This is a genomic window from Friedmanniella luteola (genome assembly GCF_900105065.1).
GTDB classification, from domain to species: Bacteria; Actinomycetota; Actinomycetes; order Propionibacteriales; family Propionibacteriaceae; genus Microlunatus; species Microlunatus luteolus.
In genome coordinates this window covers 4,477,456-4,532,973 of record NZ_LT629749.1, presented here as the reverse complement: position 1 = coordinate 4,532,973, position 55,518 = coordinate 4,477,456, and the positions used below count along the sequence as shown (strand labels likewise).

Below are 55,518 nucleotides of genomic sequence, written 5' to 3'. Positions count from 1 at the left end.
TGGCGGCGAAGAACGCCCGGAAGTCCGGTCCCTGCCGGAAGCCGCCCAGGTGGTCCGCGCTCGACGTCCAGCGGATCCGCAGGACGTAGTGCTCCGCCCCGTCGGGCTCGACCGCGGCCGGCCCCGTCTGCTCCTCCGTCCGGCGCGTCAGCTCGTAGTCGACGCAGTAGGGCGAACGGTCCAGCACCGCGGCGGCCTTCGCGTAGGCGGCCTCGAACTCCGGGCCGCCCTCGCCCGGGATCCGGTAGCGGATGTACTCGACGATCATGGCGCTCCTCGGCGGTGGCTGCTGCGGACGGGTCCGCCCGCCCGCCCATCGCAGCACCTCCTCCGCGGTCCTGACCACCCCTCGCCGGGGTGGGCACCGGCTGGCAGGCAGGCTTCGGCGGTTGGCCGGGAAAGCGCTGGTGGGCCACCAGCCACGGTGCCTACCGTGTGCGCGCAGCGGCCGCCGCCGCTGCCCCTGACCTCTGCGCGAGAGAGCCATGACCTCGATCCCGACCTCCGCCGACCCGACCTCGACCGACCCCGGGCCCGGCCCGGCGGCAGGGGGCCGCCGCCCGCGCCTGCACCCGGCCTGGTGGGTCGCCGTGGTGGCCTTCGTCGCCCTGCTCGGCGCGGCCGGCTTCCGGTCCGCCCCGGGGGTGCTGATGGTGCCGCTGGAGGAGGAGTTCGGCTGGTCCCGCAGCCTGATGTCCTTCGCGGTCAGCGTCAACCTCGTCCTCTACGGGCTGATGGCCCCGTTCGCCGCGGCGCTGATGGACCGGTTCGGGTTGCGCCGGGTGACGAGTGCGGCCCTGCTGCTCGTCGCCGCGGGCAGCGGGTTGACGGTGTTCCTCCGCGAGGGCTGGCAGCTGGTGCTCACCTGGGGGCTGCTCATCGGCGTCGGCACCGGCTCGATGGCCATGGTGTTCGCCGCCACGATCGCCAACCGGTGGTTCGTGGCCCGTCGCGGTCTGGTGATGGGCATCCTCACCGCCGCGGGCGCGACCGGGCAGCTCGTCTTCCTGCCGGTGATGGCCGGCCTGGTCGAGAGGTCGTCGTGGCGGGCCGCGTCCCTGGTGGTCACGGTGGCGTCGCTCGCCGTCGTCCCGCTGGTCCTCCTGGTGCTGCGCGACCACCCGGCCGACCGGGGCGTCCGGGCCTACGGTGCACCCGCCGACGTCCCGGAGCCGCCCCGTCCCGACCCGGCGGGCGCCGTCCGGCGCACCCTCGCGGCCCTGCGCCGGGCGTCGCGGGTCCCGACGTTCTGGGCGCTCGCCGGCGGCTTCGCCATCTGCGGGGCGACGACCAACGGGCTGATCGGTACCCACTTCGTGCCCTCGGCCCACGACCACGGCATGGCCGAGACCACCGCGGCCGGGCTGCTGGCCCTGGTCGGGATCTTCGACATCGTCGGGACGATCGTCTCCGGCGCGCTCACCGACCGCATCGACCCGCGCCTGCTGCTCGTCGCCTACTACGCCTTCCGGGGCCTCGGCCTGGCCGTGCTGCCGTGGCTGCTGTCGGCGCAGATCCACCCGAGCATGCTCGTGTTCATCGTCATCTACGGCTTGGACTGGGTGGCCACCGTGCCGCCGACGGCCGCGCTGTGCCGGCGCGCGTTCGGCGCGGACGGCACCATCGTCTTCGGCTGGGTGTTCGCCTCCCACCAGGTCGGCGCCGCCATCGCCGCGTCGGTGGCCGGGGTGGTCCGTGACGTCACCGGCCAGTACACCCTCGCCTGGTTCGGCGCCGCCGGGCTCTGCGTCGTCGCCGCCGCGGTGTCGTTCGGCATCCGTCGCGGTGCCCCGCCGGTCCCGGCCTGAGGGCCCTTCGACGGGCTCAGGGCGCGAGGGCCAGGCGCGGTGCGGCGCCAGGCTCGCGATGCATCAGGAGAAGCGGGCCCGGAAACGGCGCAGCCGCAGGCTGTTGGTGACCACGAAGACCGAGCTGAGCGCCATCGCCGCCCCGGCGAACAGCGGGTTGAGGAAGCCGGCGGCAGCGAGCGGGATGGCGGCCACGTTGTAGGCGAAGGCCCAGAACAGGTTGCCCTGGATGGTGCGCAGCGTCGCCCGGGCCAGCCGGATCGCGTCGGCCGCCACCCGCAGGTCGCCGCGGACCAGGGTCAGGTCGCTCGCCTGGATGGCGGCGTCCGTCCCCGTGCCCATCGCGATGCCCAGGTCGGACTGGGCCAGCGCCGCCGCGTCGTTGACGCCGTCGCCCACCATGGCCACCCGCCGGCCCTCGGTCTGCAGCCGCTGGACGACGGCCACCTTCCCCTGCGGGCGCACCCCGGCGATCACGTCGTCGATCCCCACGGCCGCGGCGACGGCGCGGGCGGCGATCTCGTGGTCGCCGGTCAGCAGCACCGGGCGCAGCCCCAGCGCCCGGAAGGCGCGGACCGCGTCCGCCGAGGTCGGCTTGACGGTGTCGGCCACGGACAGCACCCCGCGGGCGCGGCCGTCCCAGCCGGCGACGACCGCCGTCCGTCCCGCCGCCTGCGCGGCGTCGTGCGCGGCCTGCACGTCGACGCCGACGGTCAAGCCCTCGGCCGCCAGCAGCTCCGGCTGGCCCACCACGACCACCGGCCCGTCGGTCAGCTGGGCCAGCACGCCCAGCCCGGGGCGGTTGGTCACCGTGCTGACGGCGGGCAGCGGTCCGGCGACGGTGGCCGCGTGCTCGGCGACCGCCCGGGCGATCGGGTGCTCGGAGCCTGACTCCGCCGCGCCGGCGAGCCGCAGCAGCTCCGGCTCCGTCGCGTCGAACGCGTTGACCGCGACGACGGCCATCCGGCCCTCGGTGACGGTGCCGGTCTTGTCCAGGACGACCGTGTCGACGCGGCGCGTCTGCTCCAGCACCTCGGGACCCCTGATGAGGATGCCCAGCTGGGCGCCGCGGCCGGTGCCGACCATCAGGGCGGTCGGCGTGGCCAGGCCGAGGGCGCACGGGCACGCGATGATCAGCACCGCGACGGCGGCCGTGAAGGCGAACGAGGCGTCGGCGCCCGCGAGCAGCCAGCAGCCCAGGGTCGCCGCGGCCAGCACGAGGACGACGGGCACGAAGACGCCGGAGACGCAGTCGGCCAGCCGCTGGACGGCGGCCTTGCCGGTCTGCGCCGCCTCGACCAGCCGGGCGATCTGCGCCAGCTGGGTGTCCGCGCCGATCCGGGTGGCCTCGACCACCAGCCGGCCGGAGGTGTTGAGGCAGCCGCCGACCACGTCGTCGCCCGGCTCGCGCTCGACGGGGACCGGTTCGCCGGTGACCAGTGACGTGTCGACCGCGCTGCGGCCGGCGACGACCACGCCGTCGGTGGCGAACGTCTCGCCCGGCCGGACGACGAACTGGTCGCCCACCCGCAGCTGCTGCACCGGGACTGTGCGCTCCACGCCGTCGACCAGCAGGGTGGCGTCGGACGCGCCGAGCTCCAGCAGGGCCTTCAGCGCCGCGCCGGACCGGCGCTTGGCCCGCGCCTCGAACCAGCGACCGAGCAGGATCAGCGCCGTGACGCCGACGGCGACCTCGAGGTAGAGGTTCGCCGTGCCGCCCATCGGGTTGCGCTCCAGCCGCAGGGCGGCGGCGTGGGTGAAGCCCCAGGCCCCGGCCGGTCCGGTGAGCAGGGCGAACAGCGACCAGCCGAGCGCGGCCAGGGTGCCGACCGAGATCAGGGTGTCCATGGTGGCGGCGCCGTGCCGCAGGTTGACGGCGGCGGCCCGGTGGAACGGCCAGCCGGCCCACAGCACCACCGGCAGGGTGAGCACCAGGCTCAGCCACTGCCAGCCCGGGAACTGCAGCGGCTCGACCATGGCCAGCAGCACCACCGGGAGACCGAGCGCCGTCGCGACCAGCACCCGGCGACGGAGGGCGGCCGGGTCGTCGTCGTGGCCGTGCCGGTCGGGCGCGGGCACCGAGGCGCCGTACCCGGTCTTCTCGATGGTGGCGATCAGGGCGTCCGTCCCCACCGACGGCGGGGCCTGCACCGTCGCCCGCTCGGTCGCGTAGTTGACCGTGGCGTGCACGCCGTCGAGCCGGTTGAGCTTCTTCTCGATCCGTGCGGCGCAGGAGGCGCAGGTCATCCCCTGCACGTCCAGCTGGACGGTGGTCAGCGCGGTGAGCGCGGTGGGTGTGGTGGGCGTGGTCACGGGGGCACCTCCTCGAGGCGGGCTGGGTCGACGCGACGGAGCGGGGCGCGCCTCAGACGAGCGCGTAGCCGGCCTCGTCGACGGCGGCGGCGACGTCCGCGCGGTCGACGGCGGTGCTGCTGGTCACGGCCACCTCGCCGCGCTCGAGGTCGACGCGGACGCCGGTCACGCCGGGGAGGGCGCCGACCTCCTCGGTCACCGCGTCGACGCAGTGCTGGCAGGTCATGCCGCTGACCTGGTAGGTCTGGGTGCTGGGGGTGCTCGCGCTGGTCATGGGGTCCTCCCGGTCAGGAACGGACGAGGCGGGCGATGGCCGCCGACGCCTCGCGGATCTTCTCGTCGGCCTCGGGGCCGCCCTCGGCGGCCGCCCGGACGACGCAGTGCGACAGGTGGTCGTCGAGCAGACCGAGCGCGACCGACTGCAGGGCGCTGGTCATCGCCGACACCTGGGTGAGGATGTCGATGCAGTACTTCTCGTCCTCGACCATCTTCTGCAGCCCGCGCGCCTGGCCCTCGATGCGCCGGAGGCGTTTGAGGTACTCGTCCTTGCTGCTGATGTAGCCGTGGTGGGTCTCGGCTCCGGGGGCGTGCTCGGTGGTCATGTGACTACGGTACCCCCCTAGGGTACTAATGCACGACCCGTGGTCATGTTCCTCCTGACGAGAGGCACCTTCGGTCCGCCGACCGTGGGAGATTTGTCCACAGACTCACCAGCAGCCTGTGGGTACTAACCCGGCACGAGCTGCTTGTCAACCGGCCGAGACGGCTCCGGGAGTGTCGGCAGATTTCTGCAGAGCAGTTGTCGTCCACGGGCGGGGGACAGCATCTTCCCTGGTCAGGGCCACATCGCGGGCTCAACCGGGCCGTCGTCCCCAGGCGTCCCCCGCGCTGCGCACAGGACGGGTGCGTGTCCCCCACAGGATCTCCCCGGTTGTCCACAAGGCCTGTGGACAACTGGCTTCCGGGTGGTCACCAGACGGCGTACGTTGTCCCCTGGTCGCGCCGGGGGGCGGCGGCCGCGGGCAGAAATGTCAGCGGTGCAACTTACATTCGAGGGCGGGAACGGGTGGCTGACCACCCGCCGTCGCCGACCGCCGGGAAGGGACGTCCCGGCCGAGAGGGGAGTGCGCGTGAGCCTGGCCGAGGTGATGACGCCGTACCGGGACGAGGCGCCGCGGACGCCGGACCGGACGCCGCCCCAGGACATGGACGCCGAGCAGTGCGTGCTCGGCGCGATGCTCATGTCCAAGGACGCCATCGCCGACGTGGTCGAGGTCCTCCGAGGCGTCGACTTCTACCGGCCGGCCCACGAGCAGGTCTACGACGCCGTCGTCGACCTCTACGGCCGCGGCGAGCCCGCCGACGCCATCACGGTCTCCGCCGAGCTGGGCAAGCGCGGCGAGCTGGTCCGGGTGGGCGGGGCGCCGTACCTGCACACCCTGCTCTCCAGCGTCCCCGTCGCCGCCAACGCCGGCTACTACGCCGAGATCGTCCGCGAGAAGGCGATCCTGCGCCGGCTGGTCAACGCCTCCATCAAGATCGGCCAGATGTCCTACGCCGGCGAGGGGGACGTCGACGGCATCGTCGACCGCGCCCAGGCCGAGGTCTACGCGGTCACCGACCGCAGCGCGTCGGAGGACTACAAGCCGCTGTCGGAGCTCATGCAGCCGACCCTCGACGAGATGGAGGCCATCTCCTCCCGCGGCGGCAACCTTGGCGGTGTGCCCACCGGCTTCGCCGAGCTCGACGACCTCACCAACGGCCTGCACCCCGGCCAGATGATCATCGTCGCCGCCCGCCCCGGCATGGGGAAGTCGACCCTGGCGTTGGACCTGGCCCGCTCGGCGTCGATCAAGCACGGCCTCACCTCGGTGATCTTCAGCCTGGAGATGAGCCAGATCGAGATCACCATGCGGCTGCTGTCGGCGGAGGCGAGCATCCCGCTGTCCCACATCCGCGGCGGCCGGATGAGCGACGACGACTGGAGCCGGGTCGCCACCAAGATGGGCCAGGTGTCCGAGGCGCCGATGTACATCGACGACTCCCCGAACCTGACCATGGTGGAGATCCGGGCGAAGGCCCGCCGGCTCAAGCAGCGCCAGGACCTCAAGCTCGTGGTCATCGACTACATCCAGCTGATGACCTCGGGCAAGAAGGTCGAGTCCCGCCAGCTGGAGGTCTCGGAGTTCTCCCGCCAGCTCAAGCTGCTGGCCAAGGAGCTGGAGGTGCCCGTCGTGGCGCTGTCCCAGCTGAACCGTGGTCCCGAGCAGCGCACGGACAAGAAGCCGATGCTGTCGGACCTGCGTGAGTCCGGCTCGCTGGAGCAGGACGCCGACATGGTCATCCTGCTGAACCGGCCGGACATCCACGACAAGGAGTCCGAGCGGGCCGGGGAGGCCGACATCGACCTGGCCAAGCACCGCAACGGCCCCACCAAGACCCTGACCGTGGCCTTCCAGGGCCACTACTCCCGCTTCACGGACATGCAGCACTGATCCGACGGGTCAGGGCCGGCGTCAGCGGCGCCGCCCACCACCGCCCATCAGCCAGCTCAGCGCCCTGACGTGCCCGACCGGCAGCAGCCGGGCGAGGGCGTCCGGCACCTTGGCGCTGGGGGCGATGAGCAGCCGCACCCGGCGGTGCTCGACCGCCTCGAGGATGTCCGCCGCGGCGCGCTCCGCCGGGTAGGTGAGCACGCGCGCTGCACGCGCCTTGCCGACGGCCGCCTGCTGCGGGTCGACCCCCTGGCCCACCCGGGCCGTCTCGGCGATGCGGGTCCGGATGCCGCCGGGGTGCACGGTCGTGACCCCGACGCCGCGGCCCCCCAGCTCGGCCTGCAGCACCTGGCTGAAGCCGCGGAGGCCGAACTTGCTCGTCGCGTAGGCGCTCTGCCCGGGAGGCGCGATCAGCCCGTACAGGCTGGAGACGTTGACGACGTGGCTGCCGGGGGAGGCGAGCAGCGTCGGCAGCAGGTGGTGGGTGAGGGTGACCGGGGCGGTCAGGTTGACCCGCAGGACGGCGTCGAAGTCCTCGAGGCTGATCTGGTCGAAGCGGCCCGCCAGGGCGATGCCGGCGTTGTTGACCAGCAGGTCCACGCGGGGGTGCGCGGCGAGGATCTCGGCGACCAGCGAGGCGATCCGGGCGGTCTCGGCGAGGTCGACGACGTGCACCTCCACGCCCAGGCCCGGGTGGGCGACCCGCACGGCCGCGGCCACCCGGTCCAGCCGGTCGGCGTCGCGGTCCAGCAGGACCAGCGCGGTGCCGCGGTCGGCGAGCTGGTGCGCCAGCTGCTCGCCCATCCCGCTGGCGGCGCCCGTCAGCACGGCCGTCGCGCCGGCGAAGACGAAGGGCTCCAGCCGGCTCATGCGGTCACCCCCGCGGGCGTCGGGACGGCCGGGCGCTGCGCCGTCGCAGCAGCGGGAGCGGGGGCGACGTCGAAGCGCAGTCCCTCGTCCACCCGCCCGAGGCGCATCCGCAGGCTGTCCAGCACGTAGTTCTGCGGGACGGTCCACGGGTCGCGCGAGCCCTGGACGGGCAGCGTCGTCAGGGCCCGCTGGACGTAGCCCGACCGGAGCGGCATCACCGGTCGCTCCTCGAGGTCCGCCGGCCGGACCGGGTAGCCGAAGCCCCGGCGTCGTCGGCGCAGGTGGTTGAGGTAGCGGCAGACGTAGCGGCTCGACAGGTCGGCCCGCAACGACCAGGAGGCGTTGACGTAGCCGATCGCCAGCGCGAAGTTCGGGACGCCGTCCAGCATCAGCCCGCGGTAGACGGCCCGCTCCGGCAGCACGACCGGGACGCCGTCGACGTCGAGGGAGAAGCCGCTCAGCAGCTTCATCTGCAGGCCCGTGGCGGTGACCACGACGTCGGCCTCCAGGACGCGGCCCGACACCAGGCGGATGCCCTCGGGCACGAAGCGGTCGACGCGGTCGGTGACCACCTCGGCCTCGCCCCGCTCGACGATCTTGAGCAGGTCGCTGTCGGGGATGACGCAGAGCCGCTGGTCCCAGGGGTCGTAGCTGGGGGTGAAGTGCTCGGCCGCGAACTCCGGTCCCATCCGGCCGACGATCGGCTTGCTCAGGTAGCTGCGCGCCAGGTCGGGACGGCGCCGGCTCAGCTGGTAGAAGGCCTGGCCGAGGGCCAGGTTGCGGGCCCGGACCACCCGGTGCGCCACCTTCGGCGGCAGCCGCCGCTTCAGCCGGCGGGTCACCGGGTCGTCCTGGCGCTGGGAGACCACCCAGGTGGGCGTCCGCTGGAGCATGACCGGGTGCGCCCCCTCCCGGGCGAGCGCGGGGACCAGCGTGACCGCCGTGGCCCCCGAGCCGATGACGACGACCCGCCGGCCGGCGACCACGAGGTCCTCGGGCCAGAACTGCGGGTGCACCACCTGGCCGGCGAAGTCGTCGAGGCCGGGGAAGTCGGGGGTGTGGCCCCCCGTGTAGTCGTAGTAGCCGGAGCACGCGTAGAGGAAGCCGCAGGACCAGGTCTCCGTCGGCCCGTCCGACCGCTGCGCCGTGACCGTCCAGCGTGCGGCCTCCGACGACCAGGACGCGTGCACCACCGTGGTGCCGAACCGGATCCGCCGGTCGATCCCGTTCTCGGCCGCGACGTCGGCGATGTAGGTGCGGATGCTCTCGCCGTCGGCCAGCGTCTGCTCGCCCTCCCAGGGGCGGAAGAGGTAGCTGAACGTGAAGACGTCGGAGTCCGACCGGACGCCGGGGTAGCGGAACAGGTCCCAGGTGCCGCCGATCCGCTCGCGCGCCTCGAGCACCGCGTAGGTGCGGTCCGGGCACTCGGTCTGCAGACGGTAGGCCGCCCCGACGCCGGACAACCCGGCCCCGATCACCAGCACGTCGACGGTGTGGTCGGGGGTCTCCCGGGCCGGGGTGGTGGGGCCGTCGCCGGCCACGGTGCCATCGCTCATGCCCTCAGTCTGCCCGCGGGCCCGAGAGCGGGCGCCGACCGGTTGGTCGGCGCCCGCCGGGAGTCAGCGGACGGCGTCGGTGAGCCGGCCGAACTCGTCGTCGCTGAGCTGCAGGCTGGCCGCGGCCAGGTTGTCCTCCAGGTGCGCGACGGTCGAGGTGCCGGGGATCGGCAGCATGACCGGCGAGCGGCGCAGCAGCCACGCCAGCGCCAGCTGCGACGGGGTGGCCCCGTGCTCCTGCGCCAGGGCGTCGAGCGGGCCGCCCGGGCGGGACAGCTGGCCGGTGGCCAGGGGGAACCACGGGATGAAGGCGATGCCCTCGGCCTCGGCGTGGTCGAGCAGCGGCTCCGCCGAGCGGTCGGCGAGGTTGAACAGGTTCTGCACCGAGACGATGGTCGCGGTCTGCTGCGCCTCCTTCAGCTCCTCGACGCTGACCTCGGAGAGACCGATGTGGCGGATCTTGCCCTCGTCCTGCAGCTCCTTGAGCGTGCCGACCTGGTCGGCGAGGGGGACCTGCGGGTCGATGCGGTGCAGCTGGTGGAGGTCGATGCGCTCCAGGCCCAGGTTGCGCAGGCTCAGCTCGACCTGCTGGCGGAGGTACTCGGGGCGGCCGACGGGCTGCCAGTCACCGGGGCCGGGGCGGGTCAGGCCGGCCTTGGTCGCGATCACCAGGTCGTCGGCGTAGGGGTGCAGCGCCTTCTTGATCAGCTGCTCGGCGACGACGGGACCGTAGGAGTCGGCGGTGTCGATGAAGGTCACGCCCAGCTCGACGGCGCGCTGGAGGACGCGGACGGCCTCGTCGGGGTTCTTCGGGTCGCCCCACACACCGTCGCCGGTCAGCTGCATGCTGCCGTAGCCGAGGCGGACGACGGGCAGGTCGCCGCCGAGGGCGAAGGTGCCGGAGGCCTGGGCGGAGGGGGTCAGGGTGTCGGTCACGGGGTGCTCCTTCAGGTGCGTGGACGTGCTCGTTCACCCGGTGACAACCCGGGGATGGCCCCGGTTCTTCCCCCGTCTGGTGCCCCGCAGCCCCGACCTCGGGGTGGGGGCTGCTGCGACCCCGGTAGATTTGAGGCCTACGAGCTGCACCGGAGACGGTGCGTAAAGGAGAACACGATGGGAATGCTCAGAGGTCTGCTCAAGGGCGCCGTGGTCGCGAAGGTGATCCAGGTCGCGCAGCGCGAGCTGTCCAAGCCGCAGAACCAGCGCAAGATCAAGGAGGGACTGGGCAAGCTCTCCCAGTCCACCCGCAAGAAGCACTGATCGCTCCCGATGAGCCGCGCCGCCTGACTCACGTCGTCGGCGCGGCCATCGAGAAGTCGTAGACGGCCGGCAGCGGCTCCCGGCGGGCGGCGCTGGCCGCCTCCTCCGGGGTCGGCCCCGCCGCCCTCGACCCCGTGGCCCGCAACCGCAGGGCCCGGTACCCGTACCAGAGGTCCTCCAGCAGCCGGGCGCCCTCGCGCAGCTGCGGCACCACCAGCCCGGGCTCGAGCAGTCCGCCCGCCCGGTCCGCGTCCCCCACCGCCACCGCCGCCCGCGCCTCGGCCAGCTGCACCCGCGGTTCCGCGCGGACGCCGGCGCCGAGGGCGTCCACCCGGTCCAGCACCGCGGCGGCCCGGTCCGCCTCCAGCAGCAGCGCCAGCTCCTCGAGCACCAGCGCCAGCACGTCCGGCGCGAGCGCCCGGGCCTCCGCGTAGGCGGCCAGGCCGGCGTCGACGTCGTCCTCGGCCACCAGCACGGCCAGGTTGCGCCACGCCCACGCCGTCGGCTCGACCGCCAGCGACCGCCGCCACGCCGACTGGGCCGCGTCCTCCTCGCCCGCGTAGCCCTCGGCGACCCCGCGCAGCAGGTCGGCGGCCGGTCCGCCGGTCGTCCGCAGCCGAGCGAGCCAGGCGGGCGCCACCTGGTAGGACGGCGGCGGCTGGCCCAGGTCCAGGTCGACCCGCCCGGTCTCCAGCAGCCGGAGCCAGGGCCGCTGCTCCGGGCCGAGGGTGGCGTCGGGGAAGGGGGTGCCCGGCAGGTCCAGCGGCGGCTCGCCGTCGGCCACCCGCCGGTGTCGTTCGAGCGCTCCCCAGCCCGAGCCGGTGTGCAGCACCTCGACGGGCGGCCGGTCCACCAGCGCCGCCGCGCCCGCCGCCGCCGCGTCCAGCCAGGCCTGCGGCGCCGACGCCTCGAGCGCGCGCTCCACCGCCGCCGCCCCCACGGACCAGTCGGGCGCGTGCGCCGCCGCCGCGTCGACCTGCAGCGGGCCGTAGGTCTCCAGCCACGACCAGCGGGTCCGGGCGGGCAGCGGGACGTGCTCCAGCTGGGTGCGCGCGACGCCGGCCTGGATCTCGAGGTAGGCGCCGCCGTCGGGCGACAGCCACTCCTGCCAGTGCCGCCCGCCCGGCCCGGTCCCCCAGACGAAGAGCTTCCGCCCGCGCAGCCGCGGCGTCGAGGACTGCACCAGCCCGGCGCCCTGACCGTCCAGCGCGGCCACCCAGGGTCGCGGGCTCGCGGCGAGGTCGAAGAAGTAGTCGACGGCCGCGGGCGAGCGGGTCGGGTAGCTGCGGTCCACGCCCTCGACCACCGGCATCGGCACCTGGCTGACCACCCGGGCGTCGTCGAACGTCCAGGCGGCGTGGGCCGGCGTGAGCACCCGGACGTCGTCGGCCTGCGGGACCGCTGCGTTCGACCACCAGTAGAGCGGCACCGTCGCGTCGGTCGGGTTGGTCACCGTGACGTGCACGAGCAGGTGCTCGGCCCCGTCCGGCAGGCTCGCGTCGACCTGCTGGACCAGGCCGCGCATCCGCTCGTACTCGTGCAGCCGGAGGACCGGCGTCCCGTCGTCGGCCCGCACGCGGGAGGCGTGCAGCGGGCTGCAGGTGAGCGCGGTGTGCCCGGTCAGCCCCAGGTTCCACTCGACGCCGCCGGCGAACCAGGCGTCGCGGAGGGCCAGGTCGGCCCGCTGCAGGGTGGGCGGGCTGAACAGCAGCTCACGGCCGGTGCGCAGGTCCAGCAGCGACCACAGCCGGCCGCCCTGCCCGAGCAGGAAGGTGGCCCGCAGCCGGTCGTTCTCCAGCACCGCGACCGGGTGCTCGACCGGCCGGCGCCGGCGGTCGTAGTCGGACTGCACCAGGTAGGGCAGCACGGACGGCACGGCGCCGTACGCCATCCCGCGGCGCATCTCCTCGTCGGCGGCCCCGGGTGCGGCCGACGCGTGCAGGTCAGCGGGCGAGCGGAGCGGCGGCAGCGGGTCCGGCGGCCCGAGCGGCGACGTCAGCAGGGTCAGCGTGTCCAGGCGCAGCGAGCTCATGGCTGCTGCCTACCACCTGCGCCCGGGCCCGGTCCTCGTGGGCGAAGCTGAGCAGCGCCAGACCGAGGCCCAGCACCCCGAGCCCGACCCCGACCCAGCTGGGCGCCAGGTAGCCGAAGCCGGCGGCGATGACCAGCCCGCCGAGCGCGGCCCCGATGCTGTTGGCGATGTTGAGCGCGGAGTGGACGAGCGCCGCGCCGAGCAGCTGGGCCTCGCCCGACACCGCGATCAGCCGGGCCTGGACGCCCGGGATGATCACCATGTTGGTGAGGCCGACGGCGAAGGCGCTGACGAAGACGCCGACGGGGTGCCCGCCGGTGAGGGCCATCGCCACCATCGAGGCGAGGAAGAACGGGAAGCCGACCAGCACCGTCCGGCGCAGGTCGCGGTCGGCGGCCCAGCCGCCGAACAGCGTGCCGAGGGTCATCCCGACGCCGATCGCGGCCAGCACCCACGGCACCGCCGACGTCGACAGGCCGGCCTCCACCCGGACGACCTCGGCGATGTAGGAGTAGACGGCGAAGAAGCCGCCGAAGCCGATGGCGCCGACGGCCATCATCAGCCAGAGCTGCGGCAGCCGGAGGACCCGGAGCTCGCGGCGGACCGAGGCGCCGACCGACGCCGGCTGGCGGGGGACGGCCAGCGCGACCGCGAGGAGGGTGAGCAGGAACAGCCCGGCCACGACGAGGTAGGCGGCCCGCCAGCCGGCGAGCTGGCCGACCCGGGTGATCAGCGGGACCCCGACGACGTTGGCGACGGTCAGCCCGGTGAGCACGAAGGCGATCCCCTGGCCCTGCTTGCCGGGACCGAGGATCCTCCCCGCCACCAGGGCCGCGGTCCCGAAGTAGGCGCCGTGCGGCAGGGCGGCGACGAAGCGGGCCGCCACCACCCAGCCGAACGTGGGCAGCACCGCCGAGGCGACGGTGCCCAGCGCCAGCACCCCGACGAGCAGCAGGATGAGCAGCTTGCGCGGCACCGTCACCGACAGCGCCGCGAAGACGGGCGCCCCCACGACGACCCCGAGCGCGTAGGCGCTGATGAGCCAGCCGGAGCGGGCGATCGCGGCCTCGGGGTCGGCGGCCGTGAGGCCGGGGAGCAGGTCGCGGGCGAGATCGGGCAGCAGGCCCATGGCCACGAACTCGGTGGCCCCGATGCCGAAGCCGCCGAGCGCGAGCGCGAGCAGCGCGAGCCAGCGACGGGTGGGGGAGAGGGGTGGCACGAGACCTCCGGGTGGAGCGCGGACGCCGGTCCCGGGGTCAGGACGCCGACGAAGGAGGTCGGCGTTGACGCCCCGCAGGCTACCAACGCACCGCCGTCCCGGGCTCATCCCGCGGGCCGCCGGCGGCGACAACTCTTGAGCGACGGTTCACCCTCGACCCGTGACGGGAGGGGGTGACGTCGCCTAGGTTGTGACGCCTGATGCCTCTGGGACGACCGGAGGCGGACGGAAGGACAGCCCTCGATGATCTTCCGACCTCGACGACTCGGCGCGGTCGCCGTGGCCCTCCTGCTCGGCACAGCGGGCTGCGCCGGCCTGCCGGGCGCGGCCGTGGACGACACCGCCCCGCAGCCCGCCGTGTCCGCCGCCAGCCCGACGGGGAGCAGCCCGGCGGACGAGCCCACCAGCGCCACCCGCAGCGCCGCACCGTCGACCAGCAGCGCTGGCCCCTCGGCCTCGCCCCGCGCCACCGCGAGACCGAGCGCCCGCGCCGGCACCGCCGCCCTGCTCACGCAGGGCGACCGCGGCACCCGGGTCCGCGAGCTGCAGCACCGGCTGCGCCAGCTCGACTGGTTCTCCGGCGACATCACCGGCCGCTACGCCGCGTCCACCGTCACCGCCGTCGAGGGCTTCCAGGAGAAGCGCGCGCTGACGGCCACGGGCGCCGTCGACCAGAAGACCTGGACCTCACTCACCAGCCGGACCCGCAAGCCCACCCACGACGAGATGCACAACACGCTCACCCCCGGCCCTGCGCTGATGGCGAGGGGGGCCAGCGGTGACCGGGTGCGCGACCTGCAGGCCCGGCTGAAGCAGATCGCCTGGTTCTCCGGCCCGGTGACGGGCACCTACGCGGCGGCGACGGCCCGTGCGGTCGAGGGCTTCCAGGGCAAGCGGCAGATCCCCGTCACCGGCGAGGTGGACCAGCGCACCTGGGACCGGCTCACCGCGATGACCCGGACGCCGAGCAGCGACGAGAAGCACAACCGGACGCCGAGGCCGTCGGCCGCCGGGTTGGACTCCCGGTGCCTCACCGGCCGGGCGATGTGCATCAGCAAGAGCACGAACAGCCTGGTCTGGGTGATCGACGGCAAGCCGCAGATGCGGTTCGACGTGCGCTTCGGCTCCGCGGAGCTGCCGACCCGCGAGGGCGCCTTCGCGGTGGGCTGGAAGTCCCGCGACCACGTCTCGACGATCTACCACACGAAGATGCCCTACGCGATGTTCTTCTCCGGCGGCCAGGCCGTGCACTACTCACCCGACTTCGCCGCGCGCGGCTACAACGGGGCCTCGCACGGCTGCGTCAACGTCCGCGACCTCGCCGGCATCCAGTCGCTGTTCGCGCAGGCCCGGGTGGGCGACAAGGTGATCGTCCACCGCTGAACTTCTGGCGGCTGGACCACCCGGGCGGTGGTCAGATCGCCAGAACGTCGCGCACGGTGGCGATGAAGCCGTCCGGATCGGTCAGCAGGTCGCTCCAGGTGAAGCGGCGGACCGTCCAGCCGGCCGCCATCACGTCGTTGGCGCGGCGGACGTCGGCGCGGTGCGCGTCGGGTCCGGAGTGGTAGGCGTGGCCGTCGAGCTCGAGGGCGACCCTGCGGTCGACGAAGGCGCGGTCGACCGCGACCCTCGTGGAGCGCGGGGGGCAGCCGGCGGTCGAGCGGCTGAACGTCCAGCGGCTGGGGGCCTCGGGCAGGCAGCCCCACCACCAGGCGGCTCCGAGACCGGTGAGGACCGCGCTGCCACCCAGCCAGAGTGCGGCCGAGCGCACGTCGGCCTCGACGGTCGGGACGACCGCGTGGAGCCGGTAGACGGCCGGGTGGACGCGGACCCAGCTGCCGTCGGCCAGCAGGCGGTCCAGCTGACGCGGGGTGAGGCCACCGGCGAGGGCCTGGGCGCGGCTGATCACCCCGGCCTGGCGGAGCAGGACACGGCGGATCTCGTTCGGGACTCCCATGCCGGGGATCCTCAGGACCACGGTCGGGACGACGTGCTCGCGGAGCGCCGCTGTGGATCCTGGCGGCTGGACCACCGCACCGGTGGACAGAGCGCCAGAACTCCTGCTCAGACCCAGATCGCCCCGGTGAGCCCGTACGGGAGGGGCTCGGGAGGGTCGGGCAGCGACGCGGCCCGGCCGTCCCGGATGCGGAGGGCGGTCCAGGCCGCGGCGCCCGCGTCGAGGACGTCGTCGACGCCCGCCCGGCCGGGCGCCGGCCCCAGGTCGCCCTCGAGGACGATGCCCGCGGCGGCCAGCAGCCGCCGGCGCTCGACGGCGCCGGCCCAGGTCTTCTTGCCGGTCGCGAGCGGTGCGCCCGCCAGCGTGGCGAACGCGAGCTCGGGGTGCACCTCGTGCAGCGGCCGCCCGCCGGCCCGGAGGAGGCGGTCGACCTCGAGGACCTTGGCGCGCAGGCCGAACGCCTGACGGGAGAAGCCCTGCCCGGTCACCGCCCGCTGCACGGCGACAGCGGCCGCGTAGTCCCCCAGCTCGAGCGCGGCGCGGACCGGGGTGAGGAACAGCGAGGAGCGCCGCGGGCCCAGCCGGTCGCGGGCCAGCAGGTCCGCCTGCCGCGGACCGCGCTCCGGCAGGCCGATCGGGATGTCGACGCCGACGCCGACGACCGGGCCGTCCTGCTCCGCCTGCGCGATGACGGCGGCGAGGCTGGCCGCGCTGTAGACCCGGGCCCGGTCGGGGTCCGGCGCGACCGCCACCCAGCCGTCCGGGCAGCCGTCGACGCCGAGCACGCGGCCCGGCCCGGCGGCAGGGCCCGGGCGCGTCGCGGTCAGGGGGCCGTCAGGACGAGGGGCCCGTCCGGGGTGATGGCGATGGTGTGCTCGGAGTGCGCCCCGCGCGAGCCGTCCCGGCTGCGCAGGGTCCAGCCGTCGGCGTCGGTGTAGATCTTGTCGGTCGTCTCGAGGAACCAGGGCTCGATGGCGATCACCAGGCCAGGCTTCAGCGGCAGGCCCCGCCCGCGGCGGCCGTCGTTGGGGACGTGCGGGTCGCCGTGCATGGTGCGGCCGACGCCGTGGCCGCCGAAGTCGGTGTTGATCTTGTAGCCGGCGTGCGAGGCCACTCGGGCGATCGCGAAGGAGATGTCGCCGATCTTCGCGCCCGGCTGCGCGGCCTCGATGCCCGCGACGAGCGCGGCCTCGGTGGTGGCGATCAGCTTGAGGTCCTGCACGCGCGGGACGCCCACCGCCACGGTGATCGCGGAGTCGGAGACCCAGCCGTCGACGGCGACGGCGAAGTCGAGGCTGACCAGGTCGCCGTCGGCGAGCACGTAGTCGTGCGGCAGTCCGTGCAGCACGGCGTCGTTCACCGAGGTGCACAGCACCTTCCCGAACGGGCTGGCGCCGAACGAGGGGTGGTAGTCGATGTAGCAGCTGACGGCACCACGGTCGGTGATCATCTGGTGGGCCAGCTCGTCGAGCTCCAGCAGGTTCACCCCGACGTCGGCGCGCTCGCGGAGGGCCGTCAGCACCTCGGCGACGAAACGGCCCGCGGGTCGCATCTGCTCGATCTCGGCGGGGGTGCGGTACTCGATCACCCGCCCAGTCTGCCGTACGCGGGCGCCGCGGACCCGCCCCGATCCCGGCGGTGGTTGTGACCGTGGTCCGCCCCTGCTTGGATGAGCGCGCTCGTGCTCGCCCGCGTCCCCCCGCCGCGGTCCGCCGAACCGGAAGCTCCCCCATGCGCCCGCCCCGCTCCCGCCCGACGCTCCGCCGCGCCCCCGCCGGGGCGCTGGCCGTCGCGCTGCTCACCCTGGCCACGGCGCTGGGCCCGGTCACGGCCGCGGCCGCCCCGACCGCGACGCCGACGCCCGGCCCGAGCGCGTCCTCGACGCCCGCGGCCACCTCGGACCCGACGCCCGTGGCCACCCCGACGCCTGGGTCCACCCCGGCGGCCGCCGCCGCCGCGAGCGCCAGCGCCACGCCGACGCCGGCCGCCGGCCCGCGTGCGGCGAGCCCCTCGGCGTCACCCACCGCGCAGCGGACGACGGCGGTCCCCACCGCTCCCGCGCCGGAGGTGCCGGTCCTGCTCCGCCGCGCGGCCGACGGGCACCGGCTGTCCCGGGTGGCCCCGGCGGCCGCGATCCTCGTGGACCCGCGCTACGAGGTCAGCGTGGTCTCCGCGTGCGCGACGGCGGACGAGCCCGGGTCGGCCAACCTCGTGGCGGCGCCGCGCGGGGACGGCTTCGACGGTTCCCTCACCTTCCGGCTGACCCTCGACGGCGACGTGATCGCGGAGGGCCCGCTGGACCTCGACTCCGAGCTGGGGGCCGACGTCGACTCGCTCGCCGCCGGCCGCTACCTGCTCACCACCTACGTCGACGGCGCGACCGAGCCCAGCACCGAGGCCGACGTCCCCGTCGCCAGCTGCCTCACGCCGACCACGGACTGCACCGGCACCACCTTCACCAACCCGGCCGGGAACCCGGCGATCGGCGTCGTCCACGGCCCCACCGGGGCGGAGGAGGAGGACGCCGTCGACAACGTCCTGTTCCTCACCCCCGGCTCCAGCCGCACCGTCCGGGTGGCCTACGCCGAGCTCCAGTGGGCTGCCTTCTCCGGCCAGGGCCTGACCGACGAGGAGGACGACGACGAGGAGGACGAGGACGAGCCGGTCGCCCTCGTCGGGGACGGGGTCCTCGACGTCGGGCAGGGCTGCGGCGCGAACCGGGCCACCACCGGCCAGGTCGGCTGCGTGACCGGCGGGGGCACCGCGCGGCTGGAGCTCGACGTGGAGCTCGGCGCCCAGGAGGACTACGCCTACGTCATCACCGACGCCGACGGCCGGGCCGTCGCCCGGCGCAGCGTCGAGTCCGCCGACGGCAGCAACACCTCCGTCGCCGAGCGGCTGCCCGGCCGCGGCACCTACACCTACGCGCTCACCTTCGACGGGGCCCAGCTGCCGTACGAGAGCTTCGACCTGACGGTGCTGGACTGCCTCGACGTCGAGGTCGGCTGCGGCGTCGTGGTGCTGACGAACCCCGCCCGGAATCCCGAGGTCGAGGTCTTCTCCGGCGCCCCCGACCAGACCAGCAGCACCGGTCACACCACCCTCGCCCCGGGCGCCTCCCAGCGCGTGCCGTGGGCCCAGGACACCTTCCGCTGGGTCGCCGACGCCAGCGACCCGGCGGGCATCACCGAGTCCGCCGGCCGGGCCGACGTCACCGTCGCCCAGGACTGCGCCGGCACCGGCGGCGGGGCCGACCCGGTCAGCGCTCCGGGCACCGGTCCCGGACTGGCCGACACGGGCGGGCCGGCCGGCGGTCTCGTCGGGCCGGCCGGCGCCCTCGCCCTGGCGGTCGCGGGCGTCCTGCTGCTGGGCCGCGGTCGGCGCCGGGCCTGAACCCGGAGGCGGAGGTCAGGCGGTCGTCAGGCTGACGTCGGCGACGACCGGGGCGTGGTCGGAGGGCAGCTTGCCCTTGCGGGCCTCCCGGTCGACGTAGGCGTCGTCGACGGCGACGCCGGCGCTGGCCAGCACGTAGTCGATCCGCATGCCCTGGTCCTGGTGGAAGCGGCCGGCCCGGTAGTCCCAGTAGGTGTAGGGCCGGTCGTTCTTCCCCGGCCGGGCCACGACGTCGGTGAGGCCCCAGTCGACCAGGGCGTCCATCGCCGCGCGCTCCTGCGGCGTGACGTGGGTCGACCCGACGAACAGGGCCGGGTCCCAGAGGTCGGCGTCGGTGCGGGCGACGTTGAAGTCGCCCATGATCACCTGCGGCGCGGCCGGGTCCAGGTCGTCGAGGGTCGCGCGGAGCGCGGCGAACCACGCGAGCTTGTAGGGGTACTGCGCGTCGTCGACCGCACGGCCGTTGGGGACGTAGACGCTGGTCACCCGCAGCCCGCCGCAGTCGGCCGTGGCGTAGCGCGGCTCGGTCATGCCGGGGAGGGCGTCGGCCACCGGGGTCAGCCCGACCTTCGACAGGATGGCCACGCCGTTCCAGCGGCCGTCGCCGACGTGCATGGCCTGGTACCCCAGCGCCTCGACCTCGGCGAACGGGAAGCCCGCGTCGGCGCACTTGGTCTCCTGCAGGGCAGCCACGTCGGGCTGCCGGGTCTCGAGCCAGTCCAGGAGCCGGGGCAGCCGGGCGCCGACGGAGTTCACGTTCCAGGTCGCGATGCGCACCGGGCCATCCTCCCAGCCGGGCGGTCAGACGCGGTGGCGGCCGGGACCGCCGGTGCTGACCACCCGGTCGACCGAGGACGCGCGGGTGCTGATCATGCTCCCGCCGCTGGTCCGGGCCTGGGGCGCTCCGCCGCGAGCAGGGTCGCGAGCAGCCCGGCGAGCTGCTCGGGGTGCACGACGTCGGCGGTGCCGGCCAGCTCCGCGGCGCTCCACCAGCGGTGCTCGGTCATCGAGCGGCGCTCCAGCTCCGTCCAGCCCGTCGTGACGACCGCGTCCGAGTCGACCCGGCAGAAGTAGAAGTCCTCGGTCTGCCGGTAGTCCTGGCCCTCGAACGAGAACTCCGCGACCCGGTGCAGCACCACGGGCCCGAGGTCGTCGGGCAGCACCAGGCCTGCCTCCTCGAACGCCTCACGACGCGCGGCCTCGGCCGTGCTCTCGCCGCCCTCGCAGCCGCCGCCGACGGTGAACCACCAGGTCCCGTCCTCGGGTCGCGCCGGGTCGCTGCCGCGCAGCAGCAGCACCGCGCCGCCGTGCACCGCCAGCACCCGACCCGCTCGCCGCTCCGACACCGCCACGCCCCGAGCATGCCCTCCCGGCCCGGCGTTGACACCGGCGGTACTTTCTGAGAGCGCTCCCACACCCCTGTTCTCGAAGGAGAGACATGAGTCCCGACCGTCCCGCTGGAGTCCGTCGCCGCACCTTCCTGGGAGCGGGGGCCGCCTTCGGCCTCGCCGCCCCGCTGGCCGGGGCCGGAGCCCTGACCGCGTCCGCCGACGAGCGGACGAGCGCTCTGCGCGGCCGCCACGCCGGCTCCGTCCGCAGCGCCCTGGCCTTCCTCGGCGGCGTCACCGACGCCTACCGCACGACCGGGCCCCGGCTGGCGCAGAGCTACCAGGACGCGTCCGGCCTCACCGACATCGCCTTCGTCTACGACAACGCGCTGACGGTCATCGCGCTGCTGGCCGGTGGCGACGTCAAGCACGCCCGCGCCATCGGCGACGCCCTGCTCTACGCCCAGGCCAACGACGAGACCCTCACCGACCGACGGCTGCGGCAGGCGTACCACGCCGACACCTTCGTCGTCGGGGACGGGACCCGGACGTGGGCCCACTCCGGCTACGAGTTCGGCCTCGTCGGCACCGCCGTCGGCGACATGGCCTGGTCGGGCATCGCCCTCGCGCACCTGGCCCACCGGACCGGCGTCAAGGCCTACCTCGACGGCACCGTGGCGATCGGCCGCTGGATCCAGCAGAACACGTACTCGACCACCGGGCTGGGCGGCTACACCTTCGGGGAGACCGCCGGCCTCGAGGGCCACAAGTCCAGCGAGCACAACATCGACCTCACGGCCTACTTCCGGCTGCTCGCCCGGCTCACCGGGGACACCGTCTGGCGCGACCGCGCCGACCACGCGTGGGCCTTCGTCGAGCGCGTCTGGAACGCCGACGACGGCTTCTTCTGGACCGGCTCCGACGACGGGGCGACCGTCAACACGAAGGCCACCCAGCTGCCGTTGGACGTGCAGACGTGGTCCTGGCTGGCCGTCCGCGACCGCCGCCACGCCGAGGCCCTCGACTGGGCGCGGACGAACCTGGCGAGCACCGACACCCCGCTGCGGGCGAACTCGGCCCTGACCGGCCGCCAGACGGCGCACGGCGTCGTCTTCGCCAGCGGCTCGCTGGTCACCGACACCGGTGCCCGGATCGGCGGGCAGGACTACAACCCGAAGCCCGACGACGGCGCCGTCTGGTTCGAGGGCACCGGCCAGCTGGCGATCGCCCTGCGCGACCGCAGCGCCGCCGGGGACGCCGACCGCGCCGAGGACCTGCTCGAGCAGCTGCGCTGGGCCCAGAACCGGCTGGGGCAGGGCCAGACCTTCGGGACGAAGCGGGTCGAGGGCGGCATCGTCGCCGCGTCCAGCCCGATGGATACCGGCTTCGGGTTCGGCTACTACCCGAACCTGCACATCGCGGCGACGTCCTGGTACGTGTTCGCGGCCACCACCACCAATCCGTACCGGTTCTTCTGAGCCGGTTCTGCTGAGCCGCGGGCCGGCCGGGCCGGCGCGGTCTACCGGACGGTGACCGAGACCTGGTGGTAGCCCGAGGCGCCGTCCGGAGCGGGCGGCGCCTCGGCCGGGTCCTGGACGGTGCCGTCGGCGTCGGTCGCGCGGACGGTCAGGCTGTGCTCGCCGCTCGTGGCGTCCCAGGCGTAGCTCCACTGCCGCCAGGTGTCGGGGCCGGTGGTCGCGGCCAGCTCGGCGGGCTGCCAGGCGCCGCCGTCCACCTGGACCTCGACGGCCGCCAGGCCGGTGTGCTGCGCCCAGGCCACCCCGGCGACGACCACCCGGCCGGCGTCGACGGTACGGCGGGGGACGTCGATGCGTGAGGCGAGCTTGATCGGGCCGCGGGCGGCCCAGCCGAGCGGGGTCCAGTAGCCGCGGTCGGCCTCGAAGGTCGTCACCTTCAGCTCGGTCACCCACTTGGTGGCGGAGACGTAGCCGTAGAGACCGGGCACCACCATCCGCACCGGGAAGCCGTGCTGCAGGGGCAGCGGCTCGCCGTTCATCCCGATCGCCAGCAGGGCCTGCCGGCCGGGATCGGTGAGCGCGTCCAGCGGCGTGCCGGCGGTGAAGCCGTCCTGGCTGGTGGAGAGCACCATGTCGGCGCCCGCGGTCGGCCGGGCCCGCGCCAGCAGGTCACGGATCGGGTAGCCCAGCCAGAGCGCGTTCCCCACCAGCTCACCGCCCACCGGGTTCGAGACGCAGGTGAGGGTGGCGACGTGCTCGACGAGCGGGAGCGCCGCCAGCTCGGCGTAGCTGAGGGTCACCTCCTGCTCGACCATCCCGCCGATGGTCAGCGACCAGTCGTCGGGGTCGATGACGGGCACCTGGAGGGCGGTGTCGATCCGGTAGAAGTCGGCGTTCGGGGTGACGTACGGGCTCAGCCCCGGCACGCGGAGGTCCGCCGCCGCGGGCACGGCCGGAGCCGGACGGGCGGCACCGGGCAGCCGCAGCCGCAGCCGGGCCTGGTTGACCCGGGTGGCCGCCCCGAGGAGCACCTCGCCGGCGACGGCGCCGACGGCGGCCAGCCCCCCGGTCACCAGCGCCAGCCGCAGGAAGCCGCGGCGGGCGGTCGAGGTGGGCTGGGCGGCCGCGGCGGCGTCACGCCACGTCTCCAGCCGGTCGACCATGGTGCGCAGCAGCAGGTAGCCGAGGGACAGCCCGACGACGGTGGGCAGGTAGGCCATCGGCTGCGCGCCGGCCCGCGCGGCGACACCGGCGAGGCCCAGCACCGCGACGACGGCGAAGACGGCCGCGCCCCCGAAGCGGCGGCGCAGCTCGGCCTGCCCGGCGAAGGCGCAGACCACCAGCACCGCGACGGTGATGATCGCGACGAGCACCGGCTTGTCGGCGGTGCCGAGGGTGTCCTTCCCGAAGTTCACCAGAGGGGCCGGCAGCAGGTCGATGACGAGCTCGCCGACGGCCGAGATGGGCGCGCCGACCGGGGCCAGCAACCAGGCCCCCAGGTCGGCCGCGGCCAGACCGGCCACGCCGGCGACCAGCCCGGCCAGCCGGGCCTCCCACCGCAGGGGTCGGGTGCCGGTGCCGGCGGTGGTCGCGGCGCGTTGGTGCATGGCTCCATAGTGCGCTGCCGACGAAGCCGGTGCGGCGGATCGACGTCCCGCCGGGCGGGTGACGCGACGGGTACGGTCCGGCCATGCGCCTGCGCCTCACCGTCCTGCTGCCGTGCCCGCCCGAGCGGCTGGTCGCCGAGCTGGCGCGGACCCGGTGGCTCAACCGGCTGGACGCACCCGTCCTGCGGTTCGACCCGCTCGACCCGCCGACCTTCCCCGAGCGCTGGCGGACCGCGGACTACCGGGTGGGACTGCGGGTCGGCGGCCGGCTGCCCCTCGGGCAGCACACCCTCGTCGTCCGCCGGGTCCTCGACGCCGGGGACCCCCTCGCCGACGGCCCGACCGAGATCTGGCACGACGCCGGCCACAGCGCCCTGGTGCGGACGTGGGACCACCGCGTCGTGGTCGAGGCGGTGCACGGGATGACCCGCTGCACCGACGTCGCGGAGATCCGGGCCGGGCTGCTCACGCTGCCGGCCTGGCTGTTCGCGCAGGTCCTCTACCGGGTCCGCGGGCGGCGGCTGACCCGGCTCGCCGGCCACGGCTTCGCCGACGACGCCCTCGACGGCTGAGGGCGGCTCCCAGGGCTCGGCGACGGCGGTCGGGCGGGGCCGCGCACCCACCGGGAGGGGGCTGCCGCGCAACCGCAACGCGGTCGTCACACGACTGACCCCGCAGTGGTTGCCAACCCGCCCGTGCATCCCTATGTTATACGTATGCACTTGACGCCCGCCGACCGGCTCCGCATCACCGGCACCTTCACCGTGGTCCGCGAGCCCGCCCGCCCCGACGTGGCCGCGCAGTCCGACCCGGCCGTCATCGCGACGGTGTCGTCGATGCTCTCCGACATCGAGCAGAACGGGCTGGCGGCCGTCCGCCGCTACGCCGAGCAGCTGGACGGCTGGACCGGCGGCGAGGACTTCGAGATCCCGGCGCACCAGGTGGGCGCGCTGACCGCGTCGCTGCCGCAGGACCTCCGCGACGCCCTGGACGCCGGTGCCGAGCGCACCCGCCGCTTCGCCGGGATGCAGCGGGCGCACCTCACCGACTTCGAGGACGAGGTCGTGCCCGGCGTGGTCTGCGGCCAGAAGTACGTGCCGGTCGGCAACGTCGGCGCCTACCTGCCCGCCGGCCGGTTCCCCCTGCTGGCCAGCGCCTTCATGACCATCGGCGTGGCGCGCGCCGCCGGCGTCCCGAACGTCGTCTCGGCCACCCCGCCGTCCCACCACGGCACCGCGCACCCGGCCGTGCTCTACGCCGCCCGTGCCTCGGGTGCCGAGCGGATCTTCGCCCTCGGCGGCGTGCAGGCGTTGGCCGCGATGGCCTTCGGCCTGCTGGACGGCGTCGCCGCCGACATGATCGTCGGCGCCGGCAACGCCTTCGTGGCGGAGGCGAAGCGCCAGCTGTACGGCAAGGTGGGGATCGACGTGCTGGCCGGCCCGTCCGAGGTGGCCGTGATCGCCGACGAGACCGCCACCGCCACCATGGTGGCGGCCGACCTGCTGGCCCAGGCCGAGCACGGCCCCAGCTCCCCGGCCTGCCTGGTGACGACGTCGGCCGAGCTGGCCGCCGCCGTCGAGGTGGAGATCGCCCGCCAGCTCGAGGGCCTGGCCACCCGGGACATCGCGGGGGCGGCCTGGCGGGACTGGGGCTCCATCTACGTCGCCGACTCGGCCAAGACCGCGATCGAGATCATGGACCTGCTGGCCCCGGAGCACCTCGAGATCCTGGCCGCCGACACCGACTTTTACCTGGACAACCTGCGCAACTACGGGTCGCTGTTCCTGGGGGAGTGGTCGACGGTGGCCTACGCCGACAAGGGCATGTCGGGCACCAACCACGTGCTGCCCACGGCCCGCGGCGCCCGCTACACCGCGGGGCTCTCGGTGACCGGCTACCTGAAGCAGCTGACCTACCAGAAGGCCACCCGGGCGGCCACCGAGGCCCAGGCCGGACCCGTCGTCACCATCTCCGACTTCGAGGGCATGCCCGGGCACCGGGACAGCGCCCAGCTGCGGCTGGACCTCGTCGCCGGCTCCTGACGGCCCCCGACGCGCCGGCCGCAGCCCCCTCCCCGGAGCGGCCGGTGAACCCACAACTGAATACGTATTCGTCGAAGTGCTCGGCCCGTTCGTGACCCGTTCCGCCCATGATCGAAGAAGAGGACCCATGCGTGCATCCCGCTTGTCCCGAGCACTGGCCGTCGGCCTGCTCTCCGCCACGCTCGTCGGCCTGACGGCGTGCGGCGCCGGCTCCCGCACCGGGGCCGAGACCGCCACCAAGGTGGCCTGCGACTTCGAGAACCCGGCCGAGGCGACGACGATCAACGTCCTCGCCTACAACTCCTCGGCCGTCGACCCGTACTCCAACACCATGGTCTCGAGCTGCACCCACGACAACGTCACGGTGAAGCACGACCCGATCGACTTCGCCGGCCAGGTGCAGAAGACGACCGCCACGCTGGCGGGGGACACCGGCACGTACGACGTCGTCGAGACCTACTCCTTCGTGGTCCCCGACCTGGCGTCGCGCGACAAGCTCGTCCCGCTGGACGACCTGTTCGCCAAGTACAAGGACACCTACGCGCTCGACGACATCGACGAGAACCTGCGCAAGGCCATGAGCTACGAGGGCAAGCTGTACGCGCTGCCGATGCAGACCCAGGTGCTGACCATGGTCTACCGCAAGGACCTGTTCGAGAAGAACAACCTGGAGCCGCCGACCACCTTCGCCGAGCTGCGCGACGTGTCGAAGAAGCTGCAGGACTCCGGGGACCTGAAGTACCCGCTGGCCTTGCCGTGGCTGGCCAGCGGTGACATCTCCACCGCGTACAAGGCCGCGCTCAACTCCCTCGGCAAGAACTTCGTCGCCGAGGACGGGACGACGCCGGAGTTCACCAGCGCCGAGTCGGTCAAGGCGTTCGAGGAGCTCAAGTCCCTGCTGCCCTACATGGACCCGCAGGTGACGACGTTCGACCAGCCCAAGGTGCAGCAGCAGCTGTACAACGGCTCCGCGGCCATCGGCATCATGTTCTCCGGCCGGATGAACGACCTCGTGCAGCAGAAGAACACCAAGCTCTACGACCAGTTCGCGTTCGCCGCCCCGCCGGCGGTCGAGGAGGGTGGCACCCAGTACGGCGCGCTCTCCGTCGACGGCTGGTCGATCCCGTTCAACACCAAGATCGACCACGACCTGCTGTTCCAGCTGCTCGCCGCCTCGGTCAGCGAGGACGCCTCCAAGGCCTCCATCCCGGCCGCCTACCCGGCGCGCAAGGGCCTGGACCAGAGCGCCTCGCCCTACGCGGAGGCCGCGGAGGCCGCCATCGCCGGCGCGCCGCCGGCCGAGGCCCAGCCGTGGGTGCCGCCGATCACCTCGGCGAACACCGAGATCATCGCCTCGGTGATCTCGGGCAAGACCTCGGTCGAGGAGGGCACGAAGCAGATGCAGGCGGCCGCGGAGAAGGTGCTGGCCGAGCAGAAGTAGGCCGCACCACCCGCCCCGCACCGCCGTCGAGAGGGACCAGCATGAAGCGCCGCGAGTTCTGGCTGCTCGTCACGCCCAGCGTGATCGTGATGTTCGGATTCATGCTGGTCCCCCTCTACCGGACGGTGCGGTGGAGCTTCCAGGACGTGGAGTACGGCGCCCCCGGGACGGGGGTCGGGTTCGCCAACTTCGCCGCGGCGGTCTCGGACCCCCGGCTCGGCAAGGCCGTGCTGTTCACTCTGGGGCTGACCGTGGTGGTCACCGCCTTCTGCCTGGTGTTCGGCTACGTCCTGGCGAGCCTGATCAACAAGCTCGGCCGCTGGCGGCCCTTCGTGCTGGGGATCATGCTGATCTCCTACGTGCTGCCGCACGTCGTGGGGGCCGTCGCGTTCAGCTGGCTGTTCGACTCCAACTTCGGCGGCATCGTCAACTACCTCGCCAACGCCGTCACCGGCGGGGCGTTCGGTCAGCCGCTCTGGTTCACCGAGGTGTGGCCGAACCGGCTGATCGTCGCCGCGAACGTCATCTGGTTCATGCTGCCGTTCGCCATGCTGATGATCCTGGCCGGCCTGCAGGGCGTCTCGGAGGAGACGCTGGAGGCGGCGGAGATCGACGGCGCCGGCCCGCTGCAGCGCCACCTCTACGTGATCATCCCGAGCATCCGCGGGGTGCTCGGCTTCGTCCTGCTGATCTTCACCATGGACGTGGTCCGCATCTTCGACTCGCTGATCGCCCTGTCCCCGCAGGCCGTCGGGCTCGGCAACGAGTCGATCATGTTGTACATCTACAACATCGCGTTCCGCGAGGGCGCGGTGAACCTGGGCCTCGGCAGCGCGATCAGCGTGCTGACGATCCTGCTCATCCTGGTCCTGCTGTACCCCTCGATCCGGAGCATCATCAAGGAGGCGCAGGCCGCATGAGCATCGACCTCAAGCCGGCGGGTGACGACGCCCCCAGCCGCAGCCCCCTCGGCGCCGCCTCGGCGGTGACCGGCCGACGCGACCAGGTCGGGCGCAACCGCTCGCGTCGCCGCACCGTCGCCGTGATCTCGGCGCTGGTGCTGGCCGCGACCTGCATCCTGATGGTCTTCCCCTTCGTGTGGGCCCTGCTGTCCTCGTTGAAGCCGACCGACGTGGCGTTCTCGAACCCGCCGGTCTTCTCGTTCGCGCCGACGTTCCAGCCCTACGTCGACCTGTGGCAGACGACGAACTTCTACCTGTACCTGACCAACACCGTCATCGTCGCGGTGATCAGCACGCTGGTGGCGCTGGTCATCGGGCTGCCGTGCGCCTACGCCCTGTCCCGCTACGGCGGGGTGGCGTCCATCGTGCTGCTGGTGCTCGCGCTGGTCTTCCGGGCGCTGCCGCGGTTCGCCGTCGTGCTGCCCATGTACGAGATCAGCAAGTCCCTCGGGATCTACGACACCACCTACGCCCTGGCGGCGGCGCTGATCGCGATCAACCAGCCCTTCACCATCTGGCTGCTGCGCAACTTCTTCGCCGAGATCCCGCGCGAGCTGGACGAGGCGGCGATGGTCGACGGCTGCACGCGCTTCGGCGTGCTGCGCCGGATCATGATCCCGCTGATGGGGCCGGGCATCCTGACGGCCGGCATCTTCGTGTTCCTGTTCGCGTTCCAGGAGTACCTGACCGCGGCGGTGCTGACCGACGTCAGCGCCAAGACCGTGCCGGTGTTCATCGCCACCCAGATCGGGCAGAACCTGCCCCTGCTGCAGCAGGCCTCGGCGGCCACGGTGCTGCTGACGCTGCCGGTGATCGGCATCGCGTTCATCGCCCAGAAGTACCTGGTGGCCGGTCTCGCCTCCGGCGCCGTCAAGGGGTGAGCGCCGCGCCCGACCCTCTGGTGCTGCTGCCGGGGATGGGCTGCACGGCGGCGCTCTGGTCGGCCCTCGACCTGCCGGACGCCCCGCTGACCGCGGTGCTGGAGGAGCCCGCGCTCGACGCCGAGGTGGACCGGCTGCTGGACCGGCTCCCCGAGCGGTTCGCGCTGGCCGGGCTGTCGCTCGGGGCGGTCGTCGCCATGGCCCTGGTCCGGCGGGCGCCGCAGCGGGTGACCCGGCTGGCCCTGCTGTCCACCAACCCGCACGCCCCGACGGCCGCGCAGCGGCAGGGCTGGGACGACCAGCGGGCGCGGTTGGCCGCCGGCTCCCCGCGCGCGCTGCAGGAGGGCCTGCTGCCGCTGCTGCTCTCGCCCGGCGTCCTGGCGCGCCGCGCCGACGTGGTGGCGACGACCCTGGCCATGGCCGACGACCTGGGCGCCGCCACCTACGACGCGCAGCTCCGGCTGCAGGGCACCCGTGTCGACGAACGGCCGGGCCTGGTCCGGGTCCGCTGCCCCGCGCTGGTGCTCGCGGCCCGCGACGACCGGCTCTGCGGTCTGGAGCGGCACGCGGAGATCGCCCGACTGGTCCCCCGCGTCACCCTCGCCGTCGTCGAGAACTCCGGCCACCTCTCCCCGCTCGAGCAGCCGGCCGTCGTCAGCGCCCACCTCCGCCGTTGGCTGGCGACCCCCGCTCCCTGAGCTTGTCGAAGGGCGTCAGTCGTCGTCGTCCCCTGAGCTCGTCGAAGGGCGCTGCTCGCTGTGAGAACCGCTGCGTGAGAGCCCGGGCAGGTCGCCGAAGCGGCCCTCGATCAGGGCGATCCGCTTCTCCCTGCGTCAACCCTGGATCTTGCGCTCGAGCCCGTACGCCTCGTCGATGCGGTCCGACTCGTGCGTCCAGACGAGCTCGACCGGGCGACGCTCGGCCGTGCACGACCCGTCAGTCCCCAGCGCGTGCTGGGTCATCCGCGCGTCCAGGTTCCGAGCGCTGCCGACGTAAGGACGAGCCGTCCGGGCAGCGGAGCATGGAGGTCCAGGGCATGGGGTGAGCCTCGACGATCGCCCACCTCAGGTCGAGGGTTCTCGCTGATCTGGGGACAGCCCCGCCGCAGGCTCAGGGCGGCTGTGGACAGCTCAGCCGGAGGATCTCGTTGCCCGTGCTCGTCGTTGAGCCCGTCGACAGGTGCGGTGGATGGCTCAGGCTTTGCACTTCCGTTGCCTGAGTCGAAGGCCCTTCGAGAGGCTCAGGGCGCGGGGTCGGGTTCGGCCCTTCGACAGGCTCCGGGCGCGGGTCGGGTTCGGCCCTTCGACAGGCTCAGGGCGCGGAACGGTTCAGGTCGGGCGGGCTCCGCGGAGGTCGGCGAGGTGGGACATCACCGTCGCCGTGAGGTTGTAGACCACCAGGGCGGCGCCGTCGGCGAAGGAGGCCTCGGCCTGGGCGCGGCCGTTGACGATGTCCATCCGGTGCCGGCCGGCGGCGGCGAGCGCGCGGTGGACCGTCGCCAGGCCCTCCGCAGGGTCGGGGTCGTCGGCCGTGCTGGACGCCCGCAGGTCGGCGGTGCCGACCATGATCCCGTCCAGGCCCGGGGTGGCGGCGATGGCGTCGGCCGCGCGCACGCCGGCCGGGGACTCGATCATGCCGAGCACCAGGGTGCGCTCCGCGGCGGCCTGCGCGTGCTCGGCCGGGCCCACCAGGCCGAAGCGGCCGGACCGGCCGTAGGTCGCGAACCCGCGCAGGCCGCTGGGCGGGTAGTGCGCCGACGCCACCAGGGCCGCGGCCTGCTCGGGGGTGTCGACGTGCGGGGCGACGACGCCCTCGGCGCCGGCGTCCAGGACCCGCAGCACCAGGGCCGGTTCGTGCCCGCCGACCCGGACCAGCACGGGGACGCCGTGGGTCTCGGCCAGCACCAGGTGCCGGCGCAGCTCGCCGACGTCGGCCGCGCCGTGCTCGGTGTCCAGCAGCACGAAGTCGAAGCCGCTGACCGCGACCATCTCGACGAGCTCCTCGGTGCCCAGCCGCAGCAGGGCGCCGAGCAGCTTCTCGCCGTCGGCCAGCCGGGACTTCAGGGAGGCGCCCATCAGGCCACCATCCCCGCCGACAGGTCGACGTCGGCTCCGCAGAGCCCGGGCATCGCCAGCATCGCGACCACGGCGGCCCCGACCTCCTCCTCGGTGACCATCCGGCCCAGGGCGGACCGGGAGACGAACGCTTCTTCGGCCGCGGCCTCGGTGACACCCGTCCGCTCGGCCTCCAGCCGGAAGTTCCGCTCCATCCGGGGGCCCGCGACCGGGCCGGGGGAGAGGGTGTTGACGTTGACGCCGGCCGGCCCGACCTCGAAGGCCAGCGTCGAGGTCAGCCCGATCACCGCCATCTTCGAGGCCGCGTAGGGGGTCCGGCGGACCAGCGGCCGCTTGCCGGAGACCGACGCCACGTTGACGACGTCGCCGCGGCCCCGCGCGACCATGGCCGGCAGGAACGCCCGGCAGACCAGGAAGACCCCGCGGACGTTGACGTCGAAGACCTCGTCCCACTCCTCGACGCTGACCTCGGTCAGCGGCGCGACCGGGCCGGCCACGCCGGCGTTGTTGACGACCACGTCGACCTCGACGTCGGCCAGGGCCTCCGCCAGCGCGGCGACCGAGGCCGGGTCGGCCACGTCGCAGGCGTGCCAGGACGCCCGCGCGCCGAGCTCGGCGCAGACCTGCTGCAGCGGCTCGCTCCGGCGTCCGGCCAGCACGACGGCCGCCCCCTGCGCGTGCAGGGCCCGGGCGATGGCGGCCCCGAGTCCGTTCCCGCCCCCCGTCACCAGGGCGGTCCGCCCCGCGAGCGGTCCGGTCGGGGCCTCGCCAGCTCCGGTCATGCCTGCCCGGCGGGCTCGTGCGCCAGCGCCGCGTCGATCCAGTCGAACCGGTCGCCCAGGTGCCGGGCGGCGCGGGCGTCGCCGGAGCGGGCGTGGCCCTCGAACAGCTCGACGCGCGAGGCGCGACCGCAGACCCGGCCCAGCTCGCCGCTGGAGGTGGTGTCGCGGATCTCCTGGTAGGTGGCGGTGCGGAGGTACTTGCCCACCCACAGACCGCCGGTGTAGCGGGCGGCGCCGAGCGTCGGCAGCACGTGGTTGGTGCCGATCACCTTGTCGCCGTAGGAGACGCAGGTGTTCTCGCCGAGGAAGAGGGCGCCGTAGTGGACCATCTTCTCGAGCGCGACCCGCGGCTCGGCGGTGAAGATCTGCACGTGCTCCGAGGCGAAGGAGTCCGCGACGGCGTAGGCCTCGTCGAGGTCCTCGGTCACGATCACCTGGCCGTAGTCGCGCCAGGCGGGGCCGGCGTAGTCGGCGGTCGGCATGCCGGGCAGGATCCGCTCGACGTGCGCCATCGCCTCGCGGGCGACGCGCTCGCTGCTCGTCACCAGCACGGCCGGGGACTCGGGCCCGTGCTCGGCCTGGGACAGCAGGTCGACGGCGACCAGGAACGGGTCGGCCTCCTCGTCGGCGACGACGAGGATCTCGGTGGGTCCGGCGAACAGGTCGATGCCGACCTCGCCGAACAGCTGCCGCTTCGCCTCGGCGACGTAGGCGTTGCCGGGTCCGGCGATCAGGTCGACGCGGGCCATCGACGCGGTGCCGACGGCCATCGCGGCCACGGCCTGGACGCCGCCGAGGATCCAGATCTCGTCGGCGCCCGCGAGGTGCATGGCGGCGACCGTCGCCGCGGGGATCTCGCCCCGGATCGGCGGCGTGCACGCCACGACGCGGGGGACCCCGGCCACCTTCGCCGTGACGATGGTCATGTGGGCGGACGCGGTGAGCGGGTACTTCCCGCCCGGGATGTAGGCGCCGGCCGCCTGGACGGGGACGTGCCGGTGGCCGAGGAAGACGCCGGGCAGCGTCTCGACCTCGACGTCGGTCATCGAGGCGCGCTGGACCTCGGCGAAGTGCCGCACCTGCGACTGCACGAAGACGATGTCGTCGATGACCTGCTGCGGCAGCGTCGCGATGATCTCCTGGACCCGTTCGGCCGACAGCCGGAGGTCCCCGGTCCAGCGGTCGAAGGTCTCCGCGTACGCGGAGACGGCCTCGTCGCCCCGGGTGCGGATGTCGGCGATGATCCCCTGCACGCGCTCGCGCACGTCGTCCTGGCTGGTGTCGGCGAAGGACTTCGACCGGCCGGTCTTCAGGTGGGTGGGCACGCGGGGCTCCTCGAGTCGGCGGCGACGTCGTGAGCGACGCCATCTACATACGTATGCCGACAGTAGACCCCGACTCGGCGCGTCGGGTCAAGGGCGCGCGGGGGCCGGTTATGCTGCCCTCCTGCCCGCCGGAAGGGGAGCTCCGCATGGTGGTCACCAGCCACGACGTCGCGCGCCTGGCCGGGGTCAGCCAGCCCACGGTGTCGCGGGCGCTGCGGGACAGCCCCAAGGTCTCCGAGGAGACGAAGCGGCGGGTGCGCCAGGCCGCGGCCGCGCTGGGCTACGTGCCCAGCGAGACGGGGCGCGCCCTCTCCAGCGGCCGGACGCGGCGGATCGGGCTGCTGCTGACCGACCTCGAGAACCAGTTCTACCCCCACGTCATCGCCCCCATCCACCGCGAGCTGGAGGCGCTGGACTACCAGCTGGTGCTGCAGACGGAGTCCTCCGACACGGGCCGGGTGGCCGAGCGGCTGCTCGCCAACGGGCTCGACGGCGTGCTGCTGGCCACCACGACCGTCGACTCGGTGCTGCCGGTCCGGCTCCGCGACCGCGGGGTCCCGTTCGTCTACTTCAACCGGACGTCGGAGTCGGTGGAGGCCGACTCCGCCGAGGTCGACGCCCAGATCGGGCTGAGCCAGCTGGCGGCCCGGATCCTCGCGCTGGGACACCGCCGGGTCGGGGCCGTCTTCGGGCCGCGCAACACCAGCACCGCCGAGCAGCGGGAGACCGCGCTGCGCGAGGCGCTGGCCGCCGGCGGGGTGAGCATCAGCGCCGCCCTCAGCTACCGCGGGCCCTTCGACTTCGAGACCGGTCACGCCGGCGCCCGCCACCTCCTGCAGCGCGACGACCCGCCGACCGTCGTCGTCTGCGGCAACGACGTGGTGGCCTACGGCGCGCTGAACGCGGCACGGGAGCTGGACCTGCGCGTGCCGGCCGACGTCTCGATCGTCGGCTTCGACGACCTGCCCGCCGCCCGCTGGCCGCTGCTGCAGCTCACCACCGTCGCCTTCGACCTGGACGCGATGGCGCGCCGCGCCGCGAGCCTGCTGGTCGCCCGGATCGAGGACCCGACCGGGCCCTTCCGGCACGAGCACTTCCCGAGCCGGCTGGTGGAGCGCGGGACGCTGGCCGCCTGCCCCTGACCCGCGCTGGGGCCCCGCCTCTCGACGTCCTCGAGTGCATACGCATACACTGAACGGGCGAGCCCAGCACCGACCAGGAGGACCCATGCCGTTGGACCCCGTCGCGTACCAGCCCTACGCCGACCCGGACGACTTCATCCGGGAGGTGACCGACCTCATCTGGGTCAACCGCTCGATCGGCCACATCCGGGAGAACTACGAGCCCGACTCCATCGTGCACGGGGCGTACGGGACCTCCGTCGGCGTCGAGGAGGTGGTGGCCGGCACGCTGATGCGGATCGCCGCGACCCCGGACCGGGTGGGCCAGGCCGAGGACGTGGTCTGGGAGGCCCGCGGGGACGACGCGTTCCTCAGCTCCCACCTCGTCTTCTCCGCCGACCCGGCGAACGGGTTCGTGCACCGGACCATCGCCAACTGCCTCTACCGGCGCGGCCGGATGGTGGAGGAGTGGGTGGTCCGGGACTCCCTGGCCATCGCCCTGCAGCTGGGCCAGGACCCGGACGCGGTGGCCCGCGAGAAGGGCTACCTCGGCTTCTCGGGCAGCATGACCGAGGCGCCCCCGACCGACGTGCTGGCGGTCGGCGACTCGGGCCCCCGGCCCGACGACCACCGCCCCGAGGTCACCCGGGTGCTGGAGATGGTGGAGCAGGTCTGGAACGGCCGGGACCTCAAGGCCGTCGAGGACTACTTCGTCCGTGACCTCACGCTGCACACCGTGGGCTACCGCACGGTCATCCGGCCCGAGAACTACCGCCGGGAGCTGCTGCGGATGCTCCGCGCCTTCCCGGCCGGGCAGTTCGAGGTCCGCGACGTGGCCACCCACCACGCGGACCGGTACGCCGGCCTCCGGGTCGCCGTCACCTGGGTCTACAAGGGCCTCTACAACGGGGTCGCCGACTTCGGCCCGCTGACCGGGACGCCGGTCGAGATCCTCGGCGTCTCGCAGTTCCTCGTGCAGGACGGCCGGATCGTCCGCGAGGTGCGGGTCTACGACGAGATCTCCGTGCGCACCCAGATCGCCGTCCGCCGCGGCGACACCCCCTACGACAGCACCAACATCTACTGACGCGCGCCCGGCTGCCGCCGCCCGCCGTCCCCCGCTCCTGCCGAAAGGAACCTGCCATGACCGACGTGGTCGTCCCCTCCACCGAGGTGACCCGGCGCACGATCCGACGCGCCGACTGGGTCGCCGAGAACGCCGCCTTCATCGACTGCCGGACCCCGGGCTCGGACCGCAAGTCCAACTACGCCTTCATCGGCCCGGGCGTCTCGCAGAACGCGAAGCAGTTCATCAACCTCAGCGAGCCGCACGGCTACAACGTGGGCGCCGCGGGGATGCCGAACGGCGTCAACAACAACCTGCACCTGCACTTCACCGCCGAGGTGTTCATCAACTTCGGCGGCACCTTCCGGATCCGCTGGGGCGTCGACGGCAAGCAGGGCGAGTACGTCAGCCACGACGGCGACATCATCTCGGTGCCCAGCTGGATCTTCCGCGGCTTCACCAACGAGGGCCCCGACGAGGGCCTGCTGCTGACGGTGCTGGGGCAGGACGTCACGGGCGGCATCATCTGGGGCCCGTCGGTGCTCAAGGAGGCCGAGTCCTACGGCCTGCACCTCACTGCCGACAACCGGCTGATCGACACCGTCGCCGGCGACGAGCTGCCCACCGACGTGCCGCTGATCAAGCCGATGAAGCAGTCCGCCATCGACGAGCTGACCACCTACAGCGTCGAGGAGATGCGCGGGCGCGTGACCCAGGCCGGCGACCGCCGCTACAGCGCCCGCGCGACGCTCGGCCACGCCCTGCCGGGCGGCGCGGGTGAGCTGGCGCTGGTGATCGGGTACGGGATGAGCGAGGACCGTCGCCAGGTGCCCCGGCTGCACGAGCCGCACAGCTTCAACCTGGCGTGGGTGCGGGCGACCCCGGGGGAGGGCCTGCTGCGGCACCGTCACGACGCCACCCAGACGTTGCTGGTGAAGTCTGGGCGCTGGCAGGTCACGCTGAACGCGGGCGCCGCGGAGGAGACCGTCGTCCTGGAGCCGCAGGACATGCTGTCGGTGCTGCCGGGCAGCTGGCGGCGCTTCGAGCTGCTCGAGGCGGGCGAGGACGCCGCCACCGAGGGCACCGGGGAGCTGATCGTCGTCAACGCCGGTGACGGCCGGGTCCGGCTGGAGTGGGCTCCCGAGGTCGTCGAGGCCGCCTTCGACGCCGGCTGGATGCTCGACCCCAACGGCTACCTCGCCCCGGTCGCGGTGATGGTCACCGCCACCGAGGACGACTGAGCCGGGGACGGGGACCGACATGGCCGTCCTCGCCGCCTGCCAGGTGCCCGTCGACATCGACGACCCGGTCAAGACCAACCGCGTCGTCGCCGAGGCGGTCGCGGAGGCGGCCGCGCGCGGGGCCCAGCTGGTGGTGCTGCCGGAGCTGACGCTCTGCGGCTCCATCTGGCGCGACGTCGCCGAGTCCTCGGCCCGCGCCGAGCCCGTGACCGGACCGTCGGTCGCGTTCTTCCGGGCCCTGTCCCGGGAGCACGGGGTGGTGGTGGTCGGCGGGTTCTGCGAGGTCTCGGGGCTGGACAGGCCCTACAACAGCGCCGTGGTCGTCGACGACGGCGAGGTGCTGGCCGTCTACCGCAAGACGCACCTGTGGGACACCGAGAAGCTGCACTTCACCCCGGGCGACGCGCTGCCGCCCGTCGTGCCCACCCGGGTCGGGGCGGTGGCGCCGCTGATCTGCTACGACCTCGCCTTCCCGGAGGTCCTGCTGGACGTCGCACGCCGGGGAGCACAGGTGGTCGCCTCGCCGGCGAACTGGCCGGACTCCGACAACCCGAACACCCGTCCCCCCGAGGTCAGCAAGGCCATGGCGATGGCCGCGACCTACCACGTGGTCGTGGTGGTGGCGGACCGCGTCGGCCCCGAGCGGGGGGTCCGCTGGGTGGGCGGCAGCGTGATCTGCGACGTGGACGGCTTCCGGGCGGCCGGGCCCGAGTTCGGCGCCACGACCGTGCTGGTGGCCGACCTCGCGGTGGAGGCGGCGCTCGACAAGCAGATCAGCACGCGCAACCACGTCTTCGGCGACCGGCGGACCGACCTCTACTGACGGCCACGGACGCCCGCTGAGCTCGGCGCCGACGGCGGTGGACCGGCGAAAAGCAGGTGCCCCCGCCGACGGCGCGGGCTAGCGTCCCCGACCATGGTCATGATCTGGACGGTCGCGCGTGCCCGGGGCCCACGGCGGGCCGGAGCGGCGCTGGGGGTGGCACCGGCTGCACGCTGACCGGGCTCGGCGGCTGGTCGAGGCGGCGCAGATCCGGCCCGGTGACCTGGTGCTGGACCTGGGGGCGGGCGACGGTGCGCTGACCGAGCCGTTGCGGGCCGCCGGGGCGCGGGTGCTGGCCGTCGAGCTGCACCCCGGCCGGGCCGCCCGGCTCCGTGCCCGGTTCGCCGCCGTGCCCGGCCGCGAGGCCGGCACGGTGACCGTGGTGGAGGCCGACCTGGAGGAGTTCCGGTGGCCGACCCGCCCGTTCCGGGTGGTGGCGAACCCGCCCTGGACGCTCGGGCTGCCGCTGCTCCGGACGTTGACGGCCCGGCGCAGCGCCCTGCTCACCGCCCACCTGGTGCTGCCGCGCGGGCTGGTCCAGCAGGCGGCCGGGTCCCGGCGGCGGGGGCTGGGGCCGGAGTACGCGGGCAGCGCCCTGGACCGGGTGCCGCCGCGGGCCTTCAGCCCGCCGCCTCCCGGACCGGCCGGCGTGCTGGAGGTCCGACGGGCAGGATGGCGACCATGACCGACCTCGCCCGCCCGAGCGGCCCCACCACGACCGTCGCCGCCTGCCAGCTGCGGATCGACATCGACGACCCCGAGGGCAACCGCCGCCGGGTGGTCACCGCCGTCGACGACGCGGTGGCGCGCGGCGCCGGGCTGGTGGTGCTGCCCGAGCTGGTGACCTCGGGGTACGTCTTCGCCGACCTGGCCGAGGCCCGGGAGCGGTCCGAGCCGGTCGACGGTCCGACCGTGACGCTGCTGACCGAGCTGTCCGCCCGCCACGGCATCGTCCTGGTCGCCGGGTTCTGCGAGCGCTCCGACGGGGAGCGGCCGTTCAACAGCCTCGCCGTCCTCGACTCCGGCCGGCTGCTGGCCGTCTACCGGAAGACGCACCTGTGGGGCACCGAGAAGGCGGTCTTCGCCGTCGGCGACGCGCTGGCCCCGGTCGTGGAGACCCGCGTCGGCGTCGTCGCGGCGATGATCTGCTACGACCTCGAGTTCCCCGAGATGGTCCGCGACGTGGCACTCCGCGGCGCGCAGATCGTGGTCGCGCCGTCGAACTGGCCCAGCAACTCCCCGCCGCCCGGCGAGCGGGCGCCCGAGGTGGTCAAGGCGCAGGCCAGCGCCGCGGTCAACCGGGTCTTCGTGGTGGTCACCGACCGGGTCGGCACCGAGCGGGGGGTCGTGTGGATCGGCGGCAGCGTCATCTGCGACGTCGAGGGCTACCCCGTCGCCGGGCCGGCCCAGGGCGAGGAGACGACGCTGCTGGCCGAGCTCGACCTCGGCCGGGCCCTGGCCAAGGATGTGGGGCCGTACAACCACGCGTTCACCGACCGGCGGCCGGACCTGTACTGAGCGGACTTCTGGCGGCTGGACCACCGCAGCGGGGGTCAGATCGCCAGAAGTCACGGCTCAGCGCAGCGGCAGGTCGGCGCCCCGCTCCGACTCCGGTCGCGGGCCGAAGATCCGGCGCTCGTCCTCGCGGATCGGCACGTCGTTGATGCTCGCCTCGCGGCGCCGCATGTAGCCCTCGGCGTCGAACTCCCAGTTCTCGTTGCCGTGGCTGCGCCACCACTGGCCCGACGCGTCGCGCCACTCGTACTGGAAGCGGACGGCGATCCGGTCGTCGGTGAACGCCCACAGCGCCTTCCGCAGGGCGTAGTCCTGCTCGGTCGCCCACTTCCGGGTGAGGAAGGCCTCGACCTCGGCCCGGCCGGTGAGGAACTCCGACCGGTTCCGCCACCGGGTGTCCGGGGTGTAGGCCGCGGCGACCTTCTGCGGGTCGCGGGTGTTCCAGGCGTCCTCGGCCGCCTGCACCTTCTGGGCGGCGGTCGCGGCGGTGAACGGGGGCACGGGCGGGCGCATGGCCCGATCGTGGCACGGCCCGCCCCGGAGGACCGGGGCGGGCCGTGCGCGGTCGGTCAGGCGAGCAGCGGACCCCGGGCGGCCCCGCGCAGCGTCCCCACCCCGGCGCGTCGTCCATCCGCACCGCGCGGACGTCGAACCCGGACCGGTTGCGGTGGTCCACCTCGGAGACGAGGTGGCGCTTGCCGTCGGCCGCCCGGTAGACGGCGGGTCGACGGCCTCGTCGGCCGGCCGCCCCGGCCGCCCGGTCCGACGACGGGCGGTGCGCAGAGCTCGGGGGCGAGGCGCGAGGACCTCGGGACCACCCGGGCGGGGCGCTACGGCATCGAGCTCGCCACCGGGGTGCAGCCGCTGGTCGGGCTCGCCGACCGGCGGACGCCGAAGCCCTCGCCGGTGCCGTACAGGTCGTGGAGCAGGGGAGGAGGTCGCGCCCGGTCGACCTCGCCCCTCCCCCCGGGGGCCCGGGTCAGCCGGCCGGGACCGGCTCGGCCTGCTGCTCGTCGTCGGTCACCGCTCCCGCGAACTGCGAGCGGTACAGGTCGGCGTAGGCGCCGCCGGCCGCGAGCAGCGCGGTGTGGCTGCCCTGCTCGACGATCTGGCCCGCCTGCATGACCAGGATCAGGTCGGCGTCGCGGATGGTGGACAGCCGGTGCGCGATCACGAAGCTGGTCCGGTCGCTGCGCAGGGCGGCCATCGCGTGCTGCACCAGGACCTCGGTCCGGGTGTCGACCGAGCTGGTCGCCTCGTCGAGGATGAGCAGCGCCGGGTTCGCCAGGAAGGCCCGGGCGATCGTGATCAGCTGCTTCTCGCCCGCGCTGATGTTGCTGCCCTCCTCGTCGATCACCGTGTCGTAGCCCTCGGGCAGGGCGTGCACGAAGCGGTCGACGTAGGTGGCCTCCGCGGCGGCCAGGATCTCGGCCTCCGTCGCGTCCGGGCGGCCGTAGGCGATGTTGGCGCGGATGGTGCCGTGGAACAGCCAGGTGTCCTGCAGCACCATGCCGACCTTCGAGCGCAGCTCGGCCCGCGGGATGGTGGCCACGTCGACGCCGTCGACGGTGATCTTGCCGCCGTCCAGCTCGTAGAAGCGCAGGATCAGGTTGACCAGCGTGGTCTTGCCGGCGCCCGTCGGCCCGACGATGGCCACGGTGCTGCCCGGCTCGGCGACCAGGGACAGGTCGGTGATGAGCGGCTGCGCCTTCGTGTAGGAGAAGGCGATGTGCTGGAACTCGACCCGGCCGCGCGTCGGCGCGCCGGCGCCCGCCGAGCTCGCCGGCTCCGGGCTCTGCTCCTCGGCGTCGAGCACCTCGAACACGCGCTCGGCGGACGCGATGCCCGACTGCAGCAGGTTGGCCATCGAGGCCACCTGGGTGAGCGGCTGGGTGAACATCCGGGTGTACTGGATGAAGGCCTGCACGTCGCCGAGGCTCGTCGTGCCGCTGGCCACCCGCAGGCCGCCGACGACGGCGATGGCCACGTAGTTGAGGTTCCCGATGAACATCATCGCCGGCATGATCAGGCCGCTGATGAACTGCGCGCCGAAGCTGGAGCCGAACAAGCCCTCGTTGCGCTCGGCGAAGACCGCCGCGACCTCCTTCTGCCGGCCGAAGACCTTGACCAGCGCGTGCCCGGTGAAGGCCTCCTCGATGTGCCCGTTGAGCTCCCCGGTCGCCTTCCACTGCGCGGTGAACAGCTTCTGCGACCGCTTGCCGATCACGCCGGTGATCAGCACCGAGATCGGGATCGTCACCAGGGCGATCAGGGCCAGCAGGGGCGAGACCACGAACATCATCACGACGACGCCGATGACCGTCAGCAGCGAGGTCAGCAGCTGGCTGAGGGTCTGCTGCAGCGCCTGCGCCACGTTGTCGATGTCGTTCGTCACCCGGCTGAGCAGCTCGCCCCGCGTCTGCTTGTCGAAGTAGCTGAGCGGCAGCTTGTTGATCTTGGTCTCCACCTCGTTGCGCAGCGTGAAGATCGAGCGCTGCACCGCCCCGTTGAGCAGGTAGCCCTGCAGCCACAGGAACAGCGACGAGGCCAGGTACAGGCCGAGCGCCAGCAGCAGCCACCGGCCCAGCAGGTCGAAGTCGATGCCCTGCCCGGGCACGACGGCGAGCCGCTCGACGAGGTCGGCGTAGGTGCCCTGTCCGGAGGCCCGCAGCTGGGCGACCACCTCGGCCTTGCTGGCGCCGGCGGGCAGGCTGCGCCCGACGAGACCGGTGAAGATCACGTCGGTCGCGTAGCCGAGGATCCGGGGACCGTAGACGTTCATCACGATGCCCACCACGGCCAGGGCGACGACGGCGACCAGGACCACCCGCTCGGGCGCGAGGTGGCCGAGCAGCCGCTTCAGCGACGGCCAGAAGTTCAGCGACTTCTCCGCCGGGGCCGGGCCGCCGAAGGGGCCGCCGCTGCGGGTCGCCGGCGCGTACCTGGGCCGCTCGGGGGCCTTGGCCACCACGGCCGGCTCGGCGTCGGGCGCCGCAGCGGTGTCGATGCGGGTGTCCTCGCTCATGCCGCCACCTCCTCGGCGCTCAGCTGGGAGCTGACGATCTCGGCGTAGGTCGGGCATGTCTCCAGCAGCTCCTCGTGGGTGCCGGTGCCGACCACCTCACCGTGCTCCAGCACGATGATCTGGTCGGCCTCGCGGATGGTGGCGACGCGCTGGCCGACGATGATCACGCAGGCCGAGGCCGTCTCACGGGCCAGGGCGGCCCGGAGGCGGGCGTCGGTGGTGACGTCGAGGGCCGAGAACGAGTCGTCGAAGACGTAGATCTCCGGACGCTTCACCAGGGCGCGGGCGATGGAGAGCCGTTGCCGCTGGCCGCCGGAGACGTTGGTGCCGCCCTGGGCGATCGTCGCCTCGAGCTGGCCGGGCATGGCGCGGACGAAGTCCTCGGCCTGGGCGACGCGCAGCGCGCGCCACAGCTCGTCCTCGGTCGCGTCGGGCTTCCCGTAGCGCAGGTTGCTGGCCACGGTGCCCGAGAACAGGAACGGCTTCTGGGGCACCAGCCCGATCCGGCTCCACAGCAGGTCGGGGTCGAGCTCGCGGACCTCCACGCCGTCGACGGTGACCGAGCCGGCGGTGACGTCGATCAGCCGGGGGATGAGCGAGACCAGCGTCGACTTGCCGGCGCCGGTCGAGCCGATGATCGCCGTCGTCCGACCCGGGCCGGCGGTGAAGGTGACGCCGCGCAGCACCGGCGCGTCGGCGCCGGGGTAGGTGAACGAGGCGCCGTCGAAGGCGACCTCGGAGGTGGTGCGGAGGGCGGTGACCGGGCGCTCGGCCGTGACCACCGAGGAGTCGGTGCCCAGGACCTCGCCGATCCGCTCGGCGCAGACCATGGCGCGCGGGGCGATCATCAGCAGGAACGTCGCCATCATCACCGACATGAGGATCTGCACCAGGTAGCTGAGGAACGCCGTCAGCGAGCCGATCTGCATCTGACCGCTGTCGACCCGCTGCGCGCCGAACCACAGCACGGCGACGCTGGAGATGTTGAGGATGAACATGACGATCGGGAAGATCGACGCCACCAGCCGGCCGACCGAGGTGGCCGTCTGGGTCAGCTCGGCGTTGGCCGCGGAGAACCGGGCGGTCTCGTAGGGCTCGCGGACGAACGCCCGGACCACCCGGATGCCGCTGATCTGCTCGCGGAGCACCCGGTTGAGGGTGTCGATGCGGGTCTGCATGACCCGGAACAGCGGGCCCATCTTGCGCACCACCAGCCAGATCGACACCGCCAGCAGCGGGACGGCGACGACGACGAGCCACGAGAGGCCGACGTCCTCGCGGAGCGCCATCACGATGCCGCCCACCATGGTGATCGGGGCCGCGACGAACATCGTCGTCGAGAGCAGCACCAGCATCTGGACCTGCTGGACGTCGTTGGTGTTCCGGGTGATCAGCGACGGCGCGCCGAAGCTGTTGAGCTCGCGGGCCGAGAAGCCGAGCACGCGGTCGAAGAGCGCCCCGCGGACGTCGCGGCCGAAGCCCATCGCCGTCCGCGCCCCGAGGTACGTGGCGGCGATGGCGCAGACGATCTGCAGCAGGCTGACGGCCAGCATCACCCCGCCGGTCCGCCAGATGAAGTCGGTGTCCCCCTTGGCGACCCCCTCGTCGATGATCGACGCGTTGAGGCTGGGCAGGTACAGCGCGGCCATGGTGCCGACCAGCTGCAGCACGACCACCCAGGCCAGCACGCGGCGGTAGGGCCGCAGGTGGCGGCGCAGGAGACGGATCAGCATGGTGCGTCCTCCGGTGGGAGCGGGCGGGCGGGGTCGGCGCGGCGGACGAGGCCGTGCAGGAGGAGGTCGGTGATCTGCTCCGGGGTGCTGGTGGAGCTGTCGCCGAGCATCGGGTGGGTGAGGGCGAAGGTGACCGTGCGGAGCAGGGCGGCCGCCTCCTCCGCGGGCCGGCTGAGCTGGTCCTTGAACGGGATCAGCACGCCCGCCGTCGCCGCGTTGAGCGCGGCGTTGTCCTGGTCCTGCCGCCGGCGCAGGTCGCTGACGTCCTCGGGCGTCTGCGGCGCGAAGCGGAGGGTGTGGAAGAGGGCGATCACCCGGCGGAGCCGGTCCTGGAGCAGCCCGACGGCCGCGGTGACGGCGGCCTCCAGGTCCAGGTCCGGGTCGACGGCGTCGAGCTCGGCGCAGGTCGGGCCGACGTCGAAGGCGTCCGCCAGGCACGCGTCGATCAGCGCCTCCTTGGTGGCGAAGGCCCGGAAGATCGTCCCCTCGGCGACGCCGGCCGCCTCGGCGATCTGGCGGGTGGAGACGTCGCGGCCGTAGCGCTGCAGCAGCGGTTCGGTGGCCGCCATGAGGGCGGCGCGGCGCTCGTCGAGCGGGAGCGGGGTGGCGCGGGGCACGGGGAGCAGCCTACTGAGTGAGCGCTCACTCAACAAGAGGTTTCCGGGACCGGGACCGGCGGGTGGGGCGCGGTCGGGGAGGATGAGGTCCGAGCGCGCACCCGGCGCGCCCGACGCGAAGGAGTTCCCGGTGGGTCTGGGCAGGTTGTCCGACGAGGTCTTCGAGGCCGTCCTCTTCGACATGGACGGGACGCTGGTCGACTCCACCCCGGCGGTGATGCGCGCCTGGACGACGTGGATGCACGAGTTCGGGCTCACCCCGGAGCAGATGGGCCGCCACCACGGCATGCCCTCGGCCCAGGTGGTCCGCGCCCTGCTGGCCGAGGACCGCCACGTGGAGGCCATCCGGCGGATCGACGAGCTGGAGCTGGCCGACGTGCACGACATCGTCGTGCTGCCGGGTGCCGCGGAGGCCCTCGAGGCCCTGCGGGCGGCCAAGAGCGCGATCGCCACCTCCTGCACCGTCCCGCTCGCGCAGGCCCGGATCGCCGCGGCCGGTCTGCAGCCGCCGTCGGTGCTGGTCACCGTCGACGACGTCGCGCACGGCAAGCCGGCCCCCGACCCGTTCCTGGAGGCGGCCCGGCGGCTGGGCGTCGACCCGACCCGTTGCCTGGTGGTCGAGGACGCGCCCAAGGGGCTCGAGGCCGCGCACGCCGCGGGCTGCGCGACCCTCGCCGTGGTCACCACGACCAGGCGCGAAGACCTCGACGCCGACGCCGTCGTCGGCGACCTCTCGGAGGTCGAGTTCATCCCCGGCGCGGACGGCATCCGGGTCCGGCTGCGGGCCGCCGCCGCTTCCGCGGCGTGAGGTGGAGTCCGTGGCCTGAACCGATCGCCGCGGCCTGAGCTCGAGGCCCTTCGACAGGCTCAGGGCGCGGTGGTCCGGCTCGGCGGGTGGCCCTTCGACAGGCTCAGGGCGCGGTCGTCAGGCTCAGGGGGCCGTGGTCGGGCTCAGGCGGGGCCTAGCCGGTCTTGCGGCGGAAGGTCCGCTTCGCCTCCACCGGGCCGTGCGCGTGCACGGGCTGCTGCCCGGCGTCGAGGTGGTCCTCCCCGCGCCGGCCCTTCTTCGCCTCGAGGGCCTCGCGGAACTTGGCCTTCACGTCGTCGTCGGCGGGCGGGGTGCGGTCGTCGGCGGTCATGGCGCCATCCTGCCCCGGGCCCCCGCCCTCTGCCTAGGGGGTTCCCGGGCCGGGCTCGGGACCGGCCGCCGCGCCGACCGGGCCGCCGGCCAGCTGGACGGCGGTGCCGTAGGCGCAGACCTCGCTGAGCGACTGGGTGATCTCGCTGCAGTCGAACCGGAGCCCGACGACGGCGTGCGCACCGGCCGCCTCGGCCATGGCGACCAGCCGGGCCACCGCGTCCTGGCGCGACTCGGTGAGCATCGTGACGTAGGGCCGGGCTGCTGCCCGTAGCTGCTCATGCGCTCACCCTCGTGAGCGCCGCGCGTCCCGTCAGGCGTCGCCGCCCTCAGCCCAGCTCGGTCATCGCGACGGTGACGAACATGTCGGAGGCGCCGCCGGAGTAGGTGCCGCGCAGCGGGGCGACGTCGCCGTAGTCACGGCCGTGGCCGACCCGGACGTAGCTGTCGGTGAGCCGTCGGCCCATCGTCGGGTCGTAGGGCACCCAGGTGCCGCACCACCACTCGATCCAGGAGTGGCTCTCGCCGGTGACCGTGGTGTTGGGCTCCCGCGGGCCGGGGTGCAGGTAGCCCGAGACGTAGCGGGCGGGCAGCCCGATCGAGCGCAGCGCCCCGAGGGCGACGTGGCTGTAGTCCTGGCAGACGCCCGCTCCCAGCGCCCACACGTCGGCGGCCGCGCTGGTCACCTCGGTGGAGCCCCGCTCGTAGCGCAGCCGCTCGTCGAGGATGCGGCAGACGTCGAGCGCGGCCAGCCGCGGCGGCTGGTCGGCCACCTCGGCGGCCAGCGCGGCGAGCTCGGGCGCCGGTGCCGTGCGCCGGTTCACCGTCAGGTACTCCGCCATCCGGTCGATCACGCCGCGGTCGTGCAGGGCCGACCAGCCGAGGTCGCTGGGGGCGACCCGCCGCTCGGTGTCCCAGGCCGGCTCGTCGCCGCGGGTGTCCACGACGGCCTGCGCGTGCACGGTGAGCCGCTCGTGCGCCTCGTGCAGCTCGAAGGTGGTGACCCGGGTGCCCCAGTAGTCGGTGTAGCTGAAGCTCCAGGCGGCCGGCTCGATGCTGACCCGGCTGCTCCAGATCGTCTGGTGCTCGCTGGCCGCCGGTGTCATCCGCGCCTCGTTGTAGGAGGACTTGACCGGTGAGCTGTACCGGAAGCCGGTCTGGTGGTCGATGCTCAGCCGCACGTCAGCGCGTCCCCTCGGTGATCCAGGCCGTCGCGTCCTCGGCCACGAAGTAGTTGTTGGCGACGGCCGCCGTCACCTGGGCGACCACGTCCTGCACCCAGGTCATCTCCTCGTCCAGGTCCTCCAGCAGCTCGCCGACGTCGGCGTACTCGAGCCGGGCCTGCAGCTGGCCGAGCGCGCGGGCCGGGAACTCGGCCTGCCGGACGCCCTGGCCGTCGACCATGCTGAGCCGGCGGAGGCAGTCGGCGGCGGCGAGCAGACCGTGCATCAGCGAGCGCGGGAACCGGGCGTCGGAGATGAGGAACTGCGCGGCCTCCCGGTCGGTCTGCATCCCGCGGTAGGTGCGCAGGAAGGCGTCGTGCCCGCCGCAGCCGCGGAGCACCGACGGCCACTGCGTGCTGCCGCTGCGCAGCGACGCCGACGCCACCAGCCGCGACGTCATGTCCACCTGTTCCAGCGAGCGGCCGAGCATCATGAACTCCCAGCCGTCGTCGCGGACCATCGTCCCGCGGGCGATCCCGGTGAACAGGGCGCTGCGCTCCTGCGCCCAGCTGAGGAAGGTGTGCGCGCGGGCCGTGCGGAACCGGCCGGACGGCAGCTGGTGCCAGGTGGTGTTGATGCACTCCCACAGGTCCAGCGGGATCACCTCCCGGGCCCGCCGGGCGTTGTCCCGGGCGGCCGCCCAGCAGGCGAAGATGGAGGTCGGCTCCTGGCCGTCGTACCCGAGCACCCGCACCAGGTCCTCGTGCGTGGGGTTCTCGACGTGCTCGACGCTCATCAGGGCCAGCAGGTTGCGGCACAGCTCGCTCTCCGACGTGGTGCCCTCGGTGATCAGCCGCAGGTGGGTCTGCAGCAGCCGCGAGGTGTCCTCGGCGCGCTCCACGTAGCGGCCGATCCAGAACATCGACTCCGCGATCCGGCTCAGCACGGCGCGTCCCCTCCGGCCGGGCCGCCCTGCTGCTGCTGCTCCTCCTGCTGGCGCTGGATCACCTTGGGCTTCATCAGCAGGGCGGGCACCCGACGCATCCGCGGCGGACCGGCCGGTCGCGCGGGGACCTCCTCGGCCTGCGGCTCCGGCTCGGCGACGGGGGGCTCCTCCGCGGCGAGGGTGACCGAGGGCCGGTGCGCCGGCGGGCTCAGCACCCAGGTGTCCTTGCTGCCACCGCCCTGGCTGGAGTTCACGACCAGCTCGCCCTCGGGCAGCGCGACGCGGGTCAGGCCGCCGGGCAGCACCCACACCTCGTCGCCGCTGTTCACCGCGAAGGGCCGCAGGTCGACGTGCCGCGGCTTCAGCTCGTCGTCGACCAGGGTCGGGACCGTGGACAGCTGGACGACGGGCTGGGCGATCCAGCCGCGCGGGTCGGCGATGACGCGGGCGCGGAGGGCGTCGAGCTCCTCCTTCGTGGCGCGCGGCCCGATCACGATGCCCTTGCCGCCGGAGCCGTCGACGGGCTTGACCACCAGCTCGTCCAGCCGGTCGAGGACCTCCTCGCGGGCCGTGTCGTCCTCCAGCCGCCAGGTGTCGACGTTGGCGATCACCGGCTGCTCGCCCAGGTAGTAGCGGATGAGGTCGGGGACGTAGGTGTAGATGAGCTTGTCGTCGGCGACGCCGTTGCCGATGGCGTTGGCCAGCACCACCCCGCCCGTGCGGACGGCGTTGACCAGGCCGGGCACGCCCAGCATCGAGTTGCTGCGGAAGTGCACAGGGTCGATGTACTCGTCGTCGATGCGGCGGTAGATGACGTCGACGCGCTGGAGGCCGCCCGTCGTGCGCATGAAGACCTTGCCGCGCCGGCACTCCAGGTCGCGGCCCTCGACCAGCTCGACGCCCATCGTCCGGGCCAGCAGCGTGTGCTCGAAGTAGGCGGAGTTGTAGACCCCCGGGGTGAGGACGACGACGGTCGGGTTGTCGACGGCCGGCGTCGCGGCCAGCCGCAGCGCCGCGAGCAGCCGCTGCGGGTAGCCGGCCACGGGCCGGATCCGCTGGTTGGCGAACGCGTCGGGCAGGGCGGTGATCATCGCGCTGCGGTTGGTCATCACGTAGGAGACGCCGCTGGGCACCCGGACGTTGTCCTCGAGCACCCGCACGTCACCCTCGGGGGTGCGGATCAGGTCGACGCCGGCGACGTGGATGCGCACCCCGTTGCCGGGCTGCACCCCCCACACCGCGCGGTGGTAGTGGTTGGAGCTGGTGATCAGCTGGCTGGGGATGACGCCGTCGGAGATCACCCGGGCGTCGGAGTAGACGTCGGCCAGGAAGGCCTCCAGGGCGCGCACCCGCTGGGCGACCCCCGTCTCGATCGTCTCCCACTCCGAGGACGCGATCACCCGCGGCACGAGGTCCAGCGGGAAGGGCCGTTCGACCCCGCCGACGTCGAAGGTGACGCCCGCCTGGACGTAGTTGTTGGCCAGTGACTCGGCGATCGTCCGCAGCTCGGCCGGAGAGGAGCGGTCGAGCGTGGCGTGCAGGGCGCGGTAGGAGGGCCGGACCTCGCCGTCGAGGTCCATCATCTCGTCGAAGGCCGCTCCCGGCTGGTACTGCGCGAGGACGTCCGCCATGACGGCACCCTACTCAGAGCCTTGTTACCCCGGTGTGAACGCGGTCGGGAGGCGCCGCCGGTCTCGGTAGGCTGACGCGGTGCCTGAGGAGACCAGCCCGCCCGGTGGGGAGAACGTCCCGGAGCAGATCCGCGTGCGGCAGGAGAAGCGCGAGCGGCTGCTGGCCGAGGGCCGCGAGCCCTACCCGGTGACGGTCCCCCGGACCCACGCGCTGCGCGAGGTCCGGGAGCGCTGGGGGCACCTGGAGACCGGCGAGGAGACCGACGACGTCGTCTCCGTCGCCGGCCGGGTGGTGTTCGTCCGGAACACCGGCAAGCTCTGCTTCGCGACCCTGCAGGAGGGCCTGTCGCAGACCGACACCGGCACCCGCCTGCAGGTGATGCTGTCCCGCGACGAGGTGGGCGAGGACGCGCTGGGGGCCTGGAAGGCCGACGTCGACCTCGGGGACTTCGTCGCCGTCACCGGGCGGGTCATCTCCTCCCGCCGCGGTGAGCTGTCGGTGCTCGCGACCTCCTGGACGCTGGCGTCCAAGGCCCTGCGGCCGATGCCCACGCTGCACAAGGAGCTGTCCGACGAGACCCGGGTCCGGCAGCGCTACGCCGACCTCACCGTCCGCGACGCCGCCCGGGAGATGGTCCGCACCCGCGCCGCGGTCACCCGCAGCATCCGGGAGACGCTGCACCGGGAGGGGTACCTCGAGATCGAGACGCCGGTCCTCCAGCTGGTGCACGGTGGAGCCCACGCGCGGCCCTTCGGCACCCACCTCAACGCCTTCGACACCGACATGACGCTGCGGATCGCGCTGGAGCTGTTCCTCAAGCGCGCCGTCGTCGGCGGGGTCGAGAAGGTCTACGAGATGGGCCGCATCTTCCGCAACGAGGGCGTCGACTCCAGCCACAGCCCCGAGTTCACGATGCTCGAGTTCTACGAGGCCTGGGGCGACCAGCGCACGGTGGCCGCGTTGCTGCAGCGGGTCGTCGTCGACGCGGCGGACGCCGCCCTCGGCTCCCGGCAGGTCGAGACGTCGGCCGGCACGGTCGACCTGGACGGCGCCTGGCCCTGGCTGGGCGTCTACCCCGGGCTGTCGCAGGTGCTCGGCGAGGAGGTCACCTGGGAGACCGGGGCCGACCGGCTGCGCGCGGTCGCGGCCGAGCGCGGCGTCGAGGTGGACCCGGCCTGGGGCGCGGAGAAGCTGGTGCTGGAGCTGTTCGGCGAGCTGGTGGAGCCGACGCTGCTGCAGCCGACCTTCGTCTGCGACTACCCGCCCTCGGCGCAGCCGCTGGCCCGCCCGCACCGCAGCGACCCGCACCTGATCGAGGCGTGGGACCTGATCATCGGGGGCACCGAGCGGGGGACCGGGTTCTCGGAGCTGGTCGACCCCGTCGTCCAGCGGGAGCGGCTCACCGCGCAGTCGCTGGCCGCGGCCGCCGGGGACCCGGAGGCCATGCAGCTGGACGAGGACTTCCTGGCCGCGCTCGAGTTCGGCGCCCCGCCGATGGGCGGCGTCGGGCTGGGCATCGACCGGCTGGTGATGCTGTTCACCGGGGCCGGCATCCGCGAGACGATCCTGTTCCCGCTGCTGAAGCCCGGGGCGGGCGAGTGAGCGACGCCCCCTCCGACGGCGTTCCGGGCGGGGACGACCCCGTCGAGCTGGCGCACTGGCTGCTGGACCGGGCCCGGGTGGGCGAGGCGGAGCGGCTGGCCGACTACGCCGACCACGGGATGCCCGTCGACCTCACCGACGCGGGAGGCAACACCCTGCTGATGCTGGCCGCCTACCACGGCCACGCGGCGACGGTCCGGGTGCTGGCCGAGCGGGGCGCCGACGTCGACGCCGTCAACGACCGCGGTCAGACGCCGATGGCCGGCGCGGTGTTCAAGGGCTACACCGACGTCGTCGAGGTGCTCCTCGCCGCCGGCGCCGACCCCGACCTCGGCTCGCCCACGGCCCGGGCCTCGGCGGCGTTCTTCGAGCGGGCCGCCATCGCCGCCCTGCTGCCGCCGCCGCGGGGCTGAGGCGTGGCCGAGCACACCGGGTGCGACCACCCCCTCGAGGAGCACCAGCGCGTGCGCATGGACGACCTCGACGTCGAGGGCGGGCTGGTCGTCTGCCGGCAGGACTGCCCGTGCGTCGACACCTGGGCCGTGGAGGGGGCGACGCCCCCGGACTACGGGGACGACCTGCCGCTCCTGCGCGCGATGGTCTGGGAGATGGCGGCGGTGGAGCGGCAGCTCGAGAGGCTCCGCCGGAGGGAGCACCCCTAGCGCCGCTGCGCCGTCGGACTGTCGTCCCGCTCGGCCCGTGCGGCCGCACTGGACGGCGTGGCGCGCACCCGCCGGGCCCGGCCGTCAGCGGCCGAGGTCGACCACCGTGATCCCGCTGGAGGCGCCGGTCAGCTGGTCCATCGCCATCAGGGCGGCGGGGGCCTCGTCGAGGCCGATCACCGCACCGACCAGGTCGGCCAGCCGGACGGCGCCGCTGGCGACCAGCGCGAGCATGGCCGGGTAGTCGGCGGCGGCGAGGCCGTGCGAGCCGTACAGCTCCAGCTCGTGGGCGACCACGAGGTCCATCGGCAGCGCGGTGCCGGCCGGGTCCAGCAGCAGGCCCACCTGGACGTGCCGGCCGCGACGGCGCAGGGACCGGACCGACGCGGCGGCCGTCACCGGTGAGCCGAGGGCGTCGACGGAGGCGTGCGCCCCGCCGCCGGTGACCTCCCGCACGGCCTCGACGGCGTGGTCCGACCGGACGACGGCCTCCGCGCCCAGCCGTCGGGCCCGGTCGAGGGCGTCGGCGGAGAGGTCGACAGCCACCACCCGTGCCCCGAGGGCCGCCCCGATGGCCACGGCCGACAGCCCGACGCCGCCGCAGCCGTGCACGGCCAGCCACTGCCCGGGCTGCAGGCGGGCGTGCGCGGTGAGAGCCCGGTACGCGGTGGCGAACCGGCAGCCGAGCGCGGCGGCCTCGACGAAGCCGACCGCGTCGGGCAGCCGGACCAGGTTGGTGTCCGCGGCGTGCAGGGCCACCAGCTCGGCGAACGAGCCCGGTCCGGTGAAGCCCGGCTGGGTCTGCTGGGGGCACACCTGCGGGTCGCCGCCGCGGCAGACGTCGCAGCGGCCGCAGCCGTTGACGAAGGGCGTGGTCACCCGGTCACCGACGGCCGCGCGGGTCACCGCCGGCCCGACGGCGACCACCGTGCCCGCCAGCTCGTGGCCCGGGACGTGCGGCAGGGCGACCGGGTCGTGGCCCCGCCAGGCGTGCCAGTCGGAGCGGCAGACGCCGGTGGCGGCGACGGCCACCAGGACGCCGTCGGCGGGGCAGGCCGGCGGCGGGACGTCGCGCACCACCGGGACGGCGCCCACGGCGTCGTAGACGACGGCGCGCACGTCGTCAGCGCCCCGGCCGGGGGCCGGGGCCGCTGCTCTTCTCGTCGGGGTCGCGGAGGTCGGAGAAGCCGAAGTCGTCCGCCGGCTTCTGGCGGCGCCAGCGTCGCCACTTGGCCTCGGTCTCGGCCTCGCTCCTCGTCGCCCGGCCGGAGCCGGCGGAGCCCGTCGCGGGCACGTCGTCCCGCTCCCGGACCGCCTTGGCGGGGGTGGCACCGGCCCCGTCGCGGTCCTGCCCGTCGCGGACCGGGCGGTCGGCCACGGCCGGGCCGGCGCCCTCGTCGTCGTCGTCCCGGTCGCGGGAGCGGTCGGCGGCGGGGACCGGCTCGAGGTCCTCGAACTCCTCCGCGGCGCTGCTGCGCGGCCGGGAGCCGAGCGCGCTGCCGCGGTCGCTGGCCCGGACCACGGCCACCCCGATGGCGGTGGTCAGCGGGACGGCGAGCACCAGGCCGATCGAGCCGACCAGGGTGCGGATGACCTCGCCGGCGAACTGCTCGGTCTGCAGCACCTCCAGCAGCGGGCGGTTGTAGACCGCGATGAGCAGCAGCACCGAGAGCGAGGCGCCGGCGGTGGCGAAGGCGATCGTGTAGATGGTCGAGGCGATGTGGTCGCGGCCGATCCGCATGGCGCGGGAGAACAGCCGGCGCTGGCTCCGGCCCTCGCCGTCGGGGTCCTGGCCGTCCGCCAGCTCCCAGACGGCCGAGGCCTGGGTGATCGTCACGTCGTTGAGCACGCCGAGCCCGGCCAGGATGATGCCGCACGTCACGACCGAGGTCAGCGACAGGTTCGGGGCGGCCGCGGCGAGCACGTAGTCGTCCTCGGCGGCGACGCCGGTCAGGTGCGCCCAACGGGTCGCCCCCCAGCCCAGCAGGGCGATGAGGATCAGCCCGAACAGCGTCCCGACGAGGGCTGTCGTCGTCCGGGCGCTGAACCCGTGGGCGGCGTAGAGGACCACGAACATGATGGCCGACGAGCCGATCAGGCCGATCAGGACCGGGTTCTCGCCCGCCACGAGGGCCGGGAACATGAACTTGACCAGGATGACGCCCGCGAAGCCGAGGCCGAGCAGCGAGGCGAAGCCGCGCCAGCGCGCGACCGCCACGACCACGGCGACGAAGGCCAGCGTCAGCAGGATGAGCGGCGTGCGGCGCTCGAAGTCGGAGAACTGGAACTGCGACGGCTGCCCGTCGGCCGGCGGGATGCGGATCAGCTTGACCTGCTGGCCGACCTCGACGCCGGAGGAGTAGAGGGCGTCGGTCAGCGGGACGGTCGCGGACAGGCCCTCGTCCTCGCCCTCGAGCAGCTGGGCGGTGATGTTGGCGCAGCGGCTGTCGCTGACCCCCGGCGTCGAGCCCGAGAGGCCCTCGCAGGAGATCTCCTGGACGGCGGTGATCCGCGCCGTCGGGTAGGTGACACCGGGCACGCTGTAGCCGGCGACGTCAGAGTTCACCTCCTCGGAGATGTCGCCCGGCCAGAGCGCGATGAGGCCCACCAGGGTCCAGACGGCGAGCGGGATGAGCACGACCACGAGCATCCGCAGGGCACGGCGGTGCCGCCGCAGCTCGTCCGCGTCCACCATCGCGAGCTGCCCGCCCCCCGGGCGCGCCGGTCGGGAATGGGTGTGGGCCACGTTCTCCGCCTAGTCTTGGTCGTCGTGAGTGCTCCGCCGGCAGGGTCCCCGCCCGACCGGCCGCGCCGCCCCGGGCCCCGCCGGCCCGCCGGGGGCCGACCCGTCGCGGACGCGAGCGGATCACAATCTAGCCGAGTCCGCCGTGCCCCCCGGTTCCGTGCGCTGGCCCTGGCGGCCGTCGGGGTGGCCGCCGTCCTCGCCGTCGTCGGGTTCCAGGTGGCGCCGGACGCCCCCAGCGGCGCCGTGGTGCGACCGGCCGCCGGTCCGTCGCCCGACCCGACGACCGGCCCCGTCCCCGCCCCGTCCGCGCGGCCGTCGACCACGCCCTCCCCGCGCCCGTCCGCGCGGCCCGTCCGGTCCACCGCCGAGCGGGCCACCGGCCGGGCCGCCGACGGCCGGCGGCTGCCCGTGCCGGCGTCGGGACCCGGCCGCTACACCGTCGCCGACGTCGAGCGGGCGCCGCGGTCCGGGCCCGGCCGGGTGCTGCGCTTCGACCTGCGGGTGGAGCGGGGCGTCCCCGTCGACGTCGACGCGGCCGCGCGGCTGGTGGCGTCGACGCTCGACGACGACCGCAGCTGGCGGGGCACCTCCGGGGCCACCCGGGTGCGGTTCCGGCTGGTCGGCCGCGGCGAGCGCGCCGACCTGCACGCCACCATCGCCACCCCGACGACCACCGACCGGCTCTGCGCCCCGCTGCTGACCCGCGGCCGGGTCTCCTGCCAGAACGGCGACCGGGTGGTGCTCAACGCGCGTCGGTGGGTGGACGGCGCACGCTCCTACGGCGCGGACCGCGACGGTTACCGGCGCTACCTGGTCAACCACGAGTTCGGCCACGCGCTGGGCCGCCAGCACGTCGGCTGCCCCCGCCGCGGCGCGCCGGCCCCGGTGATGCTGCAGCAGACCAAGGGCCTGGGTGGGTGCGACGCCAACCCCTGGCCCCGGCGGACCCGCGGATGAGCGCGACGGTGCCCGGGACGAGCGGGCCGACCGGCCCCGTCACCCTCCGGCCGTGGCCGGTCGCCGCCGCCCGCCGGCTGGTCGAGGGCGTCGCGCCCGCGCCCGCCGACGCGGCCGGCTGGCACCCCGACTACCCGCTGCCCGAGACCGTCGACGTGCTGGCGATGCTGCTGGCCGCCCACGCCGCCATGGGCACCCTGGCCGGGCTGCCGCGCTGGTGGGTGCACGAGATCCGGGTCGACGGCGCGGTGGTGGGTGACGTCGGCTTCCACGGCCCGCCCGCCGCGGAGGGGCCGGCCGTGGTCGAGATCGGCTACGCCGTCGTCCCCCCGCTCCGCCGCCGCGGGGTGGCCAGCCGGGCCGTCGCGCAGCTCCTCGACGTCGCCTGGGCCGACGGTGCCGACCAGGTGCTGGCCGGCACCGACGACGACGACGTCGCCTCCCAGGGCGTGCTGCGCCGCACGGGCTTCCGCCGCCGGCTCGCCGGGGACTGGGCCGTCCGCCGGCCGGTGGCGCCGTGAGCGGGCCGACCGGGCTGACCCGGCGGCTCGTCCTCGACCGCGCGGTGCTGCTCGCCCCCGTGCTGGGCCTGCACCGCCGGGGGGCCGGCGACCCGACCCACCGGGTGCTCGGCGACGTCCACCTCCGGACCACGCGGACGCCGGTCGGGCCCGCGCTGCTCAAGGTGGTGGCGAACGGGGGCGAGG

54 protein-coding genes and 1 pseudogene (2 of these 55 cut by a window edge) are annotated in these 55,518 nt (G+C 74.0%); 25 read left to right on the top strand and 30 right to left on the bottom strand.

Annotation, left to right across the window (positions count from 1 at the left end):
• On the bottom strand, positions 1-268 hold the 5' portion of the coding sequence (locus tag BLT72_RS21150; protein ID WP_091415918.1) for an antibiotic biosynthesis monooxygenase family protein. 83 nt of this gene lie to the left of the window's left edge; the window shows 268 of its 351 coding nt (coding positions 1-268); it begins with the start codon at positions 266-268; its stop codon lies beyond the left edge, outside the window.
• A gap of 217 nt (positions 269-485) precedes the next feature.
• Between BLT72_RS21150 and BLT72_RS21145 the strand changes: the two genes are divergently transcribed.
• Positions 486-1,808, top strand: a complete 1,323-nt coding sequence (locus tag BLT72_RS21145) for an MFS transporter (RefSeq protein ID WP_091415914.1) — start codon at positions 486-488, stop codon at positions 1,806-1,808.
• A 63-nt stretch (positions 1,809-1,871) separates the two neighbouring features.
• On the opposite strand, the gene BLT72_RS21140 is transcribed toward BLT72_RS21145, so the two are convergent.
• From BLT72_RS21140 to BLT72_RS21130, 3 genes are read right to left on the bottom strand one after another with little or no spacing between them, the layout of a single operon-like run.
• A complete protein-coding gene (locus tag BLT72_RS21140; RefSeq protein ID WP_280949233.1) occupies positions 1,872-4,121 on the bottom strand; it encodes a heavy metal translocating P-type ATPase in 2,250 nt (749 codons plus the stop codon).
• A 52-nt stretch (positions 4,122-4,173) separates the two neighbouring features.
• Entirely contained in the window at positions 4,174-4,395 is a 222-nt protein-coding gene (locus BLT72_RS21135) for a heavy-metal-associated domain-containing protein (RefSeq protein WP_091415910.1), read from the bottom strand.
• A 13-nt stretch (positions 4,396-4,408) separates the two neighbouring features.
• Positions 4,409-4,723, bottom strand: a complete 315-nt coding sequence (locus tag BLT72_RS21130; protein ID WP_091415907.1) for a metal-sensitive transcriptional regulator — start codon at positions 4,721-4,723, stop codon at positions 4,409-4,411.
• A gap of 546 nt (positions 4,724-5,269) precedes the next feature.
• Between BLT72_RS21130 and dnaB the strand changes: the two genes are divergently transcribed.
• Positions 5,270-6,616 carry a replicative DNA helicase gene (gene dnaB, locus BLT72_RS21125; protein ID WP_197677447.1) on the top strand — a complete coding sequence of 449 codons (1,347 nt, stop codon included), beginning with the start codon at positions 5,270-5,272 and terminating at the stop codon, positions 6,614-6,616.
• 21 nt (positions 6,617-6,637) lie between these two features.
• Here dnaB and BLT72_RS21120 read toward each other — a convergent pair whose 3' ends face one another.
• From BLT72_RS21120 to BLT72_RS21110, 3 genes are all read right to left on the bottom strand, one after another.
• Entirely contained in the window at positions 6,638-7,486 is an 849-nt protein-coding gene (locus BLT72_RS21120) for an SDR family NAD(P)-dependent oxidoreductase (protein WP_091415902.1), read from the bottom strand.
• Positions 7,483-9,042, bottom strand: a complete 1,560-nt coding sequence (locus BLT72_RS21115; RefSeq protein WP_091415899.1) for a flavin-containing monooxygenase — start codon at positions 9,040-9,042, stop codon at positions 7,483-7,485. The genes BLT72_RS21120 and BLT72_RS21115 overlap by 4 nt, the downstream gene beginning before the upstream one ends.
• A 63-nt stretch (positions 9,043-9,105) precedes the next feature.
• On the bottom strand, positions 9,106-9,978 hold the full coding sequence (locus tag BLT72_RS21110) for an aldo/keto reductase (protein WP_091415897.1): 873 nt from the start codon (positions 9,976-9,978) through the stop codon (positions 9,106-9,108).
• A gap of 177 nt (positions 9,979-10,155) precedes the next feature.
• Between BLT72_RS21110 and BLT72_RS22610 the strand changes: the two genes are divergently transcribed.
• Entirely contained in the window at positions 10,156-10,302 is a 147-nt protein-coding gene (locus BLT72_RS22610; RefSeq protein WP_172826146.1) for a hypothetical protein, read from the top strand.
• 28 nt (positions 10,303-10,330) lie between these two features.
• On the opposite strand, the gene BLT72_RS21105 is transcribed toward BLT72_RS22610, so the two are convergent.
• Positions 10,331-12,334 carry a DUF5107 domain-containing protein gene (locus tag BLT72_RS21105; RefSeq protein ID WP_197677127.1) on the bottom strand — a complete coding sequence of 668 codons (2,004 nt, stop codon included), beginning with the start codon at positions 12,332-12,334 and terminating at the stop codon, positions 10,331-10,333.
• A complete protein-coding gene (locus BLT72_RS21100) occupies positions 12,246-13,553 on the bottom strand; it encodes an MFS transporter (protein WP_091415894.1) in 1,308 nt (435 codons plus the stop codon). Before BLT72_RS21100 ends, BLT72_RS21105 begins: the two co-directional genes overlap by 89 nt.
• Before the next feature lie 243 nt (positions 13,554-13,796).
• Between BLT72_RS21100 and BLT72_RS21095 the strand changes: the two genes are divergently transcribed.
• The gene (locus BLT72_RS21095; RefSeq protein ID WP_091415892.1) at positions 13,797-14,936 is read left to right on the top strand and encodes a L,D-transpeptidase family protein; all 1,140 of its coding nucleotides are present in this window, start codon (positions 13,797-13,799) and stop codon (positions 14,934-14,936) included.
• Between the two features lie 31 nt (positions 14,937-14,967).
• On the opposite strand, the gene BLT72_RS21090 is transcribed toward BLT72_RS21095, so the two are convergent.
• The 3 genes from BLT72_RS21090 to map form a co-directional block, all read right to left on the bottom strand.
• Complete coding sequence (locus tag BLT72_RS21090) at positions 14,968-15,510, bottom strand: type IV toxin-antitoxin system AbiEi family antitoxin domain-containing protein (RefSeq protein ID WP_091415889.1); 543 nt, start codon at positions 15,508-15,510, stop codon at positions 14,968-14,970.
• 107 nt (positions 15,511-15,617) lie between these two features.
• Entirely contained in the window at positions 15,618-16,295 is a 678-nt protein-coding gene (locus BLT72_RS21085; RefSeq protein ID WP_091415886.1) for a DUF429 domain-containing protein, read from the bottom strand.
• Between the two features lie 38 nt (positions 16,296-16,333).
• On the bottom strand, positions 16,334-17,098 hold the full coding sequence (gene map / locus BLT72_RS21080) for a type I methionyl aminopeptidase (protein WP_091415883.1): 765 nt from the start codon (positions 17,096-17,098) through the stop codon (positions 16,334-16,336).
• A 143-nt stretch (positions 17,099-17,241) separates the two neighbouring features.
• On the opposite strand from map, the gene BLT72_RS21075 reads away from it, so the two are divergent.
• On the top strand, positions 17,242-18,903 hold the full coding sequence (locus BLT72_RS21075; RefSeq protein WP_091415881.1) for a hypothetical protein: 1,662 nt from the start codon (positions 17,242-17,244) through the stop codon (positions 18,901-18,903).
• 15 nt (positions 18,904-18,918) lie between these two features.
• Here the strand turns inward: BLT72_RS21075 and BLT72_RS21070 are convergent, their stop codons facing one another.
• Entirely contained in the window at positions 18,919-19,680 is a 762-nt protein-coding gene (locus BLT72_RS21070) for an exodeoxyribonuclease III (protein ID WP_091415878.1), read from the bottom strand.
• Positions 19,681-19,772: 92 nt separating this feature from the next.
• Positions 19,773-20,255 (bottom strand): NUDIX hydrolase, encoded by a 483-nt coding sequence (locus BLT72_RS21065; RefSeq protein ID WP_091415874.1) that lies wholly within the window; start codon positions 20,253-20,255, stop codon positions 19,773-19,775.
• 86 nt (positions 20,256-20,341) lie between these two features.
• Between BLT72_RS21065 and BLT72_RS21060 the strand changes: the two genes are divergently transcribed.
• Positions 20,342-21,709 carry a hypothetical protein gene (locus tag BLT72_RS21060; protein ID WP_091415871.1) on the top strand — a complete coding sequence of 456 codons (1,368 nt, stop codon included), beginning with the start codon at positions 20,342-20,344 and terminating at the stop codon, positions 21,707-21,709.
• Between the two features lie 41 nt (positions 21,710-21,750).
• On the opposite strand, the gene BLT72_RS21055 is transcribed toward BLT72_RS21060, so the two are convergent.
• On the bottom strand, positions 21,751-23,316 hold the full coding sequence (locus BLT72_RS21055; protein WP_091415868.1) for a molybdopterin-dependent oxidoreductase: 1,566 nt from the start codon (positions 23,314-23,316) through the stop codon (positions 21,751-21,753).
• 83 nt (positions 23,317-23,399) lie between these two features.
• On the opposite strand from BLT72_RS21055, the gene BLT72_RS21050 reads away from it, so the two are divergent.
• The 6 genes from BLT72_RS21050 to BLT72_RS21025 all read left to right on the top strand — a co-directional run bounded on the left by BLT72_RS21050 (position 23,400) and on the right by BLT72_RS21025 (position 29,340).
• Positions 23,400-23,888, top strand: coding sequence for a hypothetical protein (locus BLT72_RS21050; protein ID WP_091415865.1), 489 nt, complete (start codon positions 23,400-23,402; stop codon positions 23,886-23,888).
• Positions 23,889-24,032: 144 nt separating this feature from the next.
• Entirely contained in the window at positions 24,033-25,358 is a 1,326-nt protein-coding gene (hisD, locus tag BLT72_RS21045) for a histidinol dehydrogenase (RefSeq protein ID WP_091415862.1), read from the top strand.
• Between the two features lie 127 nt (positions 25,359-25,485).
• Positions 25,486-26,799 carry an ABC transporter substrate-binding protein gene (locus BLT72_RS21040; protein ID WP_091415859.1) on the top strand — a complete coding sequence of 438 codons (1,314 nt, stop codon included), beginning with the start codon at positions 25,486-25,488 and terminating at the stop codon, positions 26,797-26,799.
• Positions 26,800-26,840: 41 nt separating this feature from the next.
• A complete protein-coding gene (locus BLT72_RS21035; protein ID WP_091415856.1) occupies positions 26,841-27,719 on the top strand; it encodes a carbohydrate ABC transporter permease in 879 nt (292 codons plus the stop codon).
• The gene (locus BLT72_RS21030) at positions 27,716-28,642 is read left to right on the top strand and encodes a carbohydrate ABC transporter permease (RefSeq protein ID WP_091415853.1); all 927 of its coding nucleotides are present in this window, start codon (positions 27,716-27,718) and stop codon (positions 28,640-28,642) included. Before BLT72_RS21035 ends, BLT72_RS21030 begins: the two co-directional genes overlap by 4 nt.
• Complete coding sequence (locus BLT72_RS21025; protein ID WP_091415849.1) at positions 28,639-29,340, top strand: alpha/beta fold hydrolase; 702 nt, start codon at positions 28,639-28,641, stop codon at positions 29,338-29,340. Before BLT72_RS21030 ends, BLT72_RS21025 begins: the two co-directional genes overlap by 4 nt.
• A gap of 135 nt (positions 29,341-29,475) precedes the next feature.
• On the opposite strand, the gene BLT72_RS22845 is transcribed toward BLT72_RS21025, so the two are convergent.
• The 4 genes from BLT72_RS22845 to hisD (BLT72_RS21005) form a co-directional block, all read right to left on the bottom strand.
• Entirely contained in the window at positions 29,476-29,604 is a 129-nt protein-coding gene (locus BLT72_RS22845) for a GIY-YIG nuclease family protein (RefSeq protein WP_197677126.1), read from the bottom strand.
• 366 nt (positions 29,605-29,970) lie between these two features.
• A complete protein-coding gene (locus BLT72_RS21015) occupies positions 29,971-30,717 on the bottom strand; it encodes an HpcH/HpaI aldolase family protein (protein WP_091415846.1) in 747 nt (248 codons plus the stop codon).
• Positions 30,717-31,499, bottom strand: coding sequence for an SDR family NAD(P)-dependent oxidoreductase (locus BLT72_RS21010; RefSeq protein WP_091415842.1), 783 nt, complete (start codon positions 31,497-31,499; stop codon positions 30,717-30,719). The genes BLT72_RS21015 and BLT72_RS21010 overlap by 1 nt, the downstream gene beginning before the upstream one ends.
• On the bottom strand, positions 31,496-32,824 hold the full coding sequence (gene hisD, locus BLT72_RS21005) for a histidinol dehydrogenase (protein WP_091415838.1): 1,329 nt from the start codon (positions 32,822-32,824) through the stop codon (positions 31,496-31,498). Before hisD (BLT72_RS21005) ends, BLT72_RS21010 begins: the two co-directional genes overlap by 4 nt.
• Before the next feature lie 146 nt (positions 32,825-32,970).
• Between hisD (BLT72_RS21005) and BLT72_RS21000 the strand changes: the two genes are divergently transcribed.
• The 6 genes from BLT72_RS21000 to BLT72_RS20975 all read left to right on the top strand — a co-directional run bounded on the left by BLT72_RS21000 (position 32,971) and on the right by BLT72_RS20975 (position 38,593).
• The gene (locus BLT72_RS21000; RefSeq protein WP_172826144.1) at positions 32,971-33,966 is read left to right on the top strand and encodes a LacI family DNA-binding transcriptional regulator; all 996 of its coding nucleotides are present in this window, start codon (positions 32,971-32,973) and stop codon (positions 33,964-33,966) included.
• A gap of 85 nt (positions 33,967-34,051) precedes the next feature.
• Positions 34,052-35,032, top strand: a complete 981-nt coding sequence (locus tag BLT72_RS20995; RefSeq protein WP_091415832.1) for a nuclear transport factor 2 family protein — start codon at positions 34,052-34,054, stop codon at positions 35,030-35,032.
• A 56-nt stretch (positions 35,033-35,088) separates the two neighbouring features.
• Complete coding sequence (locus BLT72_RS20990; protein WP_091415829.1) at positions 35,089-36,252, top strand: cupin domain-containing protein; 1,164 nt, start codon at positions 35,089-35,091, stop codon at positions 36,250-36,252.
• Between the two features lie 19 nt (positions 36,253-36,271).
• A complete protein-coding gene (locus tag BLT72_RS20985) occupies positions 36,272-37,075 on the top strand; it encodes a nitrilase-related carbon-nitrogen hydrolase (protein ID WP_091415827.1) in 804 nt (267 codons plus the stop codon).
• A 118-nt stretch (positions 37,076-37,193) separates the two neighbouring features.
• Positions 37,194-37,760: an rRNA adenine N-6-methyltransferase family protein gene (locus BLT72_RS20980; protein ID WP_157720590.1), complete on the top strand. Its 567-nt coding sequence runs from the start codon at positions 37,194-37,196 to the stop codon at positions 37,758-37,760.
• On the top strand, positions 37,757-38,593 hold the full coding sequence (locus BLT72_RS20975) for a nitrilase-related carbon-nitrogen hydrolase (protein WP_091415823.1): 837 nt from the start codon (positions 37,757-37,759) through the stop codon (positions 38,591-38,593). Before BLT72_RS20980 ends, BLT72_RS20975 begins: the two co-directional genes overlap by 4 nt.
• Before the next feature lie 57 nt (positions 38,594-38,650).
• On the opposite strand, the gene BLT72_RS20970 is transcribed toward BLT72_RS20975, so the two are convergent.
• The 4 genes from BLT72_RS20970 to BLT72_RS22430 all read right to left on the bottom strand — a co-directional run bounded on the left by BLT72_RS20970 (position 38,651) and on the right by BLT72_RS22430 (position 43,965).
• Positions 38,651-39,103 carry a nuclear transport factor 2 family protein gene (locus BLT72_RS20970; protein ID WP_091415819.1) on the bottom strand — a complete coding sequence of 151 codons (453 nt, stop codon included), beginning with the start codon at positions 39,101-39,103 and terminating at the stop codon, positions 38,651-38,653.
• 466 nt (positions 39,104-39,569) lie between these two features.
• Complete coding sequence (locus tag BLT72_RS20965) at positions 39,570-41,615, bottom strand: ABC transporter ATP-binding protein (RefSeq protein ID WP_091415815.1); 2,046 nt, start codon at positions 41,613-41,615, stop codon at positions 39,570-39,572.
• The gene (locus tag BLT72_RS20960) at positions 41,612-43,348 is read right to left on the bottom strand and encodes an ABC transporter ATP-binding protein (RefSeq protein ID WP_091415812.1); all 1,737 of its coding nucleotides are present in this window, start codon (positions 43,346-43,348) and stop codon (positions 41,612-41,614) included. The genes BLT72_RS20965 and BLT72_RS20960 overlap by 4 nt, the downstream gene beginning before the upstream one ends.
• Entirely contained in the window at positions 43,342-43,965 is a 624-nt protein-coding gene (locus tag BLT72_RS22430) for a TetR/AcrR family transcriptional regulator (RefSeq protein ID WP_172826140.1), read from the bottom strand. Before BLT72_RS22430 ends, BLT72_RS20960 begins: the two co-directional genes overlap by 7 nt.
• 130 nt (positions 43,966-44,095) lie before the next feature.
• Between BLT72_RS22430 and BLT72_RS20950 the strand changes: the two genes are divergently transcribed.
• Positions 44,096-44,773 carry an HAD-IA family hydrolase gene (locus BLT72_RS20950; protein ID WP_231930215.1) on the top strand — a complete coding sequence of 226 codons (678 nt, stop codon included), beginning with the start codon at positions 44,096-44,098 and terminating at the stop codon, positions 44,771-44,773.
• A gap of 154 nt (positions 44,774-44,927) precedes the next feature.
• Here BLT72_RS20950 and BLT72_RS22605 read toward each other — a convergent pair whose 3' ends face one another.
• The 5 genes and pseudogenes from BLT72_RS22605 to BLT72_RS20930 all read right to left on the bottom strand — a co-directional run bounded on the left by BLT72_RS22605 (position 44,928) and on the right by BLT72_RS20930 (position 48,843).
• The gene (locus BLT72_RS22605; protein ID WP_172826138.1) at positions 44,928-45,104 is read right to left on the bottom strand and encodes a DUF5302 domain-containing protein; all 177 of its coding nucleotides are present in this window, start codon (positions 45,102-45,104) and stop codon (positions 44,928-44,930) included.
• Positions 45,105-45,137: 33 nt separating this feature from the next.
• A pseudogene (locus tag BLT72_RS20945) lies at positions 45,138-45,353 on the bottom strand (heavy metal-binding domain-containing protein); the annotation flags it as partial.
• Positions 45,354-45,432: 79 nt separating this feature from the next.
• Positions 45,433-46,284, bottom strand: a complete 852-nt coding sequence (locus BLT72_RS20940; protein ID WP_197677125.1) for a transglutaminase family protein — start codon at positions 46,282-46,284, stop codon at positions 45,433-45,435.
• A 1-nt stretch (position 46,285) separates the two neighbouring features.
• On the bottom strand, positions 46,286-47,212 hold the full coding sequence (locus BLT72_RS20935; RefSeq protein WP_091415804.1) for an alpha-E domain-containing protein: 927 nt from the start codon (positions 47,210-47,212) through the stop codon (positions 46,286-46,288).
• Complete coding sequence (locus BLT72_RS20930) at positions 47,206-48,843, bottom strand: circularly permuted type 2 ATP-grasp protein (RefSeq protein ID WP_091415801.1); 1,638 nt, start codon at positions 48,841-48,843, stop codon at positions 47,206-47,208. The genes BLT72_RS20935 and BLT72_RS20930 overlap by 7 nt, the downstream gene beginning before the upstream one ends.
• A gap of 127 nt (positions 48,844-48,970) precedes the next feature.
• Between BLT72_RS20930 and lysS the strand changes: the two genes are divergently transcribed.
• From lysS to BLT72_RS20915, 3 genes are read left to right on the top strand one after another with little or no spacing between them, the layout of a single operon-like run.
• Entirely contained in the window at positions 48,971-50,446 is a 1,476-nt protein-coding gene (gene lysS / locus BLT72_RS20925) for a lysine--tRNA ligase (RefSeq protein WP_197677444.1), read from the top strand.
• Positions 50,443-50,859: an ankyrin repeat domain-containing protein gene (locus tag BLT72_RS20920; protein ID WP_091415794.1), complete on the top strand. Its 417-nt coding sequence runs from the start codon at positions 50,443-50,445 to the stop codon at positions 50,857-50,859. The genes lysS and BLT72_RS20920 overlap by 4 nt, the downstream gene beginning before the upstream one ends.
• Positions 50,860-50,862: 3 nt before the next feature.
• Complete coding sequence (locus BLT72_RS20915; RefSeq protein WP_091415791.1) at positions 50,863-51,108, top strand: hypothetical protein; 246 nt, start codon at positions 50,863-50,865, stop codon at positions 51,106-51,108.
• An 84-nt stretch (positions 51,109-51,192) separates the two neighbouring features.
• Here BLT72_RS20915 and BLT72_RS20910 read toward each other — a convergent pair whose 3' ends face one another.
• Positions 51,193-52,227: a zinc-dependent alcohol dehydrogenase family protein gene (locus BLT72_RS20910; RefSeq protein WP_091415787.1), complete on the bottom strand. Its 1,035-nt coding sequence runs from the start codon at positions 52,225-52,227 to the stop codon at positions 51,193-51,195.
• Positions 52,228-52,231: 4 nt separating this feature from the next.
• Positions 52,232-53,854: a YibE/F family protein gene (locus BLT72_RS20905; RefSeq protein WP_231930214.1), complete on the bottom strand. Its 1,623-nt coding sequence runs from the start codon at positions 53,852-53,854 to the stop codon at positions 52,232-52,234.
• A 183-nt stretch (positions 53,855-54,037) separates the two neighbouring features.
• Between BLT72_RS20905 and BLT72_RS20900 the strand changes: the two genes are divergently transcribed.
• The 3 genes in view from BLT72_RS20900 to BLT72_RS20890 are tightly spaced (each overlapping or abutting the next) and all read left to right on the top strand, a layout consistent with a single transcriptional unit that may run on beyond the window.
• Positions 54,038-54,811, top strand: coding sequence for a DUF3152 domain-containing protein (locus tag BLT72_RS20900; RefSeq protein WP_091415780.1), 774 nt, complete (start codon positions 54,038-54,040; stop codon positions 54,809-54,811).
• Entirely contained in the window at positions 54,808-55,332 is a 525-nt protein-coding gene (locus tag BLT72_RS20895; RefSeq protein ID WP_157720588.1) for a GNAT family N-acetyltransferase, read from the top strand. Before BLT72_RS20900 ends, BLT72_RS20895 begins: the two co-directional genes overlap by 4 nt.
• Positions 55,329-55,518, top strand: the 5' end (the start) of a protein-coding gene (locus tag BLT72_RS20890; RefSeq protein WP_231930213.1) for a DNA-3-methyladenine glycosylase family protein. 767 nt of this gene lie beyond the right edge of the window; the window shows 190 of its 957 coding nt (coding positions 1-190); the start codon lies at positions 55,329-55,331; its stop codon lies off the right edge, out of view. The genes BLT72_RS20895 and BLT72_RS20890 overlap by 4 nt, the downstream gene beginning before the upstream one ends.

Excerpts from the sequence above, each read along its gene's own strand:
- BLT72_RS21145 (WP_091415914.1), top strand. The coding sequence starts at position 486 with ATGACCTCGATCCCGACCTCCGCCGACCCGACCTCGACCGACCCCGGG.
- BLT72_RS21135 (WP_091415910.1), bottom strand. The coding sequence starts at position 4,395 with ATGACCAGCGCGAGCACCCCCAGCACCCAGACCTACCAGGTCAGCGGC.
- BLT72_RS21130 (WP_091415907.1), bottom strand. The coding sequence starts at position 4,723 with ATGACCACCGAGCACGCCCCCGGAGCCGAGACCCACCACGGCTACATC.
- dnaB (WP_197677447.1), top strand. The coding sequence starts at position 5,270 with ATGACGCCGTACCGGGACGAGGCGCCGCGGACGCCGGACCGGACGCCG.
- BLT72_RS21120 (WP_091415902.1), bottom strand. The coding sequence starts at position 7,486 with ATGAGCCGGCTGGAGCCCTTCGTCTTCGCCGGCGCGACGGCCGTGCTG.
- BLT72_RS21115 (WP_091415899.1), bottom strand. The coding sequence starts at position 9,042 with ATGAGCGATGGCACCGTGGCCGGCGACGGCCCCACCACCCCGGCCCGG.
- BLT72_RS22610 (WP_172826146.1), top strand. The coding sequence starts at position 10,156 with ATGGGAATGCTCAGAGGTCTGCTCAAGGGCGCCGTGGTCGCGAAGGTG.
- BLT72_RS21105 (WP_197677127.1), bottom strand. The coding sequence starts at position 12,334 with ATGAGCTCGCTGCGCCTGGACACGCTGACCCTGCTGACGTCGCCGCTC.
- BLT72_RS21095 (WP_091415892.1), top strand. The coding sequence starts at position 13,797 with ATGATCTTCCGACCTCGACGACTCGGCGCGGTCGCCGTGGCCCTCCTG.
- BLT72_RS21090 (WP_091415889.1), bottom strand. The coding sequence starts at position 15,510 with ATGGGAGTCCCGAACGAGATCCGCCGTGTCCTGCTCCGCCAGGCCGGG.
- BLT72_RS21075 (WP_091415881.1), top strand. The coding sequence starts at position 17,242 with ATGCGCCCGCCCCGCTCCCGCCCGACGCTCCGCCGCGCCCCCGCCGGG.
- BLT72_RS21060 (WP_091415871.1), top strand. The coding sequence starts at position 20,342 with ATGAGTCCCGACCGTCCCGCTGGAGTCCGTCGCCGCACCTTCCTGGGA.
- BLT72_RS21055 (WP_091415868.1), bottom strand. The coding sequence starts at position 23,316 with ATGCACCAACGCGCCGCGACCACCGCCGGCACCGGCACCCGACCCCTG.
- BLT72_RS21050 (WP_091415865.1), top strand. The coding sequence starts at position 23,400 with ATGCGCCTGCGCCTCACCGTCCTGCTGCCGTGCCCGCCCGAGCGGCTG.
- hisD (WP_091415862.1), top strand. The coding sequence starts at position 24,033 with ATGCACTTGACGCCCGCCGACCGGCTCCGCATCACCGGCACCTTCACC.
- BLT72_RS21040 (WP_091415859.1), top strand. The coding sequence starts at position 25,486 with ATGCGTGCATCCCGCTTGTCCCGAGCACTGGCCGTCGGCCTGCTCTCC.
- BLT72_RS21035 (WP_091415856.1), top strand. The coding sequence starts at position 26,841 with ATGAAGCGCCGCGAGTTCTGGCTGCTCGTCACGCCCAGCGTGATCGTG.
- BLT72_RS21030 (WP_091415853.1), top strand. The coding sequence starts at position 27,716 with ATGAGCATCGACCTCAAGCCGGCGGGTGACGACGCCCCCAGCCGCAGC.
- BLT72_RS22845 (WP_197677126.1), bottom strand. The coding sequence starts at position 29,604 with ATGACCCAGCACGCGCTGGGGACTGACGGGTCGTGCACGGCCGAGCGT.
- BLT72_RS21015 (WP_091415846.1), bottom strand. The coding sequence starts at position 30,717 with ATGGGCGCCTCCCTGAAGTCCCGGCTGGCCGACGGCGAGAAGCTGCTC.
- BLT72_RS21010 (WP_091415842.1), bottom strand. The coding sequence starts at position 31,499 with ATGACCGGAGCTGGCGAGGCCCCGACCGGACCGCTCGCGGGGCGGACC.
- BLT72_RS21000 (WP_172826144.1), top strand. The coding sequence starts at position 32,971 with ATGGTGGTCACCAGCCACGACGTCGCGCGCCTGGCCGGGGTCAGCCAG.
- BLT72_RS20995 (WP_091415832.1), top strand. The coding sequence starts at position 34,052 with ATGCCGTTGGACCCCGTCGCGTACCAGCCCTACGCCGACCCGGACGAC.
- BLT72_RS20990 (WP_091415829.1), top strand. The coding sequence starts at position 35,089 with ATGACCGACGTGGTCGTCCCCTCCACCGAGGTGACCCGGCGCACGATC.
- BLT72_RS20985 (WP_091415827.1), top strand. The coding sequence starts at position 36,272 with ATGGCCGTCCTCGCCGCCTGCCAGGTGCCCGTCGACATCGACGACCCG.
- BLT72_RS20975 (WP_091415823.1), top strand. The coding sequence starts at position 37,757 with ATGACCGACCTCGCCCGCCCGAGCGGCCCCACCACGACCGTCGCCGCC.
- BLT72_RS20970 (WP_091415819.1), bottom strand. The coding sequence starts at position 39,103 with ATGCGCCCGCCCGTGCCCCCGTTCACCGCCGCGACCGCCGCCCAGAAG.
- BLT72_RS20965 (WP_091415815.1), bottom strand. The coding sequence starts at position 41,615 with ATGAGCGAGGACACCCGCATCGACACCGCTGCGGCGCCCGACGCCGAG.
- BLT72_RS20960 (WP_091415812.1), bottom strand. The coding sequence starts at position 43,348 with ATGCTGATCCGTCTCCTGCGCCGCCACCTGCGGCCCTACCGCCGCGTG.
- BLT72_RS22605 (WP_172826138.1), bottom strand. The coding sequence starts at position 45,104 with ATGACCGCCGACGACCGCACCCCGCCCGCCGACGACGACGTGAAGGCC.
- BLT72_RS20930 (WP_091415801.1), bottom strand. The coding sequence starts at position 48,843 with ATGGCGGACGTCCTCGCGCAGTACCAGCCGGGAGCGGCCTTCGACGAG.
- BLT72_RS20895 (WP_157720588.1), top strand. The coding sequence starts at position 54,808 with ATGAGCGCGACGGTGCCCGGGACGAGCGGGCCGACCGGCCCCGTCACC.